The organism is Methanothermobacter sp. K4 (assembly GCF_022014235.1).
Lineage (GTDB): Archaea > Methanobacteriota > Methanobacteria > Methanobacteriales > Methanothermobacteraceae > Methanothermobacter.
This window is the reverse complement of the sequence record NZ_JAKLTD010000002.1, coordinates 438,219-494,162: the sequence shown is the minus strand read 5'-3', so window position 1 is coordinate 494,162 and position 55,944 is coordinate 438,219. Positions and strand designations below refer to the sequence as shown.

Below are 55,944 nucleotides of genomic sequence, written 5' to 3'. Positions count from 1 at the left end.
TGAGGAAAACCGGGTGAAGGGTATAATCACAGCAGAGGATATTTCAAGGCTGATAGGAAAACTGGAGAATAGGGGAGAGTCAATATGAAGGCCTGGCTTAAATTCTCACCTAATATCGTTAACAAATCCATAATCTCAGAGGCAATAAAGAGGTACGACATTGACTTCAACATACTCCGTGCCAACATCACCCCCCGGGGGGGTAAGATGCTCGTTGAAATAAGCGGTCCCGAGGAGAAGAAGGGAATAGAGTTCATGGAGGACTCTGGAATTGAGGTTCACCCTGCAATGAGGGTGGTAAAAAAGGACAGGGAGAAGTGCGTGGACTGTGGGGCCTGCGTCTCACTCTGTCCTGTAAGCGCAATATGCATCGAGGATGACTGGGAGATCAAAATTGACGACCAGAAGTGCATAGGATGCAGCTTCTGTGTGAACTCATGCCCTACAAGGGCAATAATGCTATTTGAATGAAACCAGATCCGGTTTTCAGATCCTGAAGAACAGGTGAATTGATGGTTCTCATAGTCGGTTCAGGGGCCTCAGGGGCAACCCTTGCAAGGGAACTTGCAGTGGGGGGATTTGATGTTACCGTAATAGAAAGGGGTCCCTACGTGCAGGACAGGGATGCATTTCTGTGCTACGATGAGAGTTCAGATGACCCTGACATCCTCAAAACAAGCTGCGTTGGTGGATCAACTCTTGTAGCAGCAGGTAACGCCGTTAGGGTCCTTGAGGACACGCTGAAGGAGTATGGTGTTGATATAACAGCCGATCTCGATGCCATTGAGAGGGAACTTGATGTGCGGGAACTCCCCGATACACACCTAGGGAGGGGGACAGCACTCCTCATGGATGCGGCGGAGTCCCTTGGACTTAAAATCAGGAGGATGCCAAAGTTCATAAGACCCGAAAAATGCAGGCCCTGCGGTAAATGCTCCTTTGGCTGCCCGAGGAGTGCCAAATGGTCTGCAAAGGAATTCATGGATGAGGCCATTGAACATGGTGCGGTGCTGGTTGAGGAGACAGAGGCAGGTGATCTGATTCTGGAGGGGGGGAAGGTTAAGGGTCTTGAAACATCAGCAGGCAGTTTCCATGATGAAACAGTTGTCCTGGCAGCAGGGGCAGTTGAGACCCCCAGAATCCTCATGAGGGCAGGTATTGATGCAGGCAGGAGGTTCTTCATGGACACCTTCGTTACTGTGGGGGGCATAATCGATGGGATTGGATTCTGTGATGAGGTCCAGATGAATGCTCTCATTGAGATGGACGGCTTCATACTTTCACCCCACTTCTCAACCCTTCTATTTCCTGAGGGTAACAGGGGTGATGTCCTGGGGCTCATGGTCAAGATAAGGGATGAGGCCTGCGGCCGTGTGGAGGCTGATAGGGTTGTGAAGCACCACACCCAGAGGGATGTGAGGTATCTCGCTGAGGGTTCTGCCCTTGCAGGGGCGGTTCTATCTGAGGCGGGTGTGAGGGCAGGTACTCTGAGGTCCACACGCCCCCGTGGAGCCCACCCAGGGGGTACAGCAGCCATAGGGGATGTTGTGGACAGAAACCTTGAAACATCCATTCATGGTCTCTTTGTGGCTGATGCCAGTGTCCTGCCTGAGGCACCAGGGGCCCCGCCGATCCTCACCCTCATGGCACTTGCAAGGCGCCTTGCAAGACACCTGGCCTCTTTATAAAATTTCCCTTCGAGTATTTAACATGCGCATCCAGTATCTGAGTCTTTAGAAGCAGATGTTCTGCTGTTTTTTCTTTATATGAAAAGCAAAAGGTGGAAACGTGTTGCCTTGACTAAGTTTATATCTAAACCAAAGACAATATGGATACGTAGATAAAAAGGTGAGAATTATGAGATTGCCATTGAAATTTTTAGCTATTTTCCTTACAGTAGCATTCATACTTTCATCTTTACCAGTGGCTTTGGCACTTAAGACTGAGATCATCTATAGCGGTACCGGGGGGGATGTGTCAAAGAACTATTACATCAGGAACTACTCCCCTCACACACAGGTAACATCAGAGGTTTTTCAGGCTGCAAAAAAGGGTACGCCAATGTTCACATTTGGAAATGGTGGCAGAAAGGTTATAATAGTTGCAGGTGTCCATGGAAATGAACTTCCAGCTTCAATTGCCGCTGTTAAACTCATAAACTATCTTTCAGGTAAAAGGATAAACGGGACGGTCTACGTTGTACCGTTCCTCATACCATCATCCACTGCCAGGAGTTCCAGGTACTGGAATGGTAAGAACCCCAACAGCATTGCAAATGTGAGGGGCACACCGTCAAACAGGATAGTTCAGCTGGCTGCTTCAAGGGGTGTGGTTGCCGTGGGAGACTTCCACTCAACAAGGCCAGGTGGAGTGCCGGGGAAAACATCGATTCTCTGCACAAGGATACCCACCTATGAGAGCTACAGGATGGCATCATATATGAGCCGCTACAGCGGATCAGCCCTCATACCATCACAGGTGGCAGGTAAGGATTATCCAGGAGCCCTTGAGGATGTCTGCAACCTTGCAGGTATCCCCGCAGTTACAGCTGAGGTCAGATCCCCCCATGGTTCGGTTGCATCGGGGAGTGTTACAAAATCCTACACCCAGATGATAGCCTTCCTGAAGTACAACGGCATCATCTGATGATGTCACCATATGCAGGGAATATCGGGTGCTCAGGGGCTTCTGAAAGAGGTAATTTATCGTGGAACTCCCAGAGCCGAAGTCTTAGTACAAAGGCATCTAGGGAATAACCTATTCTTTCCTTTTTAATGGAACATTATCTGTATTCGTTTTTTGCAGAAAAAACATATCAAGTTAAGAGATGAAGAGGGTATATTAAAAAAAAGAGATTTTTGACACATCTATGTTATGAGGTCCTTTATGAACTGGACTACAGTGTCGACGAGGCTCTCACCCACTTTAACGGATGATGGAAAAACCATCTTACTCTTATCTGTATGGTTCTGGATTATCTGTGCAAACATAAGTGTGTACTCGTCCCTTCCAAGCTTCTTATCACCCACCGAGACGTAGGATGGAAGCCTCCTGTTGGTCCTTGTGAATTCATAGACCCTCCTTGCAGCGTCACGGTACTCGGCCCTTGTGAGTGTCCCTGTGTAGGTGTTGCTCGATGAACTGGCGTCTGATATCGCAGTCGTGTTCTTTCTGATGGGAAGCCCCGCTATGTACTGGGATGCAAGGTAGACCCACTCCTCCCGGGTCATTACGGTTGTATTACCATTGACTATGCGACGGGCATCTGCTGAGAGTGTGGTTGGATCGATCTCATGCTTTGCGATGTAAACTGATGAATTCACTGTCCTCAGGTGCTCGCCATCTGCAGAGTAGGCGTAGTCGATGAGATTCATTGCTGTGAAGTGGACCTGCTGGCTCTGGGGTAAAACCTTTGGTTCCAGGAGGAGAATACCAGCATTTTTGAGGTACTCTGAGGGTTTACTGATCCCTGCAAAGTAGACATTTGAGAAGTTATCATCCCAGGCCCTTGATAGGTAACTGGTCTTCTCAAGGTTGAGGCTACCGTAGTTCACATAGGCCACCCCGTCGAGTCGGGAGGCGTATGATCTGAGGTAACCTGATTTTATCCCTGAAATGGTACTGTACATTGTCCCTGGACATGCAGCTGCTATGTAAACGGCAAGGGACCCTGGGGGAGCATTCTTAATCGCACGGTCGGCTTCCCCAGGCGCCGGTGACCTCTCATCTATTATAACCCTGGCTGAACCGGCTATCTCCGCCTTTATGGATTCCATGAGTGTTCTTCCATTAACACCATTCAACCTGTCTGAGCTTATGTATATGGTCTCCGGCGCACCTGCAGCGTAGCGGTTCATTATAACAGATGTGGTTGGATAACATGATGACCAGAGAACCGTTCCATTGACTCTAACTGACGTGGATGTGGAGAATACAGCTGATCTCCAGAGTGTCATTGCCACTGGGAGAAGTGACCTGGGTGCCATAACACTGGTCCCTGATTTTGGCTGAAGGGCTCTCAGTGTGGCCGAGTCACTACCATACCACACCCTCTGGTAGGGTATGCCAAGGCCCTTCAGTGATGATGAGGGTATTGCTGATGAAGGGGCACATATGATTATCTTCTTGGGCTTCAAACGCTTTATTTCTGTTCTGGTGGCTGATGGCAACGTTTTTCCACTTATAAGGAGGGGGGCATCATTTTTTATTGCAGCATAGGCTGCTGAGATATCTGACCCCGTTCCAAGGACAACAACGTTGCTCCTGCTCCAGTAACGTGCAAGGGATGATGTCCTTGCAGGGATACGGGTTCCATTAACCTTAACGTCACCAACAACAACTGTGTCCATCCCATTAACATACTTGAGGACGGACTTCTCTGGAGTATAACTGCTCACCACAAGCCCGCTTTTTGTATGTGCCGCTGCAGGTGCCGTTATAATAGCATGGGATGAATCGGTTACAAAGACAGCACCGGCTGCAGGTGATACGAGAAACAGGAATATGATGAACAGTGCAGATGCCTTAATCTCTCTCATGGAATCACCTAAAACTGGGATTCTATCTCCTCGGTCTCGATGAGGCGCTCACAGTAATAGCATCGCAGCATCACAGGCTCCTTTGATATGACATAGAACCTGTTCTCAACGCCCTCATCACTGTTGGTGATACAGTTGGGGTTGGGACACCTCAGGATGCCCCTAACCTCATCCAGAAGCCTCACCTTGGCCTTTTCAACAATCTTGTAATCCCTTATGATGTTTATGGTGGCCCGTGGGGCTATCAGGGCTATCTGATCCACCTCTGATGACTCAAGTTCCCTGTTCTCTATCTTAACAATGTCCTTGGAGCCAAGCTGGGATGAATCCATGTTCATCGCAACTGTCACCTTGCTCCTTCCATCAGGTAATCCAAGGATATTGAGTACATTGAGGGCCCTGTTGGCGGTTATATGGTCTATAACCGTCCCGTTCTTTATTGGCTTAACCCGCAGTTCAAAGGGTTTCTTCATCTCATACCCACCTTCAGATCACCTTCTACCCAGATTGAATGTTTCAATGAACTTTGCATACACTGGCCTTGTTATGAACACACCTATAAGCACCCCAAGGACGGTGGTGAATGCGAAACCTGAAAGGAGACCTATACCTGTTGCACCCCTTGAGAAGCCCACGTAGGCAAGTGGAAGCATTGCAGCTATCAGGGTACCTGCAGATGCGAATATTATGAAGAAGGCGTCCTTTATCCTGAACTTCCGCCTGGTCCTCCTGCCCTCACCTGCCAGCACCTCGTCTGTTATGATGATCTGGTCATCCACACCGGTACCTATGGCTGCCAGTATACCTGCTATGGCCGCAAGGTCAATGTTCCACCTTATAACAGCAGCTGCACCCAGGATGATTATGAGTTCCGCAAGGGTCGTCATGAAGATGGGCACAACCAGTAGGGGGGTCCTGTAGCGTATTATAAGTATGACTGCAATTGCAAGGACAGCGAGGAGTCCAGCAATCAGCGCACCCTCTGCAAACTGCCTTCCAAGTTCAGCGGATACACTGCTCACACCAACAATTTTGACCTTCACAGGGAGAGACCCTGATTTCAGGAGTGTTTCTATCTCCTTTGCCTGGGCCTCAGCCTCTTCCTTACTGTTCTCAGCCCCTGTTATACGGACATCCGTGGTTGGTTTTCCTGTTGCAACCTCCGGTGAAATCTCAGGGGAGGTGATCAGGCGGTCATCCAGGTACATGTTAACTGGTTGCCCTGCTTTGCCCCTGGCGGCCTCAGCGAACCTCTGCGCCCCTGCAGTTGAAAGCTTGAAGGGCACCTCCCATTCGTTGGCTGTGATTATGGGTGCCTGAACACTCACAATGTCCGCCCCTGTGAGGACGGTCTCGTTTCCTATCCGGGCCTCAAATTTACCTGGCGTCCCAACTATGTCTGCAACCTGGTCTGGCTGCACACCTGCAATTTCAACTATAACGTTCTGATCGCCACTGGCACGCACCTTAACGTCCTTGACACCGAATATGTTTAGCCTCTTGTCCAGCACGCTTGTCACTGTATTCATTGTGGCAGCATCCACCGGCCTTTCAAGCTGTATCTGTATGAGTGAACCACCCTTGAGGTCAAGACCCTGCTGGATCCCCAGGGTTGACACCGCCGCTATACTGCCTGCGACAAGGACAAGCAGGAGTATCACCCTGTAATCTTTGAGGAATTTTGAAACCTTCCTGTTCATGCTTTAACCTCCAGGTACCACCTTAGAATTCCAAGGTTCATGAGCCAGGTGGTTATGATGTCTGCAAGGAGCCCTATTATGAGCACAGCAGCTATGTTACTCAGGACCTGTGCCTCTGGCATAAGGAAGACAGTGACGAGGTACAGGGCTGTCATTGAGGCTATGGCCGATATGGACATGGTGAGCCCTGTCTTCATGGCCCCAAGAGCCCTCTCATTGATGTTCCCCTTCTTCTGTTTCAGGACCCTTGTTGTGAGGAGAATATCCGTGTCCACACTGTAACCTATGAGCATGAGTATGGCCCCCACCGAGGCGAGGGAGAGGGGTATGCCAAGGAGTGACATACCACCAACTGATATTATGATATCAGAGGCGGCTGCAAGGATAACGGCAATGGATGGTATCGGGTCCCGGAATACTATGAAGACGGTGATTGACATGAAGAGGAATGCGAATCCAACGGCCCAGTATATCTGATTCAGTGCCTGTTTGCTGAGGACAGGTCCAACAGACTTGTAACTGTTTATGGTTGCGGTTCCCTTAAGGGCCTCACTTACCCTGACGACGTCCACATCTGTACCGAACTGTACCGTCGCCCTTTTACCTGTCACCGAGAGCACCTTTACATCATCCAGGCCCAGTTCAGCCTTGAGGAATGATTCCAGTTCCGGGCCACTGATACTCCTCTCAAGGGTGAGGTCTGCGAGCGCACCACCCTTGAGGTCCACGCTTTCATTGAGGCCATGGAAAACCACGAGGAGAAGGGCCAGCAGTGTTATGGCTGCGGGTATTGCTATGAGCGGCTTGTATGATCTGAACATCCTATCAAACAATGTTATCACCTGTGATAATCTGCTTCGTCACCTGGAGCTGTATATCTTCAGGTCCTTTTCTGCAATTATCTTGAGTGTATCCTCCCTCACCTGGATAAGCTCCTTTCCAGCGGTTTTCTGCATGAAGAAATTCACTATACGACCCCCACGGGCCCTTATCTTTTCAGACATGCGTTCAATTACCCCCTCACCACCCTGTCTGCTCATGGTCGTAAAGGGTATCACATCCTTCCCAAGGAAGTCGGCCCTGTCAATGAAGGTTATCACTGCAGGCGCAGGCTTCCCGGCCCAGGTTGGGGTGCCAAGGTATATGAGGTCATATTCTGATAGTTCAACCCTTTCTGGGCTGATTGGGGTTTTTGATTCCCTCAATGCATCTATAGAGGACTTAAAACTGCTTAAAAATCCTTTTCTATCTTTAAGATCTCTGATTTCAATTAGATCAGCATTCAATTCCTCTGCAAGTGTCTTTGCCACCATTGCAGTGTTTCCTGTGTGCGAGTAGTATATCACACATGTCTTCATTGTATCACTCAGCTTCATCACCTAACAGATAATCTGATCCATTTACTTATAATATAATTTTCTGTTCCCTTAATATTTCCCTGGAATCCAGTGGAATATCATGGATGCATCCCGGGGAAGTCAAGGCCCTCCACCTCACTGAACCCACACATTATGTTCATGTTCTGTATGGCCTGACCCGAGGCACCCTTCACAAGGTTGTCTATGGCAGAGACTATAACGGCCCTCTGATTATCATCCACCTCAAAGCATCCTATGTGGCAGAAGTTTGAACCCCTCACAGCACTGAGCACCGGTATCCCATCAACAACCCTGACAAAGGGTTCCCCATCGTAGAAACCCTGGAATATCTCCCTGAGTTCATCCTGACGGAGGTCCTCACTGAGGAAGGTGTGTGCGGTTGTGAGGATACCTCTGGTTACCGGAACAAGGTGTGGGGTGAAGCTTAGCCTCACAGGGTTAAATCTTGAAAGTTCCTGCCTTATTTCAGGTGTGTGTCTGTGTCTTGTCACGTTGTAGGCTGTAACATTGTCACTGCATTCAGGGTAATGGGTGAGGGGGGTTGGCTTCACACCAGCACCACTCACACCGGTCTTTGAATCAATTATGAATGTGTCAGCAAGCTTCTCATAAACAAGCGGGAGACATGCAAGCACCGCACCTGTGGGAAAACATCCTGGATTCGCCACAAGATCTGCAGATGCTATCTCATCCCGGTGAATCTCGGGAAGACCGTAGACCGCTTCAAGGGGTTTTTCATGTTTGATCCCATACCACTCCTCATATGTCCCAGTGTCCTGGAACCTGTAGTCCCCGCTGAGATCCACAACCCGCATACCACTTTCTATCAGATCGGGAACGATCTTCATGGAGGCTCCATGGGGGGTGGCTGTGAAAACGATATCCGCATCCATCTTTTCCATGGACTCCTCAAATTTCAGGTCAGTGTCCTGGAGATGGGGATGTACGCGCGATACAGGAAGACCCTTGTACTGCCTTGAGGTTGCAGCCACCACCTCCACCTTCCTGTGGTTCTCAAGCAATCTGAGGAGTTCACCACCTGTGTATCCGCTGGCTCCAATAATACCCGCACTGATCATGTCAATCACCTTTGCTAATAATATTACTAGTTTGGTGAAATGCATTTAAATAAGGTTGTATTCTGCTTAAATGGACCAAAAACTTATAAATGGCGTGGCATAGAATTCTTGAATGTCCACGGGGGAGGAGTTACCCCCACAATGGAGGCGGTAAAATTAAGCGTCACTCGATATTTGCAGTGCTGCTACTTCTTGGGGTGGCAGTGTTGCCTGCAGGGTATGTGAGTGCAGCTGATTCAAATGTAACGTCCAATGCAACGGCTAACATCACGGCATCCAGCACCTCTGCGTACACAAAGGTATCTCCATCGACAACGGTGAGTTACACCTACCACGAGTATGTCCCGTATACTGTCAGGGTAAAGGTTTCCTATATGAAACCCTACACCGTGAAGGTTAAAACACCCGTAAAGAGGTACTACTACAGGAAGGGGAAGTACAGGGTGCGGTATGTCTACAGCTACACCTATGTGACCAAGTACCGTAAGACCTACAGATGGGTTACAGAGACACGCTACAGAAAGGTTACCCGGATAGGGTATGCTGAGATGGGCGATTACCTAAGGGAAACAGAAAACTGCCAGGTTTCGGATCCTGAAATTTCTTCTCTAAGTTCTAACCTCACTGCAGGGTGCAATTCAACCTATGAGAAAGCTGTCCGCATATTTAACTGGGTCCGGGATAATATAGACTACAGCTTCTACTACAATACAAGAAACGGCGCGGTTGAGACACTCCACAAAAGGTCAGCCAACTGCTGTGACCACACACATCTTCTGGTTGCTCTTGCAAGGTCTGCAAACATACCCGCAAGGTACATGCATGGTAAATGTGTATTCCGAAGCGGAAACACCTATGGGCACGTCTGGGGACAGTTATATATCAACGGAAAATGGTATGACGCAGACGCAACAAGCTTCTCAAACACGCTCGGCACAATAAAAAACTGAGACACCTCCAGTGCCTTTATAAAGGGTGTTTACGCCGAATTACCATTCTAGAATCTCATATACTCAATTTTTTATTTTTTTTAGCAGTTTTTCAGGGCGTCCTCATTAAATTCCATGTTCCGTATCCTTTTTATTATCTTACAGGTACTGTCAAGTTCGGATCTTCTGTATTTATCCACCCTTTTAACCTCACACTCAAGGCCCCTCCTCCTGAGTTCATCCCGCAGTTCATCGACATCGAACTTCTGATCGGGGCCTATGGCAATTATATCAGGCTTCAATCTATGAACTATCTCGAACATATCGGTTTCACTGCCAAGATAGGCCTCATCAACGGGTTTGAGCATCCTTACAACTTCGAGTCTCTGCCTCTCACCTATGATGGGCGTCCTCTTACGCGCCCTTACCGTGGAGTCCCTTGCAAGTACAACCACAAGTCTGGCGTTTTCTCCCCCAAGTTTCTTTGCCTCCTCAAGGAAGAATCCATGTCCCGGGTGGATTATGTCAAATGTGCCTGTTGCCATGACGGTTTTCATTTCAGTTCGCTTATCATTGGATCTGTTCATTTTAGCTCCTGATATTTTAAGGCCTCCCTGAAGTCTATCCTGCCCCTGTAAATCGCTGAACCAATAACAACACCTGCAGCACCTGTTTTTTTGAGTTTATCAATGTCCTGAATGCTGCTAACACCCCCTGAGTAAACAACGGGGACATCAACGGCATTCACAAGCTCAATCACAGGTTCTGGATCAAATCCGGATAGAAGGCCCTCAAAGTCCACATTTGTAAAGAGTATACTTCCAGCCCCTTTCTCCTGGAGTTTACTGCCCAGCTCCACTGCTGTGCATTCTATATCCTCTGTCCATCCCCTTATAACAACCTTCGAGTCCCTGCTATCGAGTGAGACCATTATACGGTCTGAGCCATATTCCCCTGAGAGATCCACTATAACCTCAGGGTTTTCGATGGCCATGGTGCCGAGTATTATCCTCTCAAAGCCCATCTCCAGGAGTTCAGAGGCATATTCCTTACTTCTTATTCCCCCACCTATCTGGAGTGGCACAGAGACCCTTTCTGTGATTTCTTTAAGGATGTCAGTATTCCTCTCTGAACCCAGGGCACCGTCAAGGTCAACCACATGGATGGTCTCAGCCCCCAGGGATTCCCATCTCTCTGCCACACCAGCAGGGTCATCAATAACAACCTGCTCGGTGCCAGGTTTTCCCTGCACAAGCTGGACGCATTTACCGTTTCTTATATCAACAGCTGGAATTATGAGCATTCTATCCTTTCTGAAGGTCATATTAATCACTGGATGCAGTCAATGTTAAGAGGAGTATCAGAAAACCCAACGAAATATTTATCCTCTCATCTGATATCCACTTTTCACTGGAAATATTTAAGAATTTCATCCAGATATAATTAGGATATAGATAGGTGTTGGCAATGACCGGTTTAAGGGCCCTCATCAGGGAATACAGAAGGATCACAGACAATGAAATCAAGTCTGAAACAGGTAATGGAACTCTTATGGGTCCAAGGGGCCCACTGAAGAAGAAGATAGAGTTCAGAGACCTCTTAAATCCAATTAGAAGGTATTTTTCAGCTTTCAAAGAGGATGATAAGTATGTCTCCAGCTTCCGTCTCGGCCACTTCAATATCCCGGATATAATCGCTGGTTCAGCTGCGGGTGTCTCCTACATCGGGGGTATGAACCTTGGAAGGGCGCTCATAAATGAGGGCCTTGCAGATGACACCAGATCACTGGGGGAGTTAATGCTGGAGCATAAACTCGGAATACTTGACGTGATATCTGAAGAAGGGGATGGAAGGCACATCAAGATGGATATAAGGGTCTATGAGTGCATAGAGTGCTCTGGCCTTCCAAATATCGGACGCCCCATCTGCTTCTTTGAGGCGGGAATAATAGCAGGGGCCCTCTCTGAGATACTTGGGGGAAGGGTTGATGCATATGAGAGGCGGTGCTGGACCAATGGCTACTCGTTCTGTCAGTTTGATGTGAGGGCCAGAATCTGATCAATTTAATGCTTTTTCTAGATTGAGCTCCAATTTGAACTATCTTTTCATGCCGTTCCAGTAGAGAATTATAACTCCGGTGAGCATTACAATTCCAGAAACCACTTGCATGGCTGAAAAGGGTTCATTCAGGATTAAAAACGCGAATATGGCTCCAAAGAGTGACGATAGTGGGAACAGGGATCCCACCATCGCCGCGCCTATCTCCCTTACTGCAATGTAGATGAGGATGAACGAGCAGCCTATACTGAAAATCGAAACCATGAGTGCATATGGGAGCATTTCAGTTGGAAGAGCGGTGCTCAAACCGAGAATCAGCATGATAATCAGGAGCAGAAAGCCACCCACAGAACTTTTAATACCCGAAAGGAGGATGAGGTCCCTCTTCTTGCTTAAAAATTTACTTAGGACTGTGTCAAGGCTCCAGAAGAAGGCCGCTGAGATAACAAGGAGGTTACCGCTCACCACAACATTGTTGAAGAGACTCTGAAACTCACCCTCACTTACAAGGTAGGCGGCACCCCCTATGAGAAGTATTATTCCAAGGAAGTCCTTAAATTTAAGCTTCTCCCTGAAAATCAGGTAACCGAGGATGATGATGAAGAGAACCTCAATGTTTAAAAGGAGGGATGCGTTAACTGCTGTTGTCTCACCAAGACCTGTAAGGAAAAGTACAGGCGCAATAACCGTGCTGAGGAGTGCTGTGAGCAGGAGTAAAAGGTAATCCCTTCCAGTTATCCTACTCTCTATCTCACCTGTCCTGTTAAGCATGTCAAGTATATTCTCCTTGAGGGGGGACTGCCTCACAAGGAAGAGAAAAATGCCCGCAATGAGGTATGTGTAGGCCCCGATGGTTATGGGGTGCATCTCTGATAGCATTATCTTGTCAAGTGTTGCTGACATACCAAAGAAGACCGTTGCAGTTATGATACTTAGATAACCCCAGACCCGTCGCATATCTGCACCCCAGAGTGAGTGAATCATCAAAATATAACTTGCGGATCACATATAAAACATGACATGATATCATGCTTCAGATGTCGCTGACACAGACCCATAGTATAAATAAAAGGAGTGCATGGTTATCTCCAGAGTCATGCTTCGTAAGTCAGGTGATTTCATCAATAACGAACCTTTTCAAAGCATCCCTTGCTCTGTAAAATTGTTCAGGGGGATTTAATATGAAGAAGATAGCGCTTAAGGTTGCATACATCGGTACCAATTATCACGGGTTTCAGAGACAGCCCGATGTCCCCACCATTGAGGGAAAACTCCTTGATGCGCTGAAGGAGGCAGGGATAATCAGAAGTCCTGGAGAGTCCCGCTTTCAGATAGCCGGCAGAACTGACAGGGGTGTACATGCACTGGGGAATTTCGTGAGCTTCTTTACAGAGGAGGAGATCCATGTGAACCAGATAAACGACCTACTCCCACCCGACATAAAGGTCCTTGCATGGGCATCTGTAATGTACCCCTTCAAGGTGCGCTACCCCCTTGAGAGACACTACCGCTACATTCTCCACAGTGAGGATTCCATGGACATTGATGCAATGACCGAGGCGGCTGAACACTTCAGAGGCACCCACGACTTCAGCAACTTCTCAAGGAGGAGTGACAGGAATCCCATAAGAAGGATAAATGATGTCAGGGTATCAGAAAATGAGGACTCCATCCTGGTGGACGTGTACGGTGAAAGCTTCCTCTGGCAGATGGTACGAAAAATGGTGAGGGTTCTCCTCCTGGTTTCAGAGGGCGAACTATCTCCAGAAGATGTCCCGGAACTTCTGGATACAGAAGAAAGGGTTTTCATAGACCCCGCACCCCCTGAGAACCTCATACTCATGGACCTCAAATATGGGGTTAAGATAAAACTCAGACATGATGAATATGCCGTTGAACGTTTCAGATCCCTCCTTGAAGAGGAATTCAGAATGTACCGTGACATGTCATTGGTCAGAAGGGTCATGGGAGATTCCCTGAAACATATAGGCGACTCTGACTGAGTTCCTTGCTGGTTTATACAAAACTCTAAATAATTTATTATAAATATAGGTAACCAGGGAAGCGATAATTCTGGAGGATCATAATCTGCAGCAGAATAAAAATCCTGATAGGGGTGCTGTGAAATCCCTCACGATAGTTGGTGTTGATCCTGGCCTCACAGTTGGTCTGGCAGTCCTCGACCTGGAAGGGAGACTCCTCTACCTTGGAAGCATGAAGGAGGCCTCAAGGTCCAGCATAATAGAGGAGATAATAAAATATGGAAAACCCATATTGGTAGCATCGGACGTATACCCCCCTCCTGGAGCGGTTAAAAGGATCGCTTCAATGCTCAACGCCAAATTATATACTCCAGACAGGGTTTTAACAGTATCATTCAAGAATGAACTGGTATCAGAATTTTTAAGGGAATCTGAGAATGCACCGGAAAACTCCCATGAAAGGGACGCCCTTGCAGCAGCTTTGAGGGCCTACAGGCATTATGAAAAGAAACTGAGGCAGATTGATAGAAAGGTTGAGGAGGCTGGACTTACAGCAGGGGAGGTCCTGGAGGTCAAGGGTCTTGTTATAATGGGAAAACCAGTTGCAGAAGCCATAAGATCGCTTAAAGAAATGGAAAGGTTATCTAAAACATCTTCAGAGACTATGGGGGAGCTTAATGGAAAAGAAATCTCCGACTTTTCAGTTGAAGATGAAAAGTCTCAGGGGGACATTGAAAAACTCAGGAGGACCATAAGGGCTCAGCGTTCAACCATAAGGCACCAGCGTTTGACAATTGAAAAACTCAAAAGGGAGAGGGGGTCCCTTAAGGGAAGGATAAGGAAACTCGAGGAGGAGAAGTCAAGGCTGGAGTCAAAGCTTGAGAGGTTACAGTACGAATATTCAAGGGACCTTCTACTTAATCGGGAGTTATCACATAAACTCAAGGTCATTGAAAAGCTTCAGAGGAAATACACGAGGGAGCGGGAACGCAGGGAAGCCCTTGAGAGGGACCTTGACGCACTGCTTCAGATAAAGGATATGGAGTCATCAGGAAAAACGTCACCTGTGAAGATAATTGATAGCTTCACAAGGGAGGGTATAAGGAGTGCAGGCTCCCGCTGGAAGATAAAGAGGGGGGACGTGCTTCTCCTCAGAAGTTCCGAGGGCGGAGGTTCACAGACCGCAAGGATATTAAGGGACCTGAAACCATGCGCCATTATAACAGAGGATAGAATGTCCCACCAGGCCCTTGAGGTTTTCGAGGAGGCTGAAGTACCTGTCATACCCAGGGAATCCCTTGATATTCAGATACATGATGATTTCGGCTCAGTTAAAACTCAAGATTTAAATAGAGAAATTAAAAAATGGAAACACAGATTAAATGAAAAGAGAAAGAAAAGAGAAGAAGAGGAGCTTCTGAGGGTAATAACTGAATACAGAGCTCAGAGAAGAAGAAATTATTAATGAGACTTTTCAAGTGGTTAACATGAAGATTGCAGTTGTTTTGGGAACGCGGCCAGAGATAATAAAGATGGCCCCGGTCATAGATGAGATAAAAAGGCGCAACCTTGACTTCACGCTCATACACACGGGTCAGCACTACGACCATGAAATGTCAGACCAGTTCTTCATTGACCTGGAACTCCCATCACCGGACCACAACATAGGTGCAGGTTCAGGGAGCCATGGAGCAATGACTTCAGAGATGCTAAGGGGCATAGAGGATGTCCTCATGAGGGAGGAACCAGATATCGTGATGGTACAGGGGGACACGAATGCTGTTCTTGCAGGGGCCCTTGCAGCAGTGAAGCTCCACATACCCGTAGGGCACGTGGAGGCGGGACTCCGATCGTTTGACAGGACCATGCCCGAGGAGATAAACAGGATGGTTGCGGATGTATGTTCAAAACTCTACTATGTACCCACCGAGGCATCTGCCATTAACCTCCTCATGGAGGGCGTGGATCCGGAGACGATATTTGTAACCGGAAACACTGTTGTTGACGCCTGCCTCAGGAATATTGAGATAGCATCAAAGAAATCAGATATACTCTCAGAGTTCCGGGGGGACGAAAAACTTGTTGCGCTGACCCTCCACCGCGCAGAAAATGTGGATAACCCTGAAAGGCTCAGATCAATAGTTGAGGCCATACTTGAGCTTGATGAATTCAGAGTAGTCTTTCCGGTTCATCCAAGGACCAGAAAGAATCTGGAAGAATCGGGCCTCTACACCAGACTGCTGGAGGCGGAGCATGTCACATTAAAAAAGCCAATGGGGTATCTTGATTTCCTTCTTCTACTTTCAAACTCGTTCATGATACTCACGGACTCCGGCGGACTCCAGGAGGAGGCCATAACCTTCAATATACCCTGTTTAACCCTGCGATACAATACTGAACGCCCGGAAACTGTTGAGGCCGGGGGGAACATACTTGTAGGTGCTGATAAGAACAGAATAACCACAGCAGCAAGGAGACTCCTTGAGGACCCTGATTTCAGAGAGGGGATGATGAGGACAGAGAACCCCTACGGTGACGGCAATGCCTCGGAGAGGATACTGGATGAGACCCTGCGGCTACACAGGGAGGGCAGGCTCACAATGAAACCACCCGCTGAGGTCATGGAAGCACCATCAAGAAGGCTTATACATGTGGATGAGAATATTACAGTGGCTGAGCTTGCTAAAAGAAATAATGTAGTTATAAGGATGGTTTATGCTGGAGGAGAACCTGTTTTTCCTTCACATACGCTGAACCTGAAGGATAAGGATGTTTTGATTGAGTACAGGTGATGGAGGAATTGGCATGGACAATTACAGGATAGCAGTATTTGGTCTTGGACACATAGGTCTTCCAACAGCAGCACTTTTTGCCAGGGCAGGATTTGATGTTACAGGGATTGACATAAGCACAGAAACGGTGGAAAAGGTCAACATAGGAAAATCACCTGTCCCTGAACCAGGCCTTGATGAACTTGTCGCGGAGGTTGTTGGGAAGGGGAAACTGAGGGCAACAGTTGATGGTGTTAGCGCTGCAGAGGAATCAAATGTGATGGTTGTGGTGGTACCGACACCTGTTAACAGCGACAACACATCTGACCTTTCTGCTGTGATATCAGCAACAGAGACCATCTCAGAGGGCTTGAAGAGGGGGGACCTTGTGATCATAGAGAGCACCGTACCCCCAGGGGCCTGCGAAAACGTGGTACTCCCAATACTTGAAAAAACAGGTTTGCGCGCATCAAGGGACTTTGGACTTGCATACACACCTGAAAGGGCCCTTCCAAACAACACACTCCATGAGATGCAGAACAATGCAAGGGTCATAGGGGGCATTGATGGGAGAAGTGCAGAGATGGCCGCTCAACTTTACGGTAAGGTCACAAGGGGCGAGGTAATAGTTGTGGATGATATCATAACAGCAGAAATGGTTAAGCTCATGGAGAACACCTACAGGGATACCAACATAGCCCTCGCCAATGAACTTGCAGTCATATGTGAATCACTCGGCATAGACGCCATAAAGGCAATTGAGGCAGCAAATCACCACCCCCGCGTGAACCTTCACACTCCTGGACCCGGTGTTGGGGGCCACTGCCTGTCAATAGACCCCTACTTCATAGTTGAGATGGCAGAGAAACATGGTGTCCCGGCAAGACTCATAAGGACGGCCAGGGAGGTAAACGAATCCATGCCCTTCCACGTCCTTGAAATCATAAGGGATGCACTTGAATCAGAGGGTAGAGGCCTTGCAGGATCACGGGTGGGTGTTCTTGGAGTGGCCTACAAGGGCGACGTTGCAGATGCAAGGGAGACACCAACAAGGCCCCTTGTGGCAGCCCTCATATCAGAGGGTGCTGACGTCATTGTCAACGACCCCCATGTTGACCCTGTGCTAATAAAGAAAATGGGTGTTGAACCTGTCTCACTGGAGGAGGCCCTTGAATCTGACTGTGTGGTTCTCATGACGGATCATTCGGAATATCTGGAAATAACCCCTGAGATGATAGGTGGCGGGATATTCATCTGCACAAGACCCGTTCTGGATCCTGAAAAATTCAGGGAACATGGCATAGTATTCAGGGGTGTGGGGCGCCCTTGAAGCTGCTAATATTTGAATATGCAACTGCCTCAGGGATTGAAGACCCTGAGATATTTCTTGAGGGTCGTTCAATGCTTGAGGCTCTTCTGGCCGATTTCAGGAACCTTGAAATTGAATTTCTTCTCTCTGAGAAGTTCGCTGATATTGAAATCCAGTCCAATTGCAGGCCAACAATAATCACAGGTTCCCTGAGGGAATGGCTCAGAGCAAACCTTCATAGATTTGATGCCTGCATATTCATCGCAGCAGAGGAGGACATGGAACTCTATAAACTCACAGAACTGGTTGAAGACTCAGGGGTGCTTCTTCTCGGCTCAACCAGTGAGGCGGTCCGCATATGCTCAGATAAGAGGATGACCTACAGGGCCCTCAGGGGGGTGGCTCCCCTTATAAGGACCTATGGAATGGATGATCTTGGAGAACTACCATCAAGGGTTCTCATAAAACCCGCAGACGGTGTTGCCTGCCAGGGTATAAGGATACTTGAGGCGAGGGACCTCCATGATATCCCCGAGAATATGATAATACAGGAATTTGTTGAGGGTGAGAGCGTCAGCGTGAGCCTGCTCTCTGATGGAATAAGGGCGCTACCCATAAGTCTCAACAGGCAGAATATCCTCATAAGGGGGGATTCACTGGAGTATAATGGGGGGGCAGCCCCTGTGGATCACAGTATGAGGGATGAGGCCTTCAGGGTTGCCAGAAGGGCTGTGGAATCCATTAATGGTCTGAGGGGCTATGTTGGGGTGGACATGATACTTGCAGATGAACCCTATGTTGTTGAGATAAACTCCCGGATCACAACGCCCTATATAGGTCTCAGAAGGATTTCAGAGGGAAACCTGGGCCATATGGTCCTTCAATCAGTTATGGGTGAACTTCCACAGCGTGTTAAATTCAATGGAACAGCATACTTCAGAAAAGGTTCCAGGGGCATGGTTGTGGATGTCCGCAGGGGAACTGAAGCCGGGAATTAAGATTATGGAGTTGACCTTTGATGAAGATAGCGGGATTTGATATTGGAGGAGCAAACACCGACATGGCAGTAATAGAGTTTGGAGCCGATGGGGAAATGAAGAACGTCCGTGTGGACTTCAGGTACCTCCCCATGTGGCTTAAAAGGCATGAACTTTCAGAAACCCTGATTGAACTTGCAGGAGATGACCTTGATGACCTTGATGGTGTTGGCATATGCATGACAGCTGAACTGGTCGACGCCTACCCAAGCAAGGCAGATGGTGTTATAGACATAGTTGAAAGTGTCCAGAGTGCATTCGATGTTCCAGTGGCATACGTGAGCCTCTCGGGCATGGTGGATGCCTCCGAGGCGATCAGGGACCCCATGGATGTGGCTGCGGCCAACTGGGTTGCCACCTCACAGATAGCATCTGCGATGAGCAGCGACTGCATAATGGTGGACGTGGGAAGCACAACAACGGACATAATACCCGTCAAGGATGGATTCGAGGCTTCAAGGGGAAGGAATGACCTTGAAAGGCTATCAACTGGTGAACTTGTCTACACGGGCACACTGAGAACCAATGTTGCAACCATAGTCGACAGGGTCCCCCTCAATGATAGATGGTTCAGGGTTGCATCTGAACTTTTTGCAATAACTGCCGATGTTCACAGGTTACTCGGCAATATCAGGGAATCAGATTACACCTGCAGCACACCGGATGGCTCAGGGAAATCCATTGAGGATTGTATGCTGAGGATAGCCCGGGTCCTCTGCGCCGACCTGGAACTCCTTGAACCAGAGGATATACTTGAGGTGGCAGAGTACATCTACCACCAGCAGATACTCAAGATAGCAGAGGGAATCGCAGAGGTTTCAGAGCGCGAAAACCTTGATGAGGTGATCGCCACGGGCCTTGGAATGAAGATTCTTGCAAAAAGGGCAGCTGAAATTCTCGACCTCAAATGCAGAACCATGGACGAATTCCTGACAGAGGAGGAGTGTGTGGTGGCCCCTGCAGTAGGCACAGCCCTCCTCATGGAGGATTACCTCCAGAACATATAGATGGATGGTTGAGTTGAAATCAAGGATTTTAATCACTGTTATACTCCTCCTTGTGACCCCCCTTGTAATCATGAACATATCTGACCATTCAACTATCGGCTCGGATTCCCGGGGATATGTTACAAGGGACGTCTATGCCCATTACGGTGAGCAGAACATAAAGGTGGCCGTTGTAACAGGGATACATCCGCGGGAGGGGGTTTCAGTTGCACCAGTCCAGTGGGCCAGCAGGGCATTTGCACTTCTCCCTGTGGAGGTTGCACTCTACAGTATAAATGTTGAGGACAGTCCAATGGATTACAGCAGGGGGAGGACCAATGGTGAGGGCCTTGCAACCACCTACATCCTCCCCGATGTAACGAAATCTGATTATGACCTTGTGATAATTGCCCATGCCCATGCACCGGGTTATGGTGAGGGATTCTATGTTGCAACACCACAGATGGATGAACCTTCAGTGAGAATCGCTGAAAGCCTAAGGAAGGAAGGGTTCAATTACTACCCGGTCTCAGGAAAAACAAGGTACAGGAGTTCATCAGCGAGACTCTTCTCAAGGCCACTTGCCGCCGCAGGCTACCCGACACTGGTCTATGAGGTCCCTGAGTGGTCATCACCATACGAGGTATTTTTCATGACCCTAAAACTCCTGAGTGCCAGCAGATCCCTTCTATCATAACGTCAGTACCAGACATCCTTCATACCGATGAGGTATGCTATGATGTTTGCTGAGAGATGAAGAACCAGGGTGATGAGCATTATCAGGATGATGTAATCAACTGGCAGTACCCTCAGGGGGGATACCAGTATCAGGGCCCCGGCAACGAAGTCAAGCTGATCAAGGATAGGCGCTGGCCTACCCCTATCTATTCTGAGTCTTCGCTTTATGAAACTACCTGCCGCATCTCCCATGAGGGCTCCGAATCCAAGTAAAAGACCTGTTATTGCTCCTGTTATAACTGAACCTGAAAGAAAGCCCTGAATTAACCCTACAAAAAGTCCAATAAGGGTACCCGCAGCAGTGCCCCGCCAGGTTACCCCGTCCCCTATGAGGCGCCTGCCATCACTGAGGGTGATGCCCATGTCAAGGGGTCTGCCCCCACCAAATACGAGACCACTTATATTCGCCATGTAGGCTGGTAACATAAAGTATATTACATAGAGAACATCTATAATATTGATAATATCGGTATTCACTTGTACACCTCGCAAAATTATTTAATTTAAGATACCGTAGGAACCGGTCAGTTCAGGCTCCCAGGAAGAGATGCATGGGTTTGTAATTTCATACATCAGGTATATAACGTTTGCCGGTGAACTGATTCGATGATTTTAATATTCAAATTAAACAGGTGACTGTTGTGGTAATAAAGAAAACAAGGAGTCTCTGCCCTGAGTGCCTCAGACCCGTCGATGCGGAGGTCTTTGAGGATGAGGGCAGGGTTCTAATAAGGAAGGAATGCCCGGAGCATGGAACCTTTGAGGGTGTTTACTGGAGCAATTCCGAGATCTACCGTAAGGCAGAAGATTATGATGAGGGAGGTGAGGGGCTACTGAACCCTCAGACGGATCCCCTGAAGGGATGTCCACTTGACTGTGGCCTCTGTCCTGAACATGAGAGCCACACTGTTCTTGGTCTTATTGATGTTACTAATCGATGTAATCTTAAATGTCCCATCTGTTTTGCCAATGCTGCCGTCTCAAACTACCTTTATGAGCCAACCTATGAAGAGATAAGGGAGATGCTCAGAAATCTCCGCAGAAACAGACCTGTACCCACACCAGCCATTCAGTACGCAGGTGGTGAGCCAACGGTGAGGAAGGACATAGTGGAGCTCGTGAAACTCGCAAGGGAGGAGGGCTTCACCCATGTCCAGATAGCCACAAATGGTGTGAGACTTGCACGGAAACCTGAACTTGCAGCGGAACTCAGGGAGGCAGGGCTCAACACAGTCTATCTCCAGTTCGACGGGGTCACAGAGGAACCCTACATTGTATCAAGGGGTAAAAATCTTCTGCCCCTGAAATTACAGGCAATAGAGAACTGCAGAAAGGCGGGTCTTGGAATAGTACTGGTCCCCACACTCGTGAGGGGTCTCAATGACAGCCAGGTGGGGGACATAATAAGGTTCGCCATTGAAAACATCGATATAATAAGGGGCGTTAACTTCCAGCCCGTGTCCTTTGCAGGAAGAACCCCAGCCGACAGGGTTGAGGAGCAGCGCATAACAATACCCGACTTCCAGGAACTCGTGGAGGAACAGACAGGTTCGGAGATATCTGTTGATGACTTCTACCCGGCATCATCTGTCCGCCCAATATCGGACTTCGTTGCAGCCATTGAGGGTGAACCCCAGGTTACATTCACATGCCACCAGCACTGCGGCACAGCCACATACATATTCATAGAGGACGGGAAAATAATCCCAATAACAAGGTTCATTGATGTTGACAGGTTCTTTGAGATACTTGATAAGGGCAGGGAGGAACTTGAGAAGGGAGGAATAGCAGCAAAGGCCAAATTGATTGCAAAATCAACAATAGAACTTCCGAAAACCCTCGACAAATCGAAGGCACCGGAGTCTGTTGATATAAAGAGTATACTCACATCAGTATTCAGGGAGAGATCATACAGTGCCCTTGGAGAATTCCACTACAACACGCTCCTGGTATCATGCATGCACTTCATGGACCCATGGAACTTTGATATTGAGAGGGTTAAAAGGTGCGTCATACACTACGCCCTGCCTGATGGGCGCATAGTCCCCTTCTGTACAATGAACTCAATACACAGGGCAGAGGTTGAAAAGCAGTTCTCAAAACCTCTAAAAGGATAATCAAAGGAGTGGTAATTGAATTGATCATCAACACACCATCCCGGTTACACCTAACCCTCATAGACCTCAATGGGAGGAGGGGCCGCCTCGATGGAGGGGTGGGAATCACCCTCAGGGAGCCTGAACTGATCATGGGCCTCGAGGCTTCAGATGAAATCACTGTGGAGTTCACTGGTGAAGTGGAGAGAGCACTCAGGGAGGAATATGTTTCAAAGATAACAGCAGCTGCAGAGAGAACCCTCAGCTACATTGGCAGTGATGAAAAATTCGCCTTCAAGGTTGAAAGCATGTTTCCAGCCCATTCGGGTCTTGGATCGGGAACCCAGATATCTCTCGCATCCGCAAAACTCATAGCAGAGTACCACGGCGTCAGTATAAGGGCAAGGGACCTGGCAGCGATTGTTGGCAGGGGTGGAACATCAGGTATAGGAGTTGCCTCCTTTGAAGATGGAGGATTCATAGTGGATGCAGGACACAGTACCCGTGAAAAGTCTGACTTTCTGCCGTCATCTGCCTCAAGTGCATCCCCACCACCTGTTATTGCGAGATATGATTTTCCTGAGAACTGGAATATCGTGGTTGCCATACCTTACATTGAGAGATCAGTTTCAGGAAAAAAGGAGGTTAACATATTTCAGGAATACTGCCCCATTCCCCTCAGGGAGGTTGAAAGGCTCTCGCACATAATTCTCATGAAGATGATGCCATCAGTCATTGAAGGGGACATTGAGGCCTTTGGGGAATCTGTCAATGAAATACAGAGGATAGGATTCAAGAAGGTTGAAAGGGATCTCCAGGACCCACTGATTGACAGTTTAATAGATGCTATGTTGTCTTCAGGGGCCGCAGGGGCAGGCATGAGTTCATTTGGTCCCGCAGTATATGCGGTTACAGATGGGAAAGCTGATGATATGGTGGATGCTGTTCTGGAGATAATGGATTCTGGGCAGGCCTTTGTAACGGGAGGTCGTAATGAGGGGGCTTCTGTGATTAGATCCTGAGTGCAGGAGGGAATATGGATGGAAGAAGTTATAAGGGGAAGAGTATGGAGATTCGGTGATAACATAGATACAGATATGATCATACCGGGACGTTATCTGAGGACCTTCAGCCTTGATGAACTCGCATCCCATGTAATGGAGGGTGCAAGGCCAGAGTTTGCCTCTGAGGTGAAGAGGGGCGACATAATAGTGGCCGGGCGCAACTTTGGGTGCGGATCATCCAGGGAGCAGGCCCCGGTAGCCCTTAAACATGCGGGTGTCGCCGCGATCATAGCAGAATCCTTTGCCAGGATATTCTACAGAAACGCCATAAACATAGGGTTTCCCGTTATAATGGCTCGCGTGGATGCAGTGGACGGGGATGAAATCTCTGTTGATCTCAAGGGTGGTTTCATTGAGAACCTCACCTCTGGAAAGAGATATGAGATGAAGCCCTTCAACGACTACATGCTCTCAATACTAGAGGACGGCGGCCTTGTAAACCACTATATCAGGACGCTAAAAGAAGGTTCAGGGTAGGAGAAACATAAATTTACAGGAAAGTGTTTATGAGGGGTAATAGATGCAGTGTCCGATTTGCGGGTCAAAGGCATTCAGGGTTTTAAAGAGCAGAACAGATGAGTCCAGATCAAGGAAGATCAAGCACCTTGTACTTGAATGTGAGGAATGCGGGACGGTTTTCAGGGATAGCCTTGTGATTGAAAAACCCGAACGCCACAGGATAATAATAAGTGAGCATGGAAGCTCCTACCGGGATGAGGTGGATCTATACCCCCATGAGGAGGTATCCGCAGGCGATGCGATCACCGTATCAGGGAAACTCGTTGAGATAACCTCACTGGAACTTAAGAGCGGCAAGAGGGTTGATAAAGCCACTGCAGAGGATGTTGAGACGCTGTGGGCTGTTTCACTCGAGGCACCCGCCCGTGTCGGTATATCCGTGGACCTCCATGGTGAGGTCTACTCAAGGAAGGTTGAGGTCGACAGGGACTTTGAATTCAGGGTGGGGGATGTCATGAAGATAGATGAACACGTATTCAAGATCCGGAGCATAAAGACAGAGGATGGTATGATAAGGAGGGGCTCCGTACCGGCCCAGAGGATTAAGAGGGTTTATGGATATCCTGTAAACCTCAGGTTCAGACACGACCTCACTGATATGATTGTGTGAAATGTCATGGTTTATAACATTGTTTCAGTGGTTCCATGATGGATGAAAGGCGTAGAATGGTCCAGGACCTCATAGATAAGGGTTACATAAAATCTGAGTCCATAAGAAGGGCGATGGAGAATGTTCCAAGGGAGGAGTTTGTCCCTGAAGATGAGAGGCACAGGGCCTACCTTGACATGCCCCTCCCGATAGGTGAGGGACAGACCATATCCGCACCCCACATGGTTGCCATGATCGCGGAGCTCCTGGACCTTGAGAGGGGAATGAAGGTCCTTGAGGTTGGTACTGGCTGTGGATACAATGCAGCGGTCATAGCAGAGATAATAGGGAGTGAAGGTCATCTCTACACGATTGAAAGGATACATTCATTATATGAGAGGGCAAGGCAAAAACTTGAGGCCCTGGGATATGATAACATCACCGTTATACATGGGGATGGAAGTAAGGGGTACCCCCCTGAGGCCCCCTACAGCAGGATATACGTGACCGCGGCGGCACCATACATACCTGACCCCCTAAGGGAACAGCTGGAGGTGGGGGGAAAACTTTTAATACCTGTTGGTTCCGATAAATTTTACCAGGAACTTGTTCTTGTTGAGAAACTCTCCTCTGGGGATTACAGGTCCAGGAACCTTGGGGGAGTTGCATTTGTCCCACTGATAGGTAAACATGGCTGGAAATTCCACTGAACCTAAGGTGGGAATTTCACAGATGATTTTTAAAGGGGATTTCTCATGGACAAAGTCAGGGTTTACATAGAGACGTTTGGATGCACATTCAACCAGGCAGACTCAGAGATAATGGCGGGCATTCTGAGTGAGGCAGGGGCTCTCCTTACAGGGATTGATGAGGCGGATGTGATAATTCTTAACACATGCTATGTTAAGCATCCCACTGAACACAAGGTTATAAACAGGATAAAGAGGATCAGGGAGATGTACCCTGATAAGGGACTCGTTGTTGCTGGGTGTATGGTTGAAATAGACCCGCTGAAACTTGAATCCATATCAGGGGATGCATCATGGCTTGGACCCCACCAGCTACTGAGGACAGAGGAGGTTGTGCGTGCAGCGTATGGCGGTAATGTTAAACGGATAACCGGTTTCACATCCGATGTGAAGGTGGGGGTTCCCAGGGTGAGGTCGAATCCCCTGATACACATCATACAGATATGTGAGGGATGCAGTGGAAGCTGCAGCTACTGCTGCACACGCTTTGCAAGGGGAAGGATACAGAGTTACCCATCAGATATCATCGTGAGGGAGGCAAGGGAGGCCATTGAGGCGGGATGCAGGGAGATTCAGCTGACGGCACAGGATACTGCAGCATATGGTTCTGATACAGGTGAGAGACTCTCTGACCTCATAAGGGAAATAACTGAAATACCAGGTGATTTCAGGGTGCGCGTCGGCATGATGCACCCTGCAAGTGTCCTCAGGGACCTTGATGGTCTTGTTGAGGCATTCAGATCAGAGAAGGTGTACAGTTTCCTCCACCTCCCTGTTCAGAGTGGAAGTGACCGTGTACTCAGGGATATGGGGAGGGGGCACACTGTGGATGAGTTCAGGATGATAGTTGACAGGTTCAGGTCAAGAATTCCGGAAATCTCCATCGCAACCGATATAATCGTTGGCTACCCCACTGAGGGCGAGGATGACTTCCTTGAAACATGCAGGCTCCTTGAGGAGGTGAGACCTGGCTTCATACACCTCTCAAAGTACAGGCACAGGCCACGCGCCCTCTCGTCATCCCTTGATGAGATAGACTTCAGGGAACTGCGGAGGCGATCAAAGACAGTTGAGGAACTCAAGGGGAGGATCACAGAGGAGGAAAATAAGAGGCTCGTTGGAACCACCCAGAACATACTCATAGTTGAGAGGGGAAGGAAGGGCGGCTTCATAGGCAGAACAGATTCATATATACCGGTGGTTACACATGATGGCGAGGCGGGATCCTTCAGGAGGGTTAGGATCCAGAGGGCCACTGGAACGTACCTTATAGCTGAATCAGAAGATTAATAGCCTTCAGTAAGATTTTATTTTTTAACTGACTTGAGTGTTGTTAGGTCCTCAAAATCAAGTAGGATAAGTTAAGACTTGTAAAATGTTTCAATGTCCTTAAAAATAACTATATAATTAGTTTCTAGAGAAAGAGGTGGTTATAAGTGCCGTGGGCCGGACTTGAACCAGCGACATCCAGATCTTCAGTCTGGCGTTCTCCCAACTGAACTACCACGGCATAGTGGGCCGGACGAGATTCGAACTCGTGATCACCTCCGTGTCAGGGAGGTATCATACCCCTAGACCACCGGCCCATGTTCCTTCTAAACTATGGAAGTAGTCATATATAACCTTTTCCATTCTGGGAGTGGGGATTCTGGAATAAAAGCCTCCTTACAGGTATGGGGTGACACCATGAACCTGAAATGCCCAGTGAAATCCCATCAGCATGATAATGGTTAAAAATCAAGGGTTCAAAGGGTAAAGCATGAACTTTTTAATTGTTATACGCCATAAATATATTTACTGATACTTCATACATACATTCATAGAAAACTTTTTAGTGAATCTGATAACTTAAATGATAACTGAATGTGAAACCATCATGGGATTGATGGTTTTACACAGGTATACAAAATTCAATGAGAGGGTGGGGGCATTGGTCCATAGAACTCTTACTGTTACCGAGAAGATACAGTCATACAGGGACATGAGGACCCGGCTGGCCCTTGTCGCCTCAATAACAGCCCTCTGTGCTACTGCAACAGTCTATTTTCATATTTTCCTTCGGGTTGAAATTGTATTCACACACATCTTTTACATACCAATAGTCCTTGCAGCCCTCTGGTTCAGGATGAAGTCATTTCTCGTAACGGCATTTCTTGGCACGGTACTTATCGTAACAAACATCATGGCATCTCTCTCAGGTTTCTATGAGGATATCATGAGGGTATCTGTGATGTTCTTTGTCAACTTCATCACCGTACTCCTAGCAGAGTCCCTTCAGGAATCAGAGGAGGTTATCAGGGAGACTGAGGAGAAATACAGGACAATAGTTGAAACAGCAAGGGATGCCATAATAACCGTTGATGAGAGGGGCATTGTGGTTTCATGGAACCAGGGAGCTGAGGAGATCTTTGGGTACACCGCAGATGAGATGATGGGGAGGCACATCAGCACGATAATCTCAGAGGAAAACCGGGACAGGCACGATTTTTCGGATATATTTAAGAGTGATATTTCGCTGATGATTACGGATGTCGATGCACTCAGAAAGGATGGAATGAGAGTTCCTGTGGATATATCCATTACAGGATGGCATTATATGGGTGAAAACTTTGTAACTGCAGTTATAAGGGACATTTCAGAGAGGAAAAAGGCTGAAGAGGCGCTGAAGGAGAGTGAAAAGAAATTCAGGGCAGTTTTCAATGGTGTTGAGGATATAATAACCATCGTTGAGTTAAGGGATGAGGGGCTGCCAGGCAACTACATTGAGGTGAACAGGACCGCTGTGGAGAAACTGGGCTACTCAAGGGATGAACTCCTCAACATGACCCCCATGGACCTTGGACCCACGAGGGAGGAGATCTCAGATAATATGAGGACACTACTTGAAAGAAAGGCCGCAAGGTTTGAGAGAACCTACATATCAAAGGACGGTCGCAGGATCCCGGTTGAGGTGAACTCCCGCCTTATTGAAATTGGCGGTAAAAATGTAGTTGTATCGGTTTCAAGGGACATAACTCATAGAATAGAGAACGAAAGGAAACTGAGGGAGAGTGAGGAAAAATACAGGTCACTGTTTGATCTTTCACCTGACTATGTAATTCTCCTTGAACTGGAGGGTGGGGTTATAATGGATATCAACTCAACCCTATCAGAGAGACTTGGAATGGCACCGGAGGAACTCCGAGGAACATCCATCTATGATATTGAATTCATCTCCGATGAGGTGAAGGACGAATTCAGATCAAAGCTTGGTATGATAATGGGAGGTGAGGATAGTATTGAACCCTATGAGGTTGTCCTTAATGACCCACTTGGAAGGGAGTACACTGTAAGGATATACAATAAGCTTGTACATGCGGAGGGGAGGGACTGCGTCCTCGTGGTCCTCCATGACATCTCGGACCTCAAGAGGACACAGAGGATGCTTGAGAAATCCCTTGAGGAAAAGGAACTCCTCATCAAGGAGATACACCACCGGGTCAAGAACAACCTGATGATAATTTCAAGCCTCCTCAGCCTTCAGTCAAGGAAGGCGAAGGATGAAGAGACCCTGGACCTCTTCAGGGAGAGTGAAAACAGGGCAAGGTCCATGGCCCTGATCCATGAAAGGCTTTACCGTTCAGAGGATCTCAAGAACATTGATATGGGTGAATATATAAGGACACTGGCATCCGAGGTGTTCCGAAGTTATTCTGCAGATTCCAGGATAAGGCTGAATATGGACCTGGATGAACTGAAAGTTGACGTGGAGACCGCCATACCTGTTGGTCTCATCGTCAATGAACTATTAACAAATGCAGTGAAGCATGCTTTCCCTGATGGGGAAGGTACCGTATCTGTTTCGGTTAAACGGAGTAATAAACACGTTCTGATTGAGGTTAGTGATGATGGAGTCGGATTCCCACCTGATCTTGACTGGGAAAGCAGCCCATCCCTTGGCCTCCAGCTTGTAAGGAACCTGACCGACCAGATTGACGGGACTGCAGAGATGATTTCAGATGGGGGCACAACATTCAGGATAACCTTCATGGAGAAGGGCGTTATTGATGAAAAATAGAAGTAAGGTGATAGAAAGGATTTTATCTTTTTGAACTCCTTTTTGGGTGCCCCGCAGATGGCGCACTAGGATTATTCTATTTTTTTGAACTCCTTTTTGGGTGCCCCGCAGATGGCGCACCTCTCGGGTGCCTCACCCTCAACGGTGTTACCGCACCAGTTGCAGACGTAGTAGTCCACCTCAACGTTCCTCCCAAGATTATCGAGGGCACTCTGGTAGAGTTCAGCGTGGATCTTCTCAACCTTATTTGCAACGTCAAAGCTCCAGCGTGCCTGTTCTTCACCCTCTGCTTCTGCTTCCTCTATGAATCCAGGGTACATCTCCTTGAATTCTGCAGTTTCTCCGGCTATTGCCTCCCTGAGGTTCTCCTCTGTGCTATTGATGGCCCCCATGGCCTCAAGGTGGTTCATTGCATGGACTGTCTCTGCTGCGGCCGCGGCACGGAAGAGCTTTGCAATCTGGTGGTACCCCTCCTCATCAGCCTTCCTTGCGAATGCAAGGTACTTTCTGTTTGCCTGTGACTCCCCGGCAAATGCTTCCTTCAGGTTATCCATTGTTGACATCAAAAATCACCTCATCTTATTATTATGTTATCCTGACCTTATAAAGAAAAACCATGAATCAGTACAGGATCATAACAGCTTAAATTTGGTAAGGGAAACTTAATCCCTGAAAAAATAAATAGGTAGAATTATCGGGTCTGCCTATAACTGTTTAGCGGCCATTTCAATGTCTGTGGCTTTAACAGTTTTTCTGCCGGCGTGTTTTGCAAGTTCAACGGCTTTGCGTGAGATTTCCTCACCCATATCTTCGAGGGCCTTTGCTAAAGCCTCTTTTGCATCATCACTTATTCTCTGGGCACCGGCATTTTTTATTATTCTACCTACTGGTGCGATTGGTAATTCAGCCATAATTTCACCTCCAAATTAAGCTGGTAATCTCTAATATTTAAATTTATTGGTTCTGCCGGGTTAATGGACCACATAGGGCTGATGGGGGTAACTGGATATGGATTTCACCAAAACCAAAAATTTTAAACTTGGAGAACCAGATACTAAATCGCATGTTTGGCACCATGGATATTAAAACCCGCACAGAAAAAATACTTGAGAAGGCAATGGATGAGCCAATCACCAATGAGGAGGCCCTCTACTTGATGAATGTTAGAGGAAGGGACCTCCAGGCCCTTTTAATAGCTGCGGACACTGTCAGGGAGTCCGAGGCTGGTGACAGGGTAACCTACATTGAGAACTGGAACATCAACTTCACCAATATATGCTCGGGACAGTGCGGGTTCTGCGCCTTTAAGAGGGATGATCTTGATGGGGACGCATATTACCTTGAAACTGAAAGGATCCTTGAAATTGCCCGTAAGGCCGCGGAAAACGGTGCCCGTGAACTCTGCATACAGGGGGGCCTCTACCCTGGCCTTGACACCTACTTCTATGAGGATCTTGTGAGGGCCATAAAAGCGGAGCTACCCCATGTGCACCTCCACTCATTCTCCCCAATGGAGGTTTACTATGGTGCTCGTAATGCGGAGCTATCAATTGAGGAGGCCCTAAGGATACTTAAAAGGGCAGGTCTCGGTTCAATGCCCGGTACAGCGGCAGAAATACTCAATGATGATGTAAGGGCTGTTATATGCCCTACAAAGCTGAGTACCGGGGAGTGGGTTGAGGTTATAGAGACAGCACACCGGGTTGGAATACCAACAACCTGCACCATGATGTACGGTCACATCGATGGACCCGAACACAGGGTTGAACACATGGACATACTGCGGCAGATCCAGGAGAAAACAGGGGGCTTCACGGAGTTCGTCCCATTACCATTCATGCATCCAAGGGCCCCCATATACCGTGAGGGAAAGGCGGCTGCAGGCGCAACCGGTGCAGAGGACCTCAAGGTCTACGCGGTTTCAAGGCTGATGTTCAGGGGCCTTATAAGGAACATACAGGCTTCATGGGTTAAACTGGGCTTTAAGTTTGCACAGGTTGCCCTCATGTCCGGGGCCAACGACCTTGGTGGTACACTGGGTGAGGAGAACATATCAAGGTCCGCGGGGGCATCACATGGTGTTAGAACCGAACCCGAAGAAATAATAAGGGTTGTGAGGGACCTGGGAAGGATCCCTGCAAGCAGGGATACCCTCTACAGGGAAATAGAGGATGTTTAGCGTTTCCGGGCCCCTGATTTTTTTGTTAGTCCATTCTTTCTATTATTATCCTGTCGCCATCATCAACACTGAAGAAAAGGTCAAGGTTTCTGGTCACCCTCCCTATATGATTCACCGGGGAGTAGGGCTGTGTTGACCCGAAGAATATGCAGAGGGCGTAACCTGGCGGCCAGTAGGATATGTCCCCTGGACTTGCGGTATCAGAGGGGTTCTCATAGTCAAGGGTGACTGGTATGTCAAAGTAGACCTCCTCCATCCATAGGAGGGCCCGGCCCTCAAGTGGAAGGCTATCATAGATCCTCTCTGCAGATTCAGGGTTTCTATCATCAAGTTCAGCCTCAGCGTAACCCTTACCTTCCACGGTTATCTTTATCCTCATATGAGATCACCTTCCTGAGGATCAATACCTGTTTTTCTCATACTACCTCCACCCCTCGATTATCTGGACCCCGGTTGATGTTCCAATCCTGTCCGCACCGGCCTCTATCATTGCAAGGGCTGTTTCAGTATCCCTTATACCACCAGCTGCCTTAACACCCATCTCATCACCCACAGTCTCACGCATGAGTTTCACGTCCTCCACTGTGGCACCTGAAAGACCACCATAGGCTGTCGATGTTTTAACAAATGCTGCACCAGCCTCCTTACTTATGAGGCATGCCTCCACCTTCTCCTCGTCTGTGAGGTAGGCTGTCTCCAGTATAACCTTCACAGGAACTCCTGCGGCATCAACGACTCCACCTATATCCTCATATACGAGTTCCCTCGCACCTGACTTCAGGGCCCCTATATTCATTACCATGTCAACCTCCTCTGCGCCGTTTTCCACGGCCTCTGATGCCTCGAAGGCCTTAACCGCCGGCGTGTTAACACCTGCTGGGAATCCTATAACAGAGCAGACCATGACATCGCTGTCCCTCAGGAGTTCAGATGCCAGTCTGACATTGGTTGGGGTGACAACCGCGCACCTGAACCCATACTCTATGGCCTCCCTGCACAGTTTCTCAATATCAGTAACCGTTGCATCTGCCCTCACATTTGTATGGTCTATGAGTGATGCAAGTTCCTCTGCTGTTTCAACCTTCATTTTAACACTCCTGGAGATTTTTTGACATGTAGGGGCCCTCCCTTCTGTAGCCAAATTTGGTGTAGTATTCACGGGCCCCTATCCCGCTTGTGACCATAATTTTCTCCATCCCACCATCAGATGCTATGGCCTCTGCACGGGATAGTAGCTCCTCACCGTAGCCCCTGTGCTGTCCGATGGTATCGCGACGCTCACCTATGGGTATCATTGAACCGTAGACATGGAGTTCCCTTACAAGGGCTGTTTTATCATCTATTTCAGGACGGTGAGCATTCTCTGATGGGAACCTGAGCCTCAGAAAGCCGATGAGGACATCATTTTCAGGGTCCTCGGCTGAGATAAAGAACTCCCTGCCTCCTGTGGCATCGTACTCCTCAACCATTACTGTAACTGCGTCCTCATCAACACTTACACCCCTGCGGCTCATGTGGCCAACCTCACGGCACCTTATGCACCTGCAGCGGACCCCCTCCTCCTCCAGGCGCCTGTAGACCAGTTCACCCAGGTTGGACTTTCTGACACCATCAACTATAAGCTGGGAGGGTATATCCCTCTGTATCCTCATGGTCCTCACCCATGGGGGCATCATCTTCTTTATCTCGACGATTAGATCAACGGCCTCCTCTGTGGAGTAGGGTTTATAGTGTCCCCTCTCCCAGAGACTGTAGAGTTCGCTGCCCCTGGTAACAAGGCAGGGGTATATCTTCAGCATGTCTGGCCTGAAGGATGGGTCCTGGAATATCCTCCTGAATATCCGGAGGTCCCTGTCAAAGTCTGAGAAGAGGCCGGGCATGAGGTGCATTGCAACCTTTATCCCTGAGTCCCTGAGTATCCTGTTGGACTCTATAACATCCCCTATACTGTGGCCCCTCCGGATGCGCTGGTATATGTAGTTGTAGATGGTCTGCACACCCAGCTCAACCCTGGTAACCCCAAGGTTCAGCATCCTGTCAACGTCCTCCTCCCGGCAGTAGTCTGGCCTTGTCTCAAATGTCATCCCCACACAGCGAACCGGCGATGTCTCGTTGAACCGCTGGGCGTCTTCCACCTTCACATAGCCGTGGTGATCTGGTATATCAACCCTGACACCACTCAGTCTGGCTCCAAAGTCCACCATGGCCTCAAGGCACCTGGATATGAACCATTCCTGGTAGCAGAGGCTGTGGGACGGGAAGGTGCCACCCATGACTATGAGTTCCACCTTGTCGACAGGGTGGCCTATACTGTGGAGCTGCTCAAGGCGATTGTAGACCTGTCTGTAGGGGTGAAAATCGTACATTCTGGCTCTCAGGGCGGCTGGTTCCTCCCCTGTGTAACTTGGAGGTGCTTTTTCACTTTCTGGACAGTAAAGGCACCTTCCATGGGGGCATTCATGGGGGTGGTACATGACGGCCACAACGGCAACACCGGATATTGTCCTGGTGGGTTTTTTTCTGAGGAGATTTTCTATCAATTTCTTTTCAGCTGGATCTGCATGTTCAAGGATTTCAGAGTTACTCATGAATTTTTCAAGTCCAAAGTCACGGCAAACCCTGTGTTTAGCCCTTTCAAGGTCCTTCCTTGTTTTTATTTTACCTGATATTATGTCATCGATTATCCGGCGACACGCTTCCCTCATTATCTTCACCGTAAAAGTTCACTGGTATACATCTGGTTCAGCGTTCTTAATATGCATTTTTCATTCAATTCCCTTTCGCATAAGGTTCAGCGTCCTTATTATATCTGTCCTTGAAATTATACCCCTCAGTTTACCGTTACCCATCACAGGTAGCCTTCCAAGCTGGTGGCGGTTCATCTTTTCAAGAACGGAGGTGAGTTCCTCGTCCTCTGCGGCGGTCACAACCTCCGCGGTCATCACATCCCCCACCATCATATCCCTGCTGGCCTCGGATATATCATGGAATGTTACTATTCCTGCGAGCTCATCCCCATCGGTTACAGGGTAACCCATGTGCTTCTTTCTGAACATGACATCAAGGGCCTCCCCCACTGTCATGTCGGGTCTGAGTGTTACAGGGTCTGGGGTCATCACGTCCCCCACACTCACCCCCTCAAGAAGCGAGGATATGAGGGTTGACTGGTACTCCTGCTCTGCACCTATGTAGATGAAGAGACCTATCAGTATCAGGAAGAGGTTATAAAAGAGGCCTGTGACGGCCATTATCGCGGCGATGGCCTTACCCAGGTTCGCCGCTATCCGGGTTGCCCTAAGGTAACTCAGACGTTCAGCGAGTATGGCCCTCAGTATCCTCCCCCCATCCATTGGGAAGGCGGGTATAAGATTGAAGAGTGCCAGGACCAGATTCACGACCAGGAAATCCCCAAGGAATGGTCTGAGGGGTCCTGTGATGTTCAGGAGGATGGGGACAGCTGTTAACATGGCCATTATGATGTTTGTGAGTGGTCCAGCGATGGATATGAGGAACTCCTGCCTTGGTACCCGTGGTATCTCTTCCATCCTTGAAACCCCACCTATGGGGAGGAGGAGTATGCTCCTTATCTTCACACCGAACCTGAGGGCGACGTAGGAGTGGGCCAGTTCATGTATCACCACCACCACAAAGACAAGGGTTATGAGCACAGCAAGGTTGATTGATAGGAAACCCAGGTAGGTCAGCAGGTATATGAATACCATCAGAATGAGGAATGAGATGTCAAGTTCAACTGGTATTCCAAGAACCCGGAATATCTTCACAGCAGCCATGCTATTATATTGGGGTGCTATGAATAAATCATTTTTTATACCATGAGGCACATAGATTTTAGTGGTGTTAAAATGAAGGTAACGGAGTTCCTGGGTCTTAAGGTGCTGGATAAGAATGCGATGGAGATAGGGAAGGTCTCTGACCTTGAACTGGACCCTGAAAAGGGAATTGTGAATTCCATTACAATATCCAAGGGGGAGCTGTCCCTTAAACAGAGGACACTCATCGTTGGCATGGACAACGTTAGCAGGGTCGGAGACTATGTGGTACTTAAAATAGCCGCTGATGAGGCGGAAGAGGCCCCTGAAGAGGAGTCAAAGGAAGTTTCCCCTGAATGATGGTGGATAAAATGGAGGTTAAGGACGTAAACGGGAATGTGCTGACGGTTGGTATGGCTGTCCGCTACACCGGTACCGGAACGACGGGTGAGATCTCAGCCATCAAGGTTGAGGATGGTGATGGTTGGGTCCGCCTTGAAGACTCTGATCTATGGTACAACGCGGATTACCTGGAGGTAATCGACAGATCCCAGGTTAAGAGGGGATCTGGAAAAGGAAGAAAAACTGATACCGTTGAAAAGCTTAAGAGGATGAAAGAGGACTTTGAAGACATAGATATGGGTTCAGAGGTTTGTGATGGAGGGGGATGACCTCCACTAAATTCTTTTCTGGCCATTATATATGTTCATATGTGAATACAAAGAGTAGTTTAATATTGAAATTCATATCTGAATACAAAAATTTAAAGGGGGTGAAATTATGGCTGAGACAAAACTTCCAGGTCTTTTAACACTGATTCTTGGTATTCTTGTGATAGTCTTTCCGGTGCTCTCAATATTCACGTTGAGTGTCCTCACAGGTGTTGCGGTTCTCTTTGTAGCACTATGGCTGTTCCTTCTTGGTGTGAACACATGGAAGGTTAGCAGAGGGGCAGGTGCACTTTACGTTGTACTGGGAATACTTGGAGTGATACTTGCAGCTGCCCTTGCAGGTAATGTGACGCTTTTCAGTTTCCTTGCTGCGTTCTGGATATATCTAACAGGTATAATCCTCATAATCGCAGGTGTTGCAAGTTTATTCTCCAGGGAGCACAGAGCAGGAATGGTGGCAGGTCTATCAGTGATGGTTCTGGGAGTCCTCTACATCATTGTGGGAGTGTTCGTAAGAAACCCTGTCTTCCTTGCCTGGTTGATTGGTCTTTCACTGGTCATTGATGGTATCGGTCTTCTTCTCTATGAATGACCGCCTGGAACATCAGGGTCCTGTCTGCTCACACAGAAACGGCAGAGGGCAGTGGGGGTGCTGATCTGCCTGTCCTTCACAGGGCAGTAGAAGGTATCATCCACCCTTCTAACCCTTAAGCCTCCAGGAAAGCGGGTTCCAACAGGGTGGACGGGTTCCTCCCTTACAAAGGTTACGTAGATGGTTATTATACGGGCTATCCTCTGGAAGCACCTTTCAGGTCGTGAACTGGCACGCCTTAACTGTTCATCAAGGAAACCTATGAATTCGGCCAGCCTTTCAGTGTCAACATCTCCGTGGTAGATGTTTTTATCATTTTTTATATCCCTTATCCTGTTGAAGAAGGCCCTGGTGAACCTTTCAATGAACTCCTTCTGCTCCCTTGAAGGCATGTATTTGGCATCCTCCCTCAGGTAGACCGATGCATCCATCACATCCTTTATGTGGACTGATGACGCCTCCTTTTTAATCAGCTCAAGGAGCTCCATTTTCGTCAGTTTCTCTGGAATCTCATCCGCCCGGATCATTCAGGCCCTCCTTCAGGTTTTCGCAGGTTATCACAATCAGAAGCCATTCCATACCCAGAGTCATGGGGTCTGCTCTGCAATACAGATATCGCACAGTGCTGATGGATTATTCTTCTGTTTATCCTTCACGGGGCAGTAGTATATCCCATTTTCCTCTGTGACTGAGTGTCCACCGGGAAAAGGAGTCCCCACAGGGTGTAGAGGTTCTGAAAGGATAAATGTCCTGTAAATGACGGTTAAAACCACAATAATGGGGCTGGAGGTCTCATACAATCTTTTCAGTGTCCTCAAAAGGCTTTTTCTATCTGCAGTGATATTCGCCACACCACCCTTAAGACCCAGAACGGCTTCAATGGCAATTCCAGTATAGACTTTTATATAGGTCTCCCTGTACCCTCCGGGTACGTGGGCACATTCCCTCTCAACGAATTCACGGATCCTCATGATGTCAAATACGCTGATGGACGCTGCGCAATCCCTTAGAATTGTCTTAAGACTGGCAGGATCTCTCAGCATATCCTCTAATGGCCTCGGCGAGTTTTTCCCCGATACCATCGATGCGTTTGAGTTCATCCTTCCGCACATGTCTGAGGTCCTCCCCGAAGGTTTCAACAATCTTACGGGCCCTGACACGTCCAAGGCCCCTCACACCAACCACAATGGGAATGATGTCCTCCCTGACTCCATAGTAGAGCCTTGCAGCCAGAACATCAAGTTTCCCTGCGTAACCATACACGCCCTGGATTTCACAGATCTTCTTGAAAAACTTAACAAGCCTTGAGGCCTCGTATGCGGTCCTTCTTGTTGATGCCGCATAGACGTTGAAGGCGTTCTCAATCTCATACTCTGTCCTCTCATTTATCCACTCCAGGAGGGCTGCTGCTGTCGCCTCCCTGTTACCGGCATCCATGACAAATATTCCATGCTCCATGAGCCTCTCCCTTACCGGGTCGCGGCTCTTCCGCCCCTTGAATGGTATGAGTGGAATATCAGGGGTCCCTGCCAGTTCGTAGATGAGGCGGTATACGTTGATTTCATCCATTTCAGATGCGAACTGGTGGAGTTTTATGGCTGTTTCAACAGCGTAACTGGATTTTGCAATTAGAAGCCCGAATTCTGTTGCAGATAAACCAGCGGGACCAGGATATATGATCCTGTTTTTAATTAAAAACTCTGTGGCGGTCTCTATTTCGTAATGAATGCTGTCCATGCCAAATGCATTGCTGAAGGGACCCTCACTCATCTGGTAGCCGTAGAAGGTCCCCCTGAAGAATTCCAGAAGATCTTCAGTTGTGGATGCAAGTCCTGAGGCGACCTGTGCGATTATCTGCCTGTATAGGGCATTCCGGTTCTCCATGAGCCTTGAGTTGGTCCTCTCCACCTCACCATTCACATAGTACTCCTCGAGTTCCATGGCCTCATCATGGCTCTTTGCTATCAGGTAGGAGTAGCCGATATCATCATAGAGGGGTCTCCCGGCCCTACCTGACATCTGCTCATAATCAAATACAGGGATACGCTGGGGGCCCTGCCCTGTCCATCGGGTGTAGTCCCTTATCACGACGGTCCTTGAGGGAAGGTTCACACCGTACATGAGGCTGGGGGTTGCTGTGATCATGAGGATGTTGCCCCTCCTGAATTCGTCCTCTATTATTTCCCGCTGCCTGTTGAAGAGGCCTGCATGGTGGAATGCAACACCTGCCCTGATGCAGTCTGCAAGTTTCAGGCAGGTGGAGGTTGGCGGTGACCCGCTGGCCCTTGGCACATCAAGTATCCTCTCCGCCACATCATCAAATCTTTCAAGCATGTCCCCTGGGATCTTCTTTTTTATCCTATCTGCAAGGTATGATGCAAGGGATTCTGTGAACCTCCTTGTGGATACGAATGCCAGGGTCTGGCTATCCTCACTGATGGACCTCTCAAGGATCTTCAGGACCACCTGATTCTTGTCCCGGGCCCCGAACATTTCGGTGTCAAGCACCTCCCGGTGCAGGGGTACCGGCCTGTAGTCGTGTTCAACGATTCTGGCACTGAGCCAATCCCCTATTTCATCCATATTTGAGAGGGTCGCTGAGAGGGCCACAATGCGCATTGAAGGATTCAGTTTTCTGGCCCTTGTTATGGCGGATTCTATTACGGGGCCCCTGCTGTACTCTCCGATCATGTGGAACTCGTCCACTATGAGAAGGTCAACCTCCCGCAGGGTGTTCCATGAGAATCTGGTGAGGCTGTCAAAGGATTCGAAGACCATCACAGCCAGGTCTGAGGTTCGGGGATCCTTACCCACACTTACACCATGTTTTTCAAGTTCACTGAACTCCTTCACCTTTTCGTTCTGTATTGATATGAGGGGAACTGTGTAAATAACCCTTCCACCGTTCATTATGGTTTGAATGGCAGCCAGAAGTCCCAGGAGGGTCTTTCCACTGGCCGTTGGTATGGCTATGATGAAATTTTCATCTGATTCCAGGTAGCCGGCCTCAACAGCACTCATCTGGGCAGGGTTAAGTGATTCTATATATGGGTAGCAGTCAGTGATGATCTTCTTTAGCTCAGGGTTCAGAAATTTCATTCAACCACTTCTTCCAGTTCTACCTTCTCCTTTTTAAGGACCCTGATATTACTGATTGCAGTCTCAGGGTACTGGCCATGTTCATCCTTCTCTACACTTTTGACCATGTCCCAGATTGTGAGTAGCGCCACGGAAACCCCTGTGAGGGCCTCCATTTCAACGCCTGTTTTTCCATCACACCTCACAGTTACCCTGGCGGTGATCCCGTCAGCCGTAACATCGAATTCAACATCAACCCCGGTTACAGGAAGCTGGTGACAGAGGGGTATAAGGTCCCAGGTTCGTTTAACCGCGGCTATGGCGGCTATCTGGGCTGTTGCAAGCACATTCCCCTTCTCAATCCTTTTTTCATTGATCAATTTCAGGGTATCCTCAGTGAGTGATATGTGACCCTCAGCGGTCGCCGTCCTCCTGACAACCGCCTTCGATCCCACATCAACCATACGTACAGATTTTCCATCTGTGTGGGTAAATCCTTTCATGCAAACCACTACCATCGGTCAGGTAAATACTATCAGTGCATCAACTTATTCTGCTTGTTCATCTGAGAGTGTAGCTGTCATCAATAAATCTGTGGGTAGGCGCAGTTTTAAAGTTGGAGTTGAGTATTCTACCATCCAGGCTGAAGATCAAAACGTCGGTTTCAAATGGGAACCTTTCAGAACATCTCTCCATTATTGATCTGCTGATGCTGTTGAATACATCCTCCCTCAATCCCACCCTTTCGAGTTCACTGATCATTTCCTCAACGGTTGCAAGGTTAAAGATCCTTTCTGTAATTTCTGGCTCTGCACCGCTGAGAGCTGCATGTGCGGTCATTATCTCTCTACGGGCATCTGCAATGGAGTTTTTTGTCTGGAATATCCCCGCAGAGAGCTTTATGAGTTTACCCGCATGGCCAATAAGTATTACTCTGTCCACACCCTTTTTGGCGGCCTCCCCCATCATGTAACCCGGGAAGTTGGCCATCTGTATTATCCTCTCTTCCTCAATACTCTTGAAATATTCCCTGGCAAACCTTTCACCTATGTTACCCGGGACCAAGACGAGTTCCCTGAATCCACGGGCGACTGCAATATCAATCTGGCATGCAAGGGATCTCCTGTAGGCTGAGGATGACATGGGCCTTGCAATGCCACTTGTCCCCAGGATTGAGATACCCCCCTCAATCCCGAGGCGGGGGTTCATGGTTTTTGATGCGATCTTCTCCCCATCGGGAACCGAAACCGTGACAATCGCCCCCTCACCCTCCTTCAGGTATTTTCGGAGATTATTCTCTATCATTCTCCTGGGGACGGGATTTATTGCGGCCTCACCCGGCGGGACCTGGAGTCCCGGTTTTGTCACGGTACCAACACCCTCACCACCCCTGATTACGATTTCCTCAGTTTCTGTGATCTGAACCTCTGCCATGATTCTGAGGTTCACTGTAACATCGGGGTCACCGTAGGGCCTCTTTATTACACCGGCCTGTGCCGTGTCCTGGGATATCCTTTCAACAGAATCAACATCCACATGGATTTTTCCTGAGGGGGTTTCAACACAGACCCTGTTAACCACACGACCCCTTAAACATAGAAGTGATGCGAGGGCCGCTGCAGTGGCGGCTGTTCCCGTTGTGATCCCGAATACCCTCTCATCCCTCATCAGAAAAATCCTTTAAAATTTAATGGAGAAAAATTAATCTATTTTATTTCGTCGCTTATGGCTTCGAAGAGTTCTTCTCTGCCAGGGGCCCCAACGAATCTCACAACACCGTTTATAGCTATTGCAGGGACTGCCATGAGGCCATAATCGATTGCCTTCTCCCGGTCAACCATTATGTCAATCTTTTCAACTTCTATTTCGTCCCCGAATTCCTTCTTGGCCTCATCAACAACCTCGATCGCCATTGGACAGTAGGGACAGGTGGGGGATGTGAAAACCTCTACCTTAACAACCATTTCCTAACCTCCGTGAGAATGATATATAATTCTTCAATCCTTTTAGGATAAATACTTATCCTTTATTCTTTTCTGAACTGCAAATCCATAAATACTTATCCTTTTATTTTCCTAGATCTTTAGCTGTTCTGTTGTATTTGCTGAACCTGCAAATCCAAGCTTTGAGAACATCCCTGATAGTATCTTCACAAATCCACCTGGAGGCTCAAGGGTTATGGTGTCATAGTTCCTTAAACCTGCAAGTTTAGCCGCCACATCAACAGCATAGTCCTTTCCACCTGTATAATCCACGAGCCTGTTCTTCAGGGCCTGCCTTCCGGTGAATATTCTTCCCTCTGCAAGGCCACGTACATATGATACGCTGAGGTTTCTGTTGGCAGCCACAGTTCTTATGAAGTAGTCGTACTCCTCATTCACCATTGACTGGAGCATCTGCCTCTCCTCCTCGGTTATCATACGGTAATCTGCACCCATATCCTTGTATTCCCCTGCCTTTATGGCGTACTTGTTTATGCCCATCTGCCTGTACATCTCAGAGAGATCTGTGAGGTCAAGTATGACACCTATGCTCCCGACCCATGCAGAGGGACTTGCGACTATCCGGTCGGATGCCGAGGCTGCAAGGTACGCTCCTGAGGTTCCGGAATCACTTATCCAGCTTACAACAGGTTTTTCAGATTTTTTTATGGCTTCCATCAGTTCCTCACTTGCCACCGGAGTCCCGCCGGGACTGTTTATATCCAGGACTATGGCCTTAACTGAGGGGTCACTGTTGGCATCCTCTATGAGTGCCTTTATGTCATCGGGGTTGACACCATCAGATAATCCTGATGCATCATAGGCTATGGCCCCATGGACCGGTATGATTGCAATCGTGCCCTCAGGTCCTCCCATGAGCCCTGAAATTGACATGATCAGCCCGGTGATTGATAGGACCACAATTAAACCAGCAACTATCTTACTGTTTCTGTCCATGATATCAGACCTTCAGATTTACCTCCCATCCTAAACTTTTCTGTTTTTGTATTAATGAGACTGCAACCCATTATATAAATAGTTTTATATAATCTAGGTATATGAACTGTTTGGAGTGATAGGTTGAGGAAGACAGCAAGAGCACCTGGATCAGCCACGGTTATAAATGCCATTGCAACAGGAAGGGGCTCGGCATTCGGGATAGGCCTCAGTGTCAGGGCAGAGGCCAGGCTCATAGATTCTGGTATAGAGTGCATCTCCCTTGAGGGCGCGGATACAGCACTCATAGAGCTATGCACAGAGATGGTCCTTGAGCACTACGGCGCCGATACTGGTGTGAGGGTGGTCACAGCCTCTGATTTACCCGTTGCAAGCGGTCTCTCAAGCAGCAGCGCGGCATCCAATGCCACCGTGATGGCGGTTTCTGAACTCATATCAGAGGAATTTCAGCTGGAACCCATGGATGGGCGTGAGATGCTCAACATGGCGGTGGACGCATCCCTCAGGGCAGGGGTGACGGTGACGGGGGCCTATGATGATGCAAGCGCATCATTCTATGGGGGCCTCACCGTGACAGATAACATGGCGAGGCGTATAATCTGCAGGAGGGAAATGGAAAATCAAAAGGTATTAATATACATGCCAGACAGAAAATCACTGACTGCACAATCAGATGTCCCGAGGATGAAGCTGCTGGCCCCCTGGGTTGACATGGCCTTCAGGGAGGTCCTTGGGGGCAGGGTGCACAGTGCACTGACACTCAACGGGATACTCTATTGTGCGTCCCTGGGATTCGATCCGGGAATAGCCCTCGATGCCCTTGAGGCGGGTGCCCTCTCAGCAGGTCTTTCAGGCACAGGACCGGCGTTTGTGGCGCTGGCTGATGAGGATTCAGCAGGGAAGGTCATTGATTCATGGGAAAACCTTGAGGGCGATGTTACTGTAACATCAGTGGATAACCAGGGTACACATGTGCTTGACTGATCCCGGTGACCCTTAAAGCAGTGCTGATCGGGGGGATGTTTTATGGACGAATCCAGAGCACTGGAAACCCTTAAAAGGTCCAGAAGGGAAATAGATAGAATAGACAGGGAGATACTTGACCTCATATCCTCACGGACATCCCTTGCACGTGAGATAGCTGAGGCCAAACTTGCCCTGGGAATGGAAATATTCGACCCTGAGAGGGAACTTGAGATAATAGAGAGGACCCGGAGAATCGCCAGGGCATATGGTATCAATGAGGATAAACTCATACAGCTGATGAAGATTCTGATGGATCTAAGCAAAACCGAACAGAAAGAACTGTTAAGGAGGCAATGAAATGGGAAACATAAGAACATCCTTTGTAAAAAGAATCGCGAAAGAACTGATAGAAACTCACCCAGGTAAATTCACATCTGATTTTGATAAAAACAAGAAACTTGTGGAGGAGTTCTCAACAGTCAGCACAAAACACCTCAGGAACAAAATCGCAGGTTACATCACAAGGATAATCAGCCAGCAGAAATAATTTTGATTTTTTCCCATTTTCAACATTTAAAAGGTTGTGAAGGTTAATGGAGTTAATAGTTGCTAAATTTGGCGGTACATCTATAGGAAATGGTAGACGAATTAAAAAGGCGGCCCGTTCTGTCGTGAAGGAGTACATGAAGGGCAAGAAGGTCGTTGTTGTTGTATCTGCCATCAATAAGACAACCGATGAACTCCTTCAGATAGTTGATGAGGCAATGGAAGATGCTGTTACAGAAAAGCAGCTGGCTGAGATAGTATCCATGGGTGAAATGACCAGTGTAAGGATATTCTCCTCTGCAATAGAGGCACTTGGAGTTAAATCCGAATACATTGACCCCTTCATGGATGAATGGCCAATAATAACCGACAGCAACCTTTTAAATGCTAAGGTGGACTTTGAGACAACCGAGAAGAAGTCAAGGGAACTCCTCAAACTCCTTGACCAGGGGATAATACCGGTGGTATGCGGGTTCCTTGGGAGGGACCCCAATGGTTACATAACAACCCTGGGAAGGGGTGGAAGTGACATCACGGCCTTCCTCCTGGGACACTGCCTGAAGGCGGATGAGGTTATAATCGTAACCGATGTTGGGGGTGTCATGTCAACGGATCCAAATAAACTTCAGGGTGCAAAGAAGCTTGACAAGATCTCTGTTGAGGAGATGAGAGATCTTGCAACCCATGGGGCGCAGGTACTCCACCCGCATGCCCTGAAATACAAGGACCCGGATATCAATGCAAAGATCATAGGTTTCGAGCACGGGGATCTCTCAGCCCCTGGCACTGAAATCATAGGCCCGTCAAAGAATAAGATGGTCAAGACAACAACCCTCAACCCTGAACCAATATCCGTGGTTGCGGTTGTGGGTGAGAAGATACTCAACAAGCCCGGTATACTGGCAAAGTTAACCTCAAAGCTTGCAGAGAACTCCATCAACATCATAGGAATTTCAACCGGTCAGAACTCCGTCACAATATTTGTTGATAAGAAGGACGCCGATGAGGCGCACAGGCTCCTCCATGATGTGGTCGTTGCAGATGATAACCTCAGTTCACTCTCCCTTGGAAGGGATATTGCAATGATAACCATATCCAGCCCTGACTTCATAGACACTCCAGGCATAATATCCGAGATCACCAAGCCCCTTCGGGATAATGACCTTAACATAGTTGAAATTTCATCCTCACAGACATCTGTGGTTATATTTGTTGACTGGAATGATGGTAAAAAGGCGTATGAACTTGTAAGGGGTGTTCTTGAATGAAGATTGAAGGCACAGTAGTGGCCATGGTGACTCCATTCACAGAGGACGACCGGGTGGATGAGGCCGGGCTGCGGGAAAACATAAACTACCTGATCGAGAATGGGGTTGATGGTTTGCTGGTTGCCGGTACGACAGGTGAATCAGCAACCATAACCCATGAGGAACAGAGGAGAATGATTGACATACTTGTGGATGAGGTTAACGGGCGTGTTAAGACCATTGCCGGGGCAGGGAGCAACTCCTCAAGGGAGGCCCTTGGCCTTGTAAGGTATGCTGGGGACGCAGGTGCAGACGCGGCCCTCGTGATAACACCCTACTACAACAGGCCCCAGCCCCACGGGCTCATTGAACACTACCGGATGCTGGAGGAGGCATCGGAGATACCCCTTATAATCTACAATGTGCCCTCAAGGACAGGTACGGATATCGACGTTGACACGGTATCTGAACTTGCAGGGCTCGACGGTATAATCGGTATAAAGGAGGCGAGCCCCGACCTGGATAAGATTTCCATGCTGAAATCACGGCTCATGGAACTGGGCCTGGATGATTTCATCATACTCTCAGGTAACGATAACCTCACACTCCCAATGATCTCGATGGGTGCAGAGGGCGTCATATCTGTTGTGGCGAACGTCGATCCTGCCCGTATGAGCCGTCTCGTCAACGAGGCCCTCTCAGGAGACTTTGAGTCTGCAATGAAAACCCACTATGAACTGTACAGCCTCATGAAGGCCCTTTTCATCGAGAGCAACCCCGTCCCTGTCAAGGAGGCCCTCAACATGATGGGAAGGCCCGCCGGTCATGTGAGGATGCCGCTCGCACCCCTGAGGGACAGTAGCCGTGAGAAACTGAGGCTGGTCCTTGAGGAACTGGCACTCATCTGAATCCCTGAGGTGTTATAATGATCAAAGTTGCGGTTACCGGCGCCTGTGGGCGCATGGGGTCTGGAATAATAAAGAGGGTCCTTGAAGAGGATGACATGGAGCTTGTGGCTGCCATCGAGGCCCCTGGAACACCCCTTAAGGGAAGGGACGTGGGTGAATTCACAGCCACGGGTGAAGTGGGTGTTAGGGTAAGCGACGCATCTGACCTTGCCGAAACACTCAGGGAGACAGAACCTGATGTCCTCGTTGACTTCACAGTGGCACCGGCAGCTGTTGAAACCATAAAGACAGCTACTGAAGCAGGGGTTAACCTTGTGGTTGGAACAACAGGATTTTCAGATGAGCAGATGCAGACCATCAGGGAATCTATTGAGAGGACAGGTGTGAGGGCTGTTATCTCACCAAACATGGCGGTGGGTGTCAATGTGTTCTTCAAGGTGCTCTCTGACCTGGCGCCGGTACTCTCTGATTATGACGTTGAAATCATAGAGGCCCACCACAGACACAAAAAGGACGCCCCTTCAGGTACAGCGGTGCGTGCACTGGAGGTTATCGCAGAGGCCACCTCCAGGAAACCCGATGAGGTGGCGGTGCATGGGAGGTCCGGACTTACAGGTGAGAGGACCCGTGATGAGATAGGTGTCCATGCTGTGAGGGGTGGTGACATAGTTGGGGACCACATGGTCCTCTTTGCAGGTGATGGTGAACGCCTTGAAATAGTTCACAGGGCCCACAGCAGGGACGCATTTATAGGTGGAGTTATAAGGGCGGTAAGGTTCATTGAACACGCAGAACCCGGAAAGATAATGGATATGGGGGACGTGCTTGGAATAAAATGATAAGGTGGTATTATGGTTAAGGTTGGTGTTCTTGGAGCAACAGGGATGGTTGGGCAGCGGTTTATTGAGCTGCTTGAGAATCATCCTGAATTTGAACTCACAACCCTCGCGGCGTCGTCAAGGTCCGCGGGGAAACCCTACGGGGAGGTTGCAAACTGGTACCTTGACAGTGAGATGCCTGAGTCTGTAAGGGATATAGAGGTTGTTGAAACGGACCCTGCAAGTGTGGGGGATGTGGACATACTGTTCTCTGCACTTCCCGCAGATGTGGCGCGGAAGGTTGAGCCAAAGTTTGCTGAGAAGTACATAGTGGCTTCAAATGCCAGTGCAATGCGAATGGAACCCGATGTTCCCCTGGTGATACCTGAGGTTAACCCTGAGTTCCTTGATCTCATAGAGGTTCAGCAGAGGAGGAGGGGATGGGATGGCTTCATCATAACAAACCCCAACTGCTCCACCATAGCACTTACCCTTACACTGAAGCCAATCTATGACAGCTACACCATAAGGAGGGTATATGTCTCAACAATGCAGGCGGTTTCAGGTGCAGGGTACAGTGGGGTGCCATCCATGGCGATACTCGACAACATCGTCCCCTATATCGGTGGTGAGGAGGAGAAGATTGAAACCGAGACCCTCCACCTCCTTGGTGAACTCGACGATGGTGTGGTTAAACCTGCAAATTTTGGTGTGAGCGCATCATGCCATCGTGTCCCTGTTGTTGATGGTCACACCGAAGCCGTCTTTGTGGAACTGGATGATGAATTTGAGCTTGAGGATATAAGGGAGGCCATGGACGGGTTCCAGGGACTTCCACAGAAACTGGGCCTTTACTCAGCCCCTGAAAAACCTGTTGTGGTTCTGGATGAAGAGAACAGGCCCCAGCCAAGGATGGACAGGGACAGGGATGGTGGAATGTCCGTCACTGTTGGAAGGCTCAGGGAGGATGCAGCATTCAGTAACAGCCTTAGATATGTCCTTGTCGGCCACAATACGGTGAGAGGGGCCGCAGGAGCATCGATCCTGAATGCAGAACTTATAAATGAGATACTGTAATTATGCATCCATTTTTTTCCTTTACCGGTGCCGATGCATCCATTCTTTACTTTGTGATGCATCCTTTTCTTTCATTTACGGGTATTGATACGTCAATTCTCTATTTTTTTAATTCAACGATAAGTTCGCCCATTCTTGATTCATTGATGCAGATCATAACCCTTGGAGGAACCCAGATTTTCTGGGTGCTCCTGTGCCTTACACTCTACATTTTTGGCGGGGAGAATGAGAAGGAGGCCGCTTTCATTGCCCTCACAGCCCTTTTGATGGGCTTCTTTCTCAGTGAATTCCTGAAGGCTGTTATTGCAAGGCCAAGGCCCTATGAGGTACTCAGCTGGGTGAGGTACTCAGCAGTAGCAGGGGGCTACTCCATGCCATCAGGGCATACGGTGGCCGCATTCGGCGGGTTCCTGGCACTCTACTTTAAATTTGGGAGACTATGGCTTTTCATACTGCTTGCTTCCCTTGTTGGTGTTTCAAGGGTTTGCCTTGGTCTACATTACCCCAGTGATGTCATTGCAGGGGCATTCATTGGAGTTCTATGTGCCCTTGTGGCTGTGAAGGTGGAGGAGAGGGTTAAGTGTTTCGGCCTCTGCAACTTTGAAAGGCTTGAATGATGCTTACAGAGGTATTGTTTTATTTTCCACGTTCTCATTTTAAGGAATGGGCGGAGACCCTTTCGCTATATAACTCTATCTGATCTCCCGGGATGAATTCAGGAAGGTTTTTAAGGTCCCAAGTGATATTTAATTAGGGGAAAGGGGTACCATGAAGTTCATGAGGGATTCGGAAAAGGAACAGCTCAAGCTTCTTGTCAAGGCATGCATGCTTGAGATAAGCAAGCTCAAGATGGATCTCAGGAAGTGCAGGGAGAATTCAGAGAACTCAGACAGGGCGAGGAAACTTGAGGAGACCCTTAAACTGAGGGAACAGAAGATAGCTGAACTTGAGGGACTCATGGCTGAGAAGGATAAAATAATACAGGACCTCAATGCCATCATAGCCGAGAAGGAGTCCCGCATATCTGACCTTAAAAGGTACAGGGAGTACTTCCATGCACTCACACAGAAACCTGAAAGGGATCTGACCTCATTCCAGTCACAGATCTACCGCCTGCTACCTGATGAAAGATCCACAGCCGAGGATCTGCTTGGTTTTTTAAATGAGATAGGGTTCAGGGACATGAAACTTGAGAACATGGTTCAGATACTGAGAAACCTTGAGAGAAAGGGTTACTTCAGGTCAGTGAGAGACGATGGGAAGGTGCTCTGGGAGAAAATAGAGAGATGATGGGTCTGTAACGTGGAATATGTTTGATCTTCAATGATGGTCAGTCTGTAACGGCGAATACCCTTACGGGCGAGGCCTCTGCCATCACATTCAGGGGAACAACGAATATCCTGAATCTTTCTGGAATCAGATCCGTGTTTTTTATGTTTTCAACTATCCATATACCCCTTTCAAGGAGGAGTCTGTGTATAGCTGTTTCTCCAGGCATGTCAACGCTAGGTCCGTCTGTGCACACCCCCTTCACTCCATGGTCAACCAGTTTCTCTGCAAGACCCAGGGGAATGCCTCTGTAATCTTTGAAGTATTCCTCCAGACCCCACTTTGAGTCCCACCCTGTCCTCAGAACCGCAATATCTCCATCAGGAATTTTATCTGTTTCAGGTGATATAAGGAAGCCCTGGCCTGTCAGTCTTTCAAGGCCTATTCTATCAACAGTTTCATCATCGCAATGTACGTGTGCTGGTGCATCTATGTGGGTTCCAGTGTGCATTCCAGCCTCCATTGCGGAGTTCACATAGTTCTCATCTTCAAGTGTCCTTATTCTGACAGGAGAATCCCCTGGAAATACTGGCATTGAATCCTCAATTCTGCGGGTCAGGTCAATTATTTTCATGGGTCATGATATCTCATGATGGGATATAAGAGTTCAGTGCAGATCATATTCCAGAAGCACTTCCCTAACCTCTGATACACTGGTATTCCAGTTATAAATGTGTCCGAGGTTGTTCATGGTATGGGTGGTGTCTGCTGTCACCCATCCGCGACCCCTTATCCATACCTGGGCCCACACATGGGAGTACCAGTTCCCGCTTATGAATCTGCAGTATCCACGGACATAGCGGGCGGGTATACCGCTGGTCCTTGCAAGGGCAACCATGAGGTGGGCCTGGTCGACACAGTTTCCTGTTCTGTGTCTGAGTGTGCCTGAGGCACCGTAGCGGGTCCTGTAGTAGAAGGAGTAGTCAACATTGTCCCGGACCCAGCTAAAGAGATTCAGTGCAGTGGAGTGGGTGGTGTTTTCTGAGAGCTCCCGGGCAAGGTAAACTATATTGGGATCAGTGATGTTGCAGTAGGCTGTGGACCTGATGTAACGTCGGAGCGATGATGGGACGTACCATGGGCTGCTTCTGAGGCTCTCATAGTATCTGAGCTGACCGTTCAGATAACCGTATCTTTTTTCAAGGGATTTCAGTTTACCCTGAAGCATCCTGATGGTTTTTTTATTTCCACCATACCTCATCCTTTTATGAATAATATTCATTAGATTAATTGTTTTTCTGATCCGGGATTTCAGGTTCTTTATCCTTGTGTCAATGGTGTTGGAGTTGATGTGGTATGCATTTAAAGGCAGGGGGGTGCTTATCTGCACATAAGCCGGGAGTTTACCATGGAGTTGCCTGTAGCGCCCGATCTTTGATAGGAGATACACTGCATTGTAGAAGTCGATCCTGCCTCCACTGTAGTATATGGTTGCTGGACAGCACTGTTTACTGGCTGTGAAGTTACAGAATTTTGATGCTATCTCCATGTACTGATTTTTTGTTAGTTTCACTGATATGCGCCTTATGTCAAGCCGGGGCGCATTGAAGGTCTGGTTTTCGACCACCTTTGAACCTGTAAGTACCCTGCTGAGGGCGCAGGCATATGAGGAGGTGTCAAGTGTCCTGTTACCCACACTGACATTTTCAGGAAGTTTTCTGTTTTTTTCCATAAAATTGGAGACATTCACACTTGCCGCGAGGATATCAGAGCTATTCAAGGGATCATCAACTTCTTCAATGGCATAGGAGCCTTCAATTAATAGAATCAAAATTATGAATGCCGAAAGGCAGACAGGGGATACTCTCTTGAACATGGTCTTACCCACTAGTGTTTAAGTGTTCCAAGGGATAAATAGATTAACCGCAAAATATTTATAGAACCTCTAACCCATTGATAAATGCACTAATGATAATAAAAATTGAGGTGATTAAATGGCACAGGGACAGCAGCCAATTCTTGTACTGCCTGAAGGCACAAGCAGATACCTTGGAAGGGACGCACAGAGAATGAACATCCTTGCAGGTAAAATACTGGCAGAAACCGTCAGGACAACCCTTGGGCCAAAGGGAATGGACAAGATGCTGGTTGACTCCCTTGGGGACATCGTGGTGACAAACGACGGTGTCACAATACTCAAGGAAATGGACATAGAGCACCCCGCAGCAAAGATGCTTGTTGAGGTAGCAAAGACCCAGGAAGACGAAGTCGGTGATGGTACAACAACAGCCGTCATCATAGCAGGCGAACTGCTCAAAAAAGCTGAAACACTCCTTGAAATGGAGATCCACCCAACAATAATCGCAATGGGTTACAGGCAGGCCGCTGAAAAGGCCCAGGAAATACTCAACGACATTGCAATTGACGCAAGCGACAGGGACACACTCATAAAGGTCGCAATGACCGCAATGACCGGTAAGGGAACAGAAAAAGCAAGGGAACCACTGGCTGAACTCATAGTTGACGCGGTCCAGCAGGTTGAGGAAGACGGGGAAGTTGAGAAGGACCACATAAAGATAGAGAAGAAGGAAGGCGCAGCCGTGGACGACTCAACACTCGTCCAGGGTGTCATCATCGACAAGGAAAGGGTTCACCCAGGAATGCCCAAGAAGGTTGAAAACGCCAAGATAGCACTCCTGAACTGCCCAATAGAAGTCAAAGAGACAGAAGTCGACGCAGAAATCAGGATAACAGACCCATCACAGATGCAGGCCTTCATTGAACAGGAAGAGCAGATGATCCGTGACATGGTCAACTCAATAGTGGAGACAGGCGCAAACGTGCTCTTCTGTCAGAAGGGTATCGATGACCTTGCACAGCACTACCTGGCCAAGGCAGGCGTCCTTGCAGTAAGAAGGGTTAAAAAATCAGACATGGAGAAACTCTCCAAGGCAACCGGTGCAAACATAGTCACAAACATTGAGGACCTCAGTGAGGACGACCTCGGCGAAGCAGGTATTGTCTCAGAGAAGAAGATCTCAGGCGAAGAGATGATCTTCGTTGAGGAATGCAAGGAGCCAAAGGCAGTCACAATACTCGTGAGGGGTTCAACAGAACACGTTGTAAGCGAAGTTGAAAGGGCAATCGAAGACGCAATAGGAGTCGTTGCAGCAACAGTCGAGGACGGTAAAGTTGTTGCAGGCGGAGGAGCACCTGAAATAGAGGTCGCAAAGAGGCTCAAGGACTACGCTGATTCAATAAGTGGAAGGGAACAGCTTGCAGTCTCAGCCTTTGCAGATGCCCTTGAGATCGTTCCAAAGACCCTTGCAGAGAACGCTGGACTTGACAGCATCGACGTCCTGGTGGACCTCAGGGCTGCCCACGAGGAGTCACCATACATGGGACTTGACGTCTTCGATGGCGAAATCGTTGACATGAAAGAGGCTGGCGTAATAGAGCCCCACAGGGTCAAGAAACAGGCCATCCAGTCCGCTGCAGAGGCAGCTGAGATGATACTCCGCATAGACGACGTCATAGCCGCATCATCCTCTGGATCCGATGAGGACATGGATATGGGTGATATGGGCGGAATGCCTCCAATGTAGGCACCCCCATAATTACTCCTTTTTTTTACAAGGCTTTTTCATGGTGCCGGTGAATTCATAAAGGGATACTTTCAGGTTTCCTAACCTCGAATATGTTTTGTAAATGTAAACCTGTGTTGGAAGTCTGCTGACTCCCATCATTTTTTCAGACAATCTCAAAAAAATTGAATGTGATTTACTGGCTCATTTTTTATATGCACAACCTTTTTGCACTGGTCCTCTGCGTCACTGAATCCATCGAGCAGAGAGGGCATTGCAGGATCATGTAATTTTTCATGAACTATGATCTGATAAAGAGTTATCGCAGAATTGAAAAACTAAGTTAGCCCGGCTCAGTTTCTTTATTTCTCTGCTGGTCACTGGATACCTTTTGATACTACAGAAAAAATGAGATGAATGGGCGGCTACCTTGAGAATATGTGCACAGCCGCTGTCCCACCGGTTCCACCGATGTTGTGGGTCATACCTATCTCAGCACCCTCAACCTGCCTCTTACCGGCTTCACCACGTAGCTGCCAGACCACCTCAGCCGCCTGGGCGATACCTGTGGCCCCGAGTGGATGACCACGTGCCTTGAGACCCCCCGAGGGGTTTACGGGTATTTCACCATCAATGCGGGTCATGCCCTCTTCAAAGGCCCTTCCACCTTCACCCTTCTCAAAGAATCCAAGGTCCTCAACAGCCAGTATACCATTTATGCTGAAGCAGTCATGGACCTCAACAAGGTCTATGTCCCCTGGTGTCAGATCTGCCATCTTGAATGCGGATCTTGCTGCATTCACGGTGGCGTCAATCCTGGTTATACTTCTTCTATCGTGCAGTGCAATGGTACCTGAGGCCTGTGCGGATGCCTTCACATAGACAGGGGTATCGGTGTATTCCCTGGCCATCTCGGCGGGGCAGAGTATGACTGCTGCTGCACCATCAGATATGGGTGAACAGTCAAGGAGCCTTAGGGGATCCGCGACCATGGTTGAGTTGATGACCTGTTCGACTGTGACCTTCATTGGGAACTGGGCCCTTGGGTTGTTTGAGGCATTCTCATGGTTTATCACGGAGACCATAGCGAGCTGCTCCCTTGTTGTACCGTACTCGTACATGTGCCTCCTTGCCATCATGGCGTAGAGTGATGGGAAGGTTACACCCTGCTGGGCCTCCCATTCCTGGTCGGAGGCTGTTGCAATTGCAGGTGTGGGGTCAACAACGTCTGTCATCTTCTCAACACCTGCTGATATCACAATGTCATGGTATCCTGATGCCACAGCCATTATACCGCTTCTCAGGGCGAGTCCACCTGATGCACAGGCGGCTTCCACCCTTGTTGAGGGTATTGGTGTTAAGCCGGCATGGTCTGCGATGAGTGAAGAAATGTGCTCCTGTTTTATGAATAGGCCCGCTGACATATTACCAACGTACATCGCCTCGAGGTCTGCACCTTCAACTCCAGCATCCTCTATGGCACCGAGGCCGGCCTCTGTTATCATGTCCCTGAATGAGACATCCCAGAGTTCTCCGAATTTTGTCTGTGAGACTCCAATAATTGCTACATCCCTCATATTATCACCATCTTAAGCCATCCTGAGTTTGCCCTTGAACTTGGCATAGAGCGCATAGTCAACGTATTTTTTGTGGCTGATTATTTCAGAAACGGTTGGGGCGAGGTCCCTCTTTCTCTCTATCTCATCGGTGACCTCTATTATGAATGCGTCACTTCCGGCCCCTGAACCATAGGAGACTGCAAGTATTCTTGCCCCGGGTTCTGCAACGTCAAGTGTTGCTGCAAGGCCTATTGGTGTTGCACCGGAGTATGTGTTACCTATGACCGGTGTTAAAAGCCCAGGTTTCACCTGTTCGCTTTCAAATCCAAGCTTTTTCGCTGCCTTCAGGTAGAACTTCCCGTTTGGCTGGTGGAAAACCGCGTAGTCAAAGTCAGCTGCAGAGAGGCCAGTCTTTTCCATCATGCCAGTTGCAGCTCCAAGAACGTGTTTGAAGTAGGCGGGTTCCCCTGTGAATCTTCCACCGTGTCTGGGGTAGGGCATTCCCTCCCTCCTGTAGAAGTCGGGGGTGTCGGTGGTGAAACTGTAGGTTTCCCTTATCTCTGCAAGACAGTTTTCCTTCCCTATAACGTAGCCGGCTCCACCTGCTGATGCTGTGTATTCAAGGGCGTCCCCCGGTGCCCCCTGTGCTGTATCTGCGCCAACTGCAAGGCCGTATTCGATAATTCCTGAGTCAACTAGTCCCATACAGGCCTGTATACCTGCAGTACCTGCTTTACATGCGAATTCAAGGTCAGCCGCTGTCATTTCAGGTGTTGCCTCCACGGCCTCTGCGACGATTGTTGCTGTTGGTTTGACTGCATAGGGGTGGGATTCTGAACCAACATAGACGGCCCCTATCCTTGAGGGGTCTATCTGGCTTCTTTTGAGGGCGTTTCTGGCAGCCTCCACTGAGATTGTTGCGGTGTCCTCATCTGGACCTGGAACTGATTTCTCTTCAACAACCAGTCCCCTTGATATGGCCTGGGGGTCATCTCCCCAGACTCTCGCTATTTCTTCAACCTTTATTCTGTATGATGGAACGTAAACTCCATATCCAACGATTCCAGCCATGAGTATCACACCATTAATATTAGTCTGGATCCTGTTATTATCTAGAATTAAAGTACTTATCCTTTGCTCTACTATCGGGGTTTCTAATAT

General features: G+C 48.5%; 61 protein-coding genes and 2 tRNA genes (1 of these 63 cut by a window edge). 34 read left to right on the top strand and 29 right to left on the bottom strand.

The genetic code is table 11. The features are described 5' to 3' along the window. The 4 genes from L5462_RS06275 to L5462_RS06260 all read left to right on the top strand — a co-directional run. Nucleotides 1-88, top strand: the 3' end of a protein-coding gene (locus tag L5462_RS06275) for a homocysteine biosynthesis protein (protein ID WP_237779934.1). The gene continues 1,460 nt to the left of window position 1, outside the view; only the last 88 of its 1,548 coding nucleotides appear in the window; the start codon falls outside the window, past its left edge; it ends in the stop codon at nucleotides 86-88. Beyond that, on the top strand, nucleotides 85-471 hold the full coding sequence (locus tag L5462_RS06270) for a 4Fe-4S binding protein (RefSeq protein ID WP_237779933.1): 387 nt from the start codon (nucleotides 85-87) through the stop codon (nucleotides 469-471). Before L5462_RS06275 ends, L5462_RS06270 begins: the two co-directional genes overlap by 4 nt. 41 nt (nucleotides 472-512) lie before the next feature. After that, a complete protein-coding gene (locus L5462_RS06265) occupies nucleotides 513-1,688 on the top strand; it encodes a GMC family oxidoreductase N-terminal domain-containing protein (RefSeq protein WP_237779932.1) in 1,176 nt (391 codons plus the stop codon). A gap of 286 nt (nucleotides 1,689-1,974) precedes the next feature. Further along, nucleotides 1,975-2,646, top strand: a complete 672-nt coding sequence (locus L5462_RS06260) for a succinylglutamate desuccinylase/aspartoacylase family protein (RefSeq protein ID WP_237779931.1) — start codon at nucleotides 1,975-1,977, stop codon at nucleotides 2,644-2,646. Between the two features lie 221 nt (nucleotides 2,647-2,867). Here the strand turns inward: L5462_RS06260 and L5462_RS06255 are convergent, their stop codons facing one another. From L5462_RS06255 to argC, 6 genes are all read right to left on the bottom strand, one after another. Then, nucleotides 2,868-4,538, bottom strand: coding sequence for a pseudomurein-binding repeat-containing protein (locus tag L5462_RS06255; RefSeq protein ID WP_237779930.1), 1,671 nt, complete (start codon nucleotides 4,536-4,538; stop codon nucleotides 2,868-2,870). Nucleotides 4,539-4,546: 8 nt separating this feature from the next. Continuing rightward, nucleotides 4,547-5,011 carry an aspartate carbamoyltransferase regulatory subunit gene (gene pyrI / locus L5462_RS06250; RefSeq protein WP_013296057.1) on the bottom strand — a complete coding sequence of 155 codons (465 nt, stop codon included), beginning with the start codon at nucleotides 5,009-5,011 and terminating at the stop codon, nucleotides 4,547-4,549. An 18-nt stretch (nucleotides 5,012-5,029) separates the two neighbouring features. Beyond that, nucleotides 5,030-6,238 carry a preprotein translocase subunit SecD gene (locus L5462_RS06245; protein WP_237779929.1) on the bottom strand — a complete coding sequence of 403 codons (1,209 nt, stop codon included), beginning with the start codon at nucleotides 6,236-6,238 and terminating at the stop codon, nucleotides 5,030-5,032. Beyond that, on the bottom strand, nucleotides 6,235-7,071 hold the full coding sequence (locus tag L5462_RS06240) for a protein translocase subunit SecF (RefSeq protein ID WP_255772503.1): 837 nt from the start codon (nucleotides 7,069-7,071) through the stop codon (nucleotides 6,235-6,237). The genes L5462_RS06245 and L5462_RS06240 overlap by 4 nt, the downstream gene beginning before the upstream one ends. A 27-nt stretch (nucleotides 7,072-7,098) precedes the next feature. Next, nucleotides 7,099-7,596 (bottom strand): flavodoxin, encoded by a 498-nt coding sequence (locus tag L5462_RS06235; RefSeq protein WP_237779928.1) that lies wholly within the window; start codon nucleotides 7,594-7,596, stop codon nucleotides 7,099-7,101. Between the two features lie 98 nt (nucleotides 7,597-7,694). Continuing rightward, nucleotides 7,695-8,696 carry an N-acetyl-gamma-glutamyl-phosphate reductase gene (gene argC / locus L5462_RS06230; RefSeq protein WP_237779927.1) on the bottom strand — a complete coding sequence of 334 codons (1,002 nt, stop codon included), beginning with the start codon at nucleotides 8,694-8,696 and terminating at the stop codon, nucleotides 7,695-7,697. Nucleotides 8,697-8,785: 89 nt separating this feature from the next. Between argC and L5462_RS06225 the strand changes: the two genes are divergently transcribed. Next, nucleotides 8,786-9,646, top strand: coding sequence for a transglutaminase family protein (locus L5462_RS06225; protein ID WP_237779926.1), 861 nt, complete (start codon nucleotides 8,786-8,788; stop codon nucleotides 9,644-9,646). Nucleotides 9,647-9,726: 80 nt separating this feature from the next. On the opposite strand, the gene L5462_RS06220 is transcribed toward L5462_RS06225, so the two are convergent. Beyond that, nucleotides 9,727-10,182, bottom strand: coding sequence for an FAD synthase (locus tag L5462_RS06220; protein ID WP_237780033.1), 456 nt, complete (start codon nucleotides 10,180-10,182; stop codon nucleotides 9,727-9,729). Nucleotides 10,183-10,208: 26 nt separating this feature from the next. Beyond that, on the bottom strand, nucleotides 10,209-10,949 hold the full coding sequence (gene hisA / locus L5462_RS06215; RefSeq protein WP_237779925.1) for a 1-(5-phosphoribosyl)-5-[(5-phosphoribosylamino)methylideneamino]imidazole-4-carboxamide isomerase: 741 nt from the start codon (nucleotides 10,947-10,949) through the stop codon (nucleotides 10,209-10,211). Between the two features lie 143 nt (nucleotides 10,950-11,092). Between hisA and L5462_RS06210 the strand changes: the two genes are divergently transcribed. Continuing rightward, on the top strand, nucleotides 11,093-11,683 hold the full coding sequence (locus L5462_RS06210; RefSeq protein ID WP_237779924.1) for a V4R domain-containing protein: 591 nt from the start codon (nucleotides 11,093-11,095) through the stop codon (nucleotides 11,681-11,683). 39 nt (nucleotides 11,684-11,722) lie between these two features. Here L5462_RS06210 and L5462_RS06205 read toward each other — a convergent pair whose 3' ends face one another. After that, a complete protein-coding gene (locus L5462_RS06205) occupies nucleotides 11,723-12,640 on the bottom strand; it encodes a DMT family transporter (RefSeq protein WP_237779923.1) in 918 nt (305 codons plus the stop codon). Nucleotides 12,641-12,864: 224 nt separating this feature from the next. Here L5462_RS06205 and truA point away from each other — a divergent pair, with 224 nt between their 5' ends. From truA to L5462_RS06170, 7 genes are all read left to right on the top strand, one after another. Further along, nucleotides 12,865-13,686, top strand: coding sequence for a tRNA pseudouridine(38-40) synthase TruA (gene truA, locus L5462_RS06200; protein ID WP_237779922.1), 822 nt, complete (start codon nucleotides 12,865-12,867; stop codon nucleotides 13,684-13,686). Between the two features lie 64 nt (nucleotides 13,687-13,750). Beyond that, a complete protein-coding gene (locus tag L5462_RS06195; protein WP_370637029.1) occupies nucleotides 13,751-15,130 on the top strand; it encodes a DUF460 domain-containing protein in 1,380 nt (459 codons plus the stop codon). Nucleotides 15,131-15,152: 22 nt separating this feature from the next. Continuing rightward, entirely contained in the window at nucleotides 15,153-16,457 is a 1,305-nt protein-coding gene (gene wecB / locus L5462_RS06190; RefSeq protein WP_237779920.1) for a non-hydrolyzing UDP-N-acetylglucosamine 2-epimerase, read from the top strand. A gap of 13 nt (nucleotides 16,458-16,470) precedes the next feature. Next, a complete protein-coding gene (locus L5462_RS06185; RefSeq protein WP_237779919.1) occupies nucleotides 16,471-17,766 on the top strand; it encodes a nucleotide sugar dehydrogenase in 1,296 nt (431 codons plus the stop codon). Beyond that, on the top strand, nucleotides 17,763-18,743 hold the full coding sequence (locus tag L5462_RS06180; RefSeq protein ID WP_237779918.1) for an ATP-grasp domain-containing protein: 981 nt from the start codon (nucleotides 17,763-17,765) through the stop codon (nucleotides 18,741-18,743). The genes L5462_RS06185 and L5462_RS06180 overlap by 4 nt, the downstream gene beginning before the upstream one ends. Nucleotides 18,744-18,763: 20 nt before the next feature. Next, nucleotides 18,764-19,789, top strand: a complete 1,026-nt coding sequence (locus L5462_RS06175) for a hydantoinase/oxoprolinase family protein (protein WP_237779917.1) — start codon at nucleotides 18,764-18,766, stop codon at nucleotides 19,787-19,789. A gap of 4 nt (nucleotides 19,790-19,793) precedes the next feature. Next, entirely contained in the window at nucleotides 19,794-20,465 is a 672-nt protein-coding gene (locus L5462_RS06170; RefSeq protein ID WP_237779916.1) for a hypothetical protein, read from the top strand. Nucleotides 20,466-20,467: 2 nt separating this feature from the next. Here L5462_RS06170 and L5462_RS06165 read toward each other — a convergent pair whose 3' ends face one another. Beyond that, entirely contained in the window at nucleotides 20,468-20,983 is a 516-nt protein-coding gene (locus L5462_RS06165; RefSeq protein WP_370637021.1) for a CDP-2,3-bis-(O-geranylgeranyl)-sn-glycerol synthase, read from the bottom strand. A gap of 164 nt (nucleotides 20,984-21,147) precedes the next feature. Here L5462_RS06165 and tes point away from each other — a divergent pair, with 164 nt between their 5' ends. Genes tes through L5462_RS06135 form a run of 6 tightly spaced genes read left to right on the top strand, consistent with a single transcriptional unit; the run spans nucleotide 21,148 to nucleotide 26,813 of the window. Further along, nucleotides 21,148-22,623, top strand: coding sequence for a tetraether lipid synthase Tes (gene tes / locus L5462_RS06160; RefSeq protein ID WP_237779914.1), 1,476 nt, complete (start codon nucleotides 21,148-21,150; stop codon nucleotides 22,621-22,623). A gap of 20 nt (nucleotides 22,624-22,643) precedes the next feature. Then, nucleotides 22,644-23,624 carry a beta-ribofuranosylaminobenzene 5'-phosphate synthase gene (locus tag L5462_RS06155; protein WP_237779913.1) on the top strand — a complete coding sequence of 327 codons (981 nt, stop codon included), beginning with the start codon at nucleotides 22,644-22,646 and terminating at the stop codon, nucleotides 23,622-23,624. 18 nt (nucleotides 23,625-23,642) lie between these two features. Further along, nucleotides 23,643-24,143, top strand: a complete 501-nt coding sequence (hacB, locus tag L5462_RS06150; protein WP_237779912.1) for a homoaconitase small subunit — start codon at nucleotides 23,643-23,645, stop codon at nucleotides 24,141-24,143. 43 nt (nucleotides 24,144-24,186) lie between these two features. Then, nucleotides 24,187-24,795, top strand: a complete 609-nt coding sequence (locus tag L5462_RS06145; RefSeq protein WP_237779911.1) for an HVO_0476 family zinc finger protein — start codon at nucleotides 24,187-24,189, stop codon at nucleotides 24,793-24,795. Nucleotides 24,796-24,830: 35 nt separating this feature from the next. After that, nucleotides 24,831-25,484, top strand: coding sequence for a protein-L-isoaspartate O-methyltransferase (locus L5462_RS06140; protein ID WP_237779910.1), 654 nt, complete (start codon nucleotides 24,831-24,833; stop codon nucleotides 25,482-25,484). 45 nt (nucleotides 25,485-25,529) lie between these two features. Beyond that, nucleotides 25,530-26,813, top strand: coding sequence for a tRNA (N(6)-L-threonylcarbamoyladenosine(37)-C(2))-methylthiotransferase (locus L5462_RS06135; protein WP_237779909.1), 1,284 nt, complete (start codon nucleotides 25,530-25,532; stop codon nucleotides 26,811-26,813). Between the two features lie 147 nt (nucleotides 26,814-26,960). Here L5462_RS06135 and L5462_RS06130 read toward each other — a convergent pair. After that, nucleotides 26,961-27,033: transfer RNA gene (locus tag L5462_RS06130), tRNA-Phe, on the bottom strand. A 4-nt stretch (nucleotides 27,034-27,037) separates the two neighbouring features. Next, a tRNA-Val gene (locus tag L5462_RS06125) sits at nucleotides 27,038-27,109 on the bottom strand. 344 nt (nucleotides 27,110-27,453) lie between these two features. Here L5462_RS06125 and L5462_RS06120 point away from each other — a divergent pair. Continuing rightward, nucleotides 27,454-29,580 carry a PAS domain S-box protein gene (locus L5462_RS06120; RefSeq protein WP_237779908.1) on the top strand — a complete coding sequence of 709 codons (2,127 nt, stop codon included), beginning with the start codon at nucleotides 27,454-27,456 and terminating at the stop codon, nucleotides 29,578-29,580. A 71-nt stretch (nucleotides 29,581-29,651) separates the two neighbouring features. On the opposite strand, the gene L5462_RS06115 is transcribed toward L5462_RS06120, so the two are convergent. After that, nucleotides 29,652-30,143, bottom strand: coding sequence for a rubrerythrin family protein (locus tag L5462_RS06115; protein ID WP_237779907.1), 492 nt, complete (start codon nucleotides 30,141-30,143; stop codon nucleotides 29,652-29,654). A 141-nt stretch (nucleotides 30,144-30,284) separates the two neighbouring features. Continuing rightward, on the bottom strand, nucleotides 30,285-30,491 hold the full coding sequence (gene hmtA1 / locus L5462_RS06110) for a histone HmtA1 (protein ID WP_013296030.1): 207 nt from the start codon (nucleotides 30,489-30,491) through the stop codon (nucleotides 30,285-30,287). Nucleotides 30,492-30,643: 152 nt separating this feature from the next. On the opposite strand from hmtA1, the gene cofH reads away from it, so the two are divergent. Next, the gene (gene cofH, locus L5462_RS06105) at nucleotides 30,644-31,759 is read left to right on the top strand and encodes a 5-amino-6-(D-ribitylamino)uracil--L-tyrosine 4-hydroxyphenyl transferase CofH (protein WP_237779906.1); all 1,116 of its coding nucleotides are present in this window, start codon (nucleotides 30,644-30,646) and stop codon (nucleotides 31,757-31,759) included. A gap of 25 nt (nucleotides 31,760-31,784) precedes the next feature. Here the strand turns inward: cofH and L5462_RS06100 are convergent, their stop codons facing one another. Genes L5462_RS06100 through L5462_RS06085 form a run of 4 tightly spaced genes read right to left on the bottom strand, consistent with a single transcriptional unit; the run spans nucleotide 31,785 to nucleotide 35,550 of the window. Then, nucleotides 31,785-32,138 carry a cyclophilin-like fold protein gene (locus L5462_RS06100; protein WP_237779905.1) on the bottom strand — a complete coding sequence of 118 codons (354 nt, stop codon included), beginning with the start codon at nucleotides 32,136-32,138 and terminating at the stop codon, nucleotides 31,785-31,787. Between the two features lie 42 nt (nucleotides 32,139-32,180). Beyond that, complete coding sequence (deoC, locus tag L5462_RS06095; protein ID WP_237779904.1) at nucleotides 32,181-32,846, bottom strand: deoxyribose-phosphate aldolase; 666 nt, start codon at nucleotides 32,844-32,846, stop codon at nucleotides 32,181-32,183. Between the two features lies 1 nt (nucleotide 32,847). Beyond that, complete coding sequence (locus L5462_RS06090; protein ID WP_237779903.1) at nucleotides 32,848-34,464, bottom strand: tRNA uridine(34) 5-carboxymethylaminomethyl modification radical SAM/GNAT enzyme Elp3; 1,617 nt, start codon at nucleotides 34,462-34,464, stop codon at nucleotides 32,848-32,850. 60 nt (nucleotides 34,465-34,524) lie between these two features. Continuing rightward, on the bottom strand, nucleotides 34,525-35,550 hold the full coding sequence (locus L5462_RS06085) for a CBS domain-containing protein (protein WP_237779902.1): 1,026 nt from the start codon (nucleotides 35,548-35,550) through the stop codon (nucleotides 34,525-34,527). Nucleotides 35,551-35,622: 72 nt separating this feature from the next. Here L5462_RS06085 and L5462_RS06080 point away from each other — a divergent pair, with 72 nt between their 5' ends. The 3 genes from L5462_RS06080 to L5462_RS06070 all read left to right on the top strand — a co-directional run bounded on the left by L5462_RS06080 (nucleotide 35,623) and on the right by L5462_RS06070 (nucleotide 36,792). Further along, nucleotides 35,623-35,889: a PRC-barrel domain-containing protein gene (locus tag L5462_RS06080; protein ID WP_237779901.1), complete on the top strand. Its 267-nt coding sequence runs from the start codon at nucleotides 35,623-35,625 to the stop codon at nucleotides 35,887-35,889. An 11-nt stretch (nucleotides 35,890-35,900) separates the two neighbouring features. Further along, nucleotides 35,901-36,200 carry a DUF2098 domain-containing protein gene (locus tag L5462_RS06075; RefSeq protein ID WP_237779900.1) on the top strand — a complete coding sequence of 100 codons (300 nt, stop codon included), beginning with the start codon at nucleotides 35,901-35,903 and terminating at the stop codon, nucleotides 36,198-36,200. Nucleotides 36,201-36,309: 109 nt separating this feature from the next. Further along, nucleotides 36,310-36,792 carry a DUF308 domain-containing protein gene (locus L5462_RS06070; protein WP_237779899.1) on the top strand — a complete coding sequence of 161 codons (483 nt, stop codon included), beginning with the start codon at nucleotides 36,310-36,312 and terminating at the stop codon, nucleotides 36,790-36,792. On the opposite strand, the gene L5462_RS06065 is transcribed toward L5462_RS06070, so the two are convergent. The 7 genes from L5462_RS06065 to sppA all read right to left on the bottom strand — a co-directional run bounded on the left by L5462_RS06065 (nucleotide 36,783) and on the right by sppA (nucleotide 42,809). Next, the gene (locus L5462_RS06065; protein WP_237779898.1) at nucleotides 36,783-37,319 is read right to left on the bottom strand and encodes a DUF2115 domain-containing protein; all 537 of its coding nucleotides are present in this window, start codon (nucleotides 37,317-37,319) and stop codon (nucleotides 36,783-36,785) included. The genes L5462_RS06070 and L5462_RS06065 overlap by 10 nt on opposite strands. Nucleotides 37,320-37,379: 60 nt before the next feature. Continuing rightward, on the bottom strand, nucleotides 37,380-37,835 hold the full coding sequence (locus L5462_RS06060) for a DUF2115 domain-containing protein (RefSeq protein WP_237779897.1): 456 nt from the start codon (nucleotides 37,833-37,835) through the stop codon (nucleotides 37,380-37,382). Further along, nucleotides 37,810-39,891, bottom strand: a complete 2,082-nt coding sequence (locus L5462_RS06055) for a DEAD/DEAH box helicase (RefSeq protein ID WP_237779896.1) — start codon at nucleotides 39,889-39,891, stop codon at nucleotides 37,810-37,812. Before L5462_RS06055 ends, L5462_RS06060 begins: the two co-directional genes overlap by 26 nt. Then, nucleotides 39,888-40,373, bottom strand: coding sequence for a cyclic pyranopterin monophosphate synthase MoaC (moaC, locus tag L5462_RS06050; protein ID WP_237779895.1), 486 nt, complete (start codon nucleotides 40,371-40,373; stop codon nucleotides 39,888-39,890). The genes L5462_RS06055 and moaC overlap by 4 nt, the downstream gene beginning before the upstream one ends. Nucleotides 40,374-40,431: 58 nt before the next feature. Further along, nucleotides 40,432-41,538, bottom strand: a complete 1,107-nt coding sequence (gene cbiD / locus L5462_RS06045) for a cobalt-precorrin-5B (C(1))-methyltransferase CbiD (RefSeq protein WP_237779894.1) — start codon at nucleotides 41,536-41,538, stop codon at nucleotides 40,432-40,434. 38 nt (nucleotides 41,539-41,576) lie between these two features. After that, a complete protein-coding gene (locus tag L5462_RS06040; RefSeq protein ID WP_237779893.1) occupies nucleotides 41,577-41,834 on the bottom strand; it encodes an MJ0307 family thioredoxin in 258 nt (85 codons plus the stop codon). A 111-nt stretch (nucleotides 41,835-41,945) separates the two neighbouring features. After that, on the bottom strand, nucleotides 41,946-42,809 hold the full coding sequence (gene sppA, locus L5462_RS06035; protein ID WP_237779892.1) for a signal peptide peptidase SppA: 864 nt from the start codon (nucleotides 42,807-42,809) through the stop codon (nucleotides 41,946-41,948). 123 nt (nucleotides 42,810-42,932) lie between these two features. Between sppA and L5462_RS06030 the strand changes: the two genes are divergently transcribed. From L5462_RS06030 to L5462_RS05990, 9 genes are all read left to right on the top strand, one after another. Further along, nucleotides 42,933-43,793 carry a shikimate kinase gene (locus tag L5462_RS06030; RefSeq protein WP_237779891.1) on the top strand — a complete coding sequence of 287 codons (861 nt, stop codon included), beginning with the start codon at nucleotides 42,933-42,935 and terminating at the stop codon, nucleotides 43,791-43,793. A gap of 42 nt (nucleotides 43,794-43,835) precedes the next feature. After that, nucleotides 43,836-44,132, top strand: a complete 297-nt coding sequence (locus L5462_RS06025; protein ID WP_237779890.1) for a chorismate mutase — start codon at nucleotides 43,836-43,838, stop codon at nucleotides 44,130-44,132. 1 nt (nucleotide 44,133) lies between these two features. Beyond that, nucleotides 44,134-44,322 (top strand): 30S ribosomal protein S17e, encoded by a 189-nt coding sequence (locus L5462_RS06020; RefSeq protein WP_013296011.1) that lies wholly within the window; start codon nucleotides 44,134-44,136, stop codon nucleotides 44,320-44,322. A gap of 46 nt (nucleotides 44,323-44,368) precedes the next feature. Beyond that, nucleotides 44,369-45,589, top strand: coding sequence for an aspartate kinase (locus L5462_RS06015; RefSeq protein ID WP_237779889.1), 1,221 nt, complete (start codon nucleotides 44,369-44,371; stop codon nucleotides 45,587-45,589). Next, nucleotides 45,586-46,476 (top strand): 4-hydroxy-tetrahydrodipicolinate synthase, encoded by an 891-nt coding sequence (gene dapA / locus L5462_RS06010; RefSeq protein ID WP_237779888.1) that lies wholly within the window; start codon nucleotides 45,586-45,588, stop codon nucleotides 46,474-46,476. Before L5462_RS06015 ends, dapA begins: the two co-directional genes overlap by 4 nt. Before the next feature lie 17 nt (nucleotides 46,477-46,493). Beyond that, nucleotides 46,494-47,315, top strand: a complete 822-nt coding sequence (gene dapB, locus L5462_RS06005) for a 4-hydroxy-tetrahydrodipicolinate reductase (protein WP_237779887.1) — start codon at nucleotides 46,494-46,496, stop codon at nucleotides 47,313-47,315. A 12-nt stretch (nucleotides 47,316-47,327) separates the two neighbouring features. Beyond that, a complete protein-coding gene (asd, locus tag L5462_RS06000; protein WP_237779886.1) occupies nucleotides 47,328-48,371 on the top strand; it encodes an aspartate-semialdehyde dehydrogenase in 1,044 nt (347 codons plus the stop codon). A 146-nt stretch (nucleotides 48,372-48,517) separates the two neighbouring features. Next, the gene (locus L5462_RS05995; protein WP_237779885.1) at nucleotides 48,518-48,988 is read left to right on the top strand and encodes a phosphatase PAP2 family protein; all 471 of its coding nucleotides are present in this window, start codon (nucleotides 48,518-48,520) and stop codon (nucleotides 48,986-48,988) included. Between the two features lie 151 nt (nucleotides 48,989-49,139). Next, entirely contained in the window at nucleotides 49,140-49,661 is a 522-nt protein-coding gene (locus L5462_RS05990) for a hypothetical protein (RefSeq protein WP_237779884.1), read from the top strand. 40 nt (nucleotides 49,662-49,701) lie between these two features. Here the strand turns inward: L5462_RS05990 and L5462_RS05985 are convergent, their stop codons facing one another. Both L5462_RS05985 and L5462_RS05980 read right to left on the bottom strand, forming a co-directional pair. Beyond that, nucleotides 49,702-50,274, bottom strand: coding sequence for a cyclase family protein (locus L5462_RS05985; protein ID WP_237779883.1), 573 nt, complete (start codon nucleotides 50,272-50,274; stop codon nucleotides 49,702-49,704). A 33-nt stretch (nucleotides 50,275-50,307) separates the two neighbouring features. Then, the gene (locus L5462_RS05980; protein ID WP_237779882.1) at nucleotides 50,308-51,516 is read right to left on the bottom strand and encodes a transglutaminase family protein; all 1,209 of its coding nucleotides are present in this window, start codon (nucleotides 51,514-51,516) and stop codon (nucleotides 50,308-50,310) included. Nucleotides 51,517-51,634: 118 nt separating this feature from the next. Here L5462_RS05980 and thsA point away from each other — a divergent pair, with 118 nt between their 5' ends. Further along, nucleotides 51,635-53,245, top strand: a complete 1,611-nt coding sequence (gene thsA / locus L5462_RS05975; protein WP_237779881.1) for a thermosome subunit alpha — start codon at nucleotides 51,635-51,637, stop codon at nucleotides 53,243-53,245. Nucleotides 53,246-53,649: 404 nt separating this feature from the next. Here the strand turns inward: thsA and L5462_RS05970 are convergent, their stop codons facing one another. Continuing rightward, on the bottom strand, nucleotides 53,650-54,801 hold the full coding sequence (locus L5462_RS05970) for a thiolase domain-containing protein (RefSeq protein WP_237779880.1): 1,152 nt from the start codon (nucleotides 54,799-54,801) through the stop codon (nucleotides 53,650-53,652). Nucleotides 54,802-54,813: 12 nt separating this feature from the next. Further along, nucleotides 54,814-55,854, bottom strand: a complete 1,041-nt coding sequence (locus tag L5462_RS05965; RefSeq protein WP_237779879.1) for a hydroxymethylglutaryl-CoA synthase — start codon at nucleotides 55,852-55,854, stop codon at nucleotides 54,814-54,816. Nucleotides 55,855-55,944 lie beyond the last annotated feature (90 nt).

What these genes read in the sequence shown, in the direction of transcription:
- L5462_RS06225 (WP_237779926.1), top strand. Translation starts at nt 8,786, where the DNA reads ATGGCGTGGCATAGAATTCTTGAATGTCCACGGGGGAGGAGTTACCCC.
- L5462_RS05990 (WP_237779884.1), top strand. Translation starts at nt 49,140, where the DNA reads ATGAAGTTCATGAGGGATTCGGAAAAGGAACAGCTCAAGCTTCTTGTC.
- L5462_RS06060 (WP_237779897.1), bottom strand. Translation starts at nt 37,835, where the DNA reads ATGCTGAGAGATCCTGCCAGTCTTAAGACAATTCTAAGGGATTGCGCA.
- L5462_RS06205 (WP_237779923.1), bottom strand. Translation starts at nt 12,640, where the DNA reads ATGCGACGGGTCTGGGGTTATCTAAGTATCATAACTGCAACGGTCTTC.
- L5462_RS06025 (WP_237779890.1), top strand. Translation starts at nt 43,836, where the DNA reads ATGGACGAATCCAGAGCACTGGAAACCCTTAAAAGGTCCAGAAGGGAA.
- L5462_RS05980 (WP_237779882.1), bottom strand. Translation starts at nt 51,516, where the DNA reads ATGTTCAAGAGAGTATCCCCTGTCTGCCTTTCGGCATTCATAATTTTG.
- L5462_RS06065 (WP_237779898.1), bottom strand. Translation starts at nt 37,319, where the DNA reads ATGATCCGGGCGGATGAGATTCCAGAGAAACTGACGAAAATGGAGCTC.
- cbiD (WP_237779894.1), bottom strand. Translation starts at nt 41,538, where the DNA reads ATGAGGGATGAGAGGGTATTCGGGATCACAACGGGAACAGCCGCCACT.
- dapA (WP_237779888.1), top strand. Translation starts at nt 45,586, where the DNA reads ATGAAGATTGAAGGCACAGTAGTGGCCATGGTGACTCCATTCACAGAG.
- thsA (WP_237779881.1), top strand. Translation starts at nt 51,635, where the DNA reads ATGGCACAGGGACAGCAGCCAATTCTTGTACTGCCTGAAGGCACAAGC.
- L5462_RS06020 (WP_013296011.1), top strand. Translation starts at nt 44,134, where the DNA reads ATGGGAAACATAAGAACATCCTTTGTAAAAAGAATCGCGAAAGAACTG.
- L5462_RS06265 (WP_237779932.1), top strand. Translation starts at nt 513, where the DNA reads ATGGTTCTCATAGTCGGTTCAGGGGCCTCAGGGGCAACCCTTGCAAGG.
- moaC (WP_237779895.1), bottom strand. Translation starts at nt 40,373, where the DNA reads ATGAAAGGATTTACCCACACAGATGGAAAATCTGTACGTATGGTTGAT.
- L5462_RS06245 (WP_237779929.1), bottom strand. Translation starts at nt 6,238, where the DNA reads ATGAACAGGAAGGTTTCAAAATTCCTCAAAGATTACAGGGTGATACTC.
- L5462_RS06135 (WP_237779909.1), top strand. Translation starts at nt 25,530, where the DNA reads ATGGACAAAGTCAGGGTTTACATAGAGACGTTTGGATGCACATTCAAC.
- L5462_RS06185 (WP_237779919.1), top strand. Translation starts at nt 16,471, where the DNA reads ATGGACAATTACAGGATAGCAGTATTTGGTCTTGGACACATAGGTCTT.
- L5462_RS06055 (WP_237779896.1), bottom strand. Translation starts at nt 39,891, where the DNA reads ATGAAATTTCTGAACCCTGAGCTAAAGAAGATCATCACTGACTGCTAC.
- L5462_RS06015 (WP_237779889.1), top strand. Translation starts at nt 44,369, where the DNA reads ATGGAGTTAATAGTTGCTAAATTTGGCGGTACATCTATAGGAAATGGT.
- L5462_RS06085 (WP_237779902.1), bottom strand. Translation starts at nt 35,550, where the DNA reads ATGGCTGCTGTGAAGATATTCCGGGTTCTTGGAATACCAGTTGAACTT.
- hacB (WP_237779912.1), top strand. Translation starts at nt 23,643, where the DNA reads ATGGAAGAAGTTATAAGGGGAAGAGTATGGAGATTCGGTGATAACATA.
- L5462_RS06100 (WP_237779905.1), bottom strand. Translation starts at nt 32,138, where the DNA reads ATGAGGATAAAGATAACCGTGGAAGGTAAGGGTTACGCTGAGGCTGAA.
- L5462_RS06210 (WP_237779924.1), top strand. Translation starts at nt 11,093, where the DNA reads ATGACCGGTTTAAGGGCCCTCATCAGGGAATACAGAAGGATCACAGAC.
- pyrI (WP_013296057.1), bottom strand. Translation starts at nt 5,011, where the DNA reads ATGAAGAAACCCTTTGAACTGCGGGTTAAGCCAATAAAGAACGGGACG.
- L5462_RS06220 (WP_237780033.1), bottom strand. Translation starts at nt 10,182, where the DNA reads ATGAAAACCGTCATGGCAACAGGCACATTTGACATAATCCACCCGGGA.
- L5462_RS06170 (WP_237779916.1), top strand. Translation starts at nt 19,794, where the DNA reads ATGGTTGAGTTGAAATCAAGGATTTTAATCACTGTTATACTCCTCCTT.
- L5462_RS06145 (WP_237779911.1), top strand. Translation starts at nt 24,187, where the DNA reads ATGCAGTGTCCGATTTGCGGGTCAAAGGCATTCAGGGTTTTAAAGAGC.
- argC (WP_237779927.1), bottom strand. Translation starts at nt 8,696, where the DNA reads ATGATCAGTGCGGGTATTATTGGAGCCAGCGGATACACAGGTGGTGAA.
- L5462_RS06070 (WP_237779899.1), top strand. Translation starts at nt 36,310, where the DNA reads ATGGCTGAGACAAAACTTCCAGGTCTTTTAACACTGATTCTTGGTATT.
- L5462_RS05970 (WP_237779880.1), bottom strand. Translation starts at nt 54,801, where the DNA reads ATGAGGGATGTAGCAATTATTGGAGTCTCACAGACAAAATTCGGAGAA.
- asd (WP_237779886.1), top strand. Translation starts at nt 47,328, where the DNA reads ATGGTTAAGGTTGGTGTTCTTGGAGCAACAGGGATGGTTGGGCAGCGG.
- sppA (WP_237779892.1), bottom strand. Translation starts at nt 42,809, where the DNA reads ATGGACAGAAACAGTAAGATAGTTGCTGGTTTAATTGTGGTCCTATCA.
- wecB (WP_237779920.1), top strand. Translation starts at nt 15,153, where the DNA reads ATGAAGATTGCAGTTGTTTTGGGAACGCGGCCAGAGATAATAAAGATG.
- L5462_RS06115 (WP_237779907.1), bottom strand. Translation starts at nt 30,143, where the DNA reads ATGTCAACAATGGATAACCTGAAGGAAGCATTTGCCGGGGAGTCACAG.
- dapB (WP_237779887.1), top strand. Translation starts at nt 46,494, where the DNA reads ATGATCAAAGTTGCGGTTACCGGCGCCTGTGGGCGCATGGGGTCTGGA.
- L5462_RS06140 (WP_237779910.1), top strand. Translation starts at nt 24,831, where the DNA reads ATGATGGATGAAAGGCGTAGAATGGTCCAGGACCTCATAGATAAGGGT.
- L5462_RS06270 (WP_237779933.1), top strand. Translation starts at nt 85, where the DNA reads ATGAAGGCCTGGCTTAAATTCTCACCTAATATCGTTAACAAATCCATA.
- L5462_RS06175 (WP_237779917.1), top strand. Translation starts at nt 18,764, where the DNA reads ATGAAGATAGCGGGATTTGATATTGGAGGAGCAAACACCGACATGGCA.
- L5462_RS05995 (WP_237779885.1), top strand. Translation starts at nt 48,518, where the DNA reads ATGCAGATCATAACCCTTGGAGGAACCCAGATTTTCTGGGTGCTCCTG.
- L5462_RS06090 (WP_237779903.1), bottom strand. Translation starts at nt 34,464, where the DNA reads ATGAGGGAAGCGTGTCGCCGGATAATCGATGACATAATATCAGGTAAA.
- truA (WP_237779922.1), top strand. Translation starts at nt 12,865, where the DNA reads ATGAAGAAGATAGCGCTTAAGGTTGCATACATCGGTACCAATTATCAC.
- L5462_RS06235 (WP_237779928.1), bottom strand. Translation starts at nt 7,596, where the DNA reads ATGAAGACATGTGTGATATACTACTCGCACACAGGAAACACTGCAATG.
- deoC (WP_237779904.1), bottom strand. Translation starts at nt 32,846, where the DNA reads ATGAAGGTTGAAACAGCAGAGGAACTTGCATCACTCATAGACCATACA.
- L5462_RS06255 (WP_237779930.1), bottom strand. Translation starts at nt 4,538, where the DNA reads ATGAGAGAGATTAAGGCATCTGCACTGTTCATCATATTCCTGTTTCTC.
- cofH (WP_237779906.1), top strand. Translation starts at nt 30,644, where the DNA reads ATGTTTGGCACCATGGATATTAAAACCCGCACAGAAAAAATACTTGAG.
- hmtA1 (WP_013296030.1), bottom strand. Translation starts at nt 30,491, where the DNA reads ATGGCTGAATTACCAATCGCACCAGTAGGTAGAATAATAAAAAATGCC.
- L5462_RS06080 (WP_237779901.1), top strand. Translation starts at nt 35,623, where the DNA reads ATGAAGGTAACGGAGTTCCTGGGTCTTAAGGTGCTGGATAAGAATGCG.
- L5462_RS06040 (WP_237779893.1), bottom strand. Translation starts at nt 41,834, where the DNA reads ATGGTTGTTAAGGTAGAGGTTTTCACATCCCCCACCTGTCCCTACTGT.
- hisA (WP_237779925.1), bottom strand. Translation starts at nt 10,949, where the DNA reads ATGACCTTCAGAAAGGATAGAATGCTCATAATTCCAGCTGTTGATATA.
- L5462_RS05985 (WP_237779883.1), bottom strand. Translation starts at nt 50,274, where the DNA reads ATGAAAATAATTGACCTGACCCGCAGAATTGAGGATTCAATGCCAGTA.
- L5462_RS05965 (WP_237779879.1), bottom strand. Translation starts at nt 55,854, where the DNA reads ATGGCTGGAATCGTTGGATATGGAGTTTACGTTCCATCATACAGAATA.
- L5462_RS06075 (WP_237779900.1), top strand. Translation starts at nt 35,901, where the DNA reads ATGGAGGTTAAGGACGTAAACGGGAATGTGCTGACGGTTGGTATGGCT.